The organism is Actinomadura sp. CNU-125, assembly GCF_001942465.1.
GTDB lineage: Bacteria > Actinomycetota > Actinomycetes > Streptosporangiales > Streptosporangiaceae > Spirillospora.
Genome location: NZ_MKJY01000564.1, coordinates 1 through 42,158, shown reverse-complemented (window position 1 = coordinate 42,158; position 42,158 = coordinate 1). Strand labels below are relative to the sequence as shown.

At 75.2% G+C, this 42,158-nt stretch carries 38 protein-coding genes and 10 pseudogenes; 25 read left to right on the top strand and 23 right to left on the bottom strand.

Annotated features, from left to right (window positions below; translation table 11 throughout):
* From BJF79_RS42040 to BJF79_RS66150, 3 genes and pseudogenes are all read right to left on the bottom strand, one after another.
* A pseudogene (locus BJF79_RS42040) lies at window positions 1-427 on the bottom strand (glycosyltransferase family 2 protein); the annotation flags it as partial.
* A 242-nt stretch (window positions 428-669) separates the two neighbouring features.
* Window positions 670-1,554 (bottom strand): glycosyltransferase family 2 protein, encoded by an 885-nt coding sequence (locus tag BJF79_RS42035; RefSeq protein ID WP_316043553.1) that lies wholly within the window; start codon window positions 1,552-1,554, stop codon window positions 670-672.
* Window positions 1,545-1,712, bottom strand: coding sequence for a hypothetical protein (locus BJF79_RS66150; protein ID WP_316043552.1), 168 nt, complete (start codon window positions 1,710-1,712; stop codon window positions 1,545-1,547). The genes BJF79_RS42035 and BJF79_RS66150 overlap by 10 nt, the downstream gene beginning before the upstream one ends.
* 226 nt (window positions 1,713-1,938) lie before the next feature.
* Here BJF79_RS66150 and BJF79_RS42030 point away from each other — a divergent pair, with 226 nt between their 5' ends.
* From BJF79_RS42030 to BJF79_RS41980, 13 genes and pseudogenes are all read left to right on the top strand, one after another.
* Window positions 1,939-3,576, top strand: coding sequence for a carbamoyltransferase (locus tag BJF79_RS42030; protein WP_075905834.1), 1,638 nt, complete (start codon window positions 1,939-1,941; stop codon window positions 3,574-3,576).
* Window positions 3,576-4,559: a glycosyltransferase family 2 protein gene (locus BJF79_RS42025; protein WP_075905832.1), complete on the top strand. Its 984-nt coding sequence runs from the start codon at window positions 3,576-3,578 to the stop codon at window positions 4,557-4,559. Before BJF79_RS42030 ends, BJF79_RS42025 begins: the two co-directional genes overlap by 1 nt.
* Window positions 4,560-4,665: 106 nt before the next feature.
* Window positions 4,666-5,337: a D-glycero-alpha-D-manno-heptose-1,7-bisphosphate 7-phosphatase gene (locus tag BJF79_RS42020; protein WP_262403393.1), complete on the top strand. Its 672-nt coding sequence runs from the start codon at window positions 4,666-4,668 to the stop codon at window positions 5,335-5,337.
* Window positions 5,334-6,347, top strand: a complete 1,014-nt coding sequence (locus BJF79_RS42015) for a glycosyltransferase family 9 protein (protein ID WP_075905828.1) — start codon at window positions 5,334-5,336, stop codon at window positions 6,345-6,347. Before BJF79_RS42020 ends, BJF79_RS42015 begins: the two co-directional genes overlap by 4 nt.
* On the top strand, window positions 6,344-7,339 hold the full coding sequence (locus BJF79_RS42010) for a glycosyltransferase (protein WP_075905826.1): 996 nt from the start codon (window positions 6,344-6,346) through the stop codon (window positions 7,337-7,339). The genes BJF79_RS42015 and BJF79_RS42010 overlap by 4 nt, the downstream gene beginning before the upstream one ends.
* A pseudogene (locus BJF79_RS42005) lies at window positions 7,336-8,193 on the top strand (glycosyltransferase); the annotation flags it as partial. The gene BJF79_RS42010 and the pseudogene BJF79_RS42005, both read left to right, overlap by 4 nt.
* An 86-nt stretch (window positions 8,194-8,279) precedes the next feature.
* Window positions 8,280-8,408: pseudogene (locus BJF79_RS64235) on the top strand (glycosyltransferase); the annotation flags it as partial.
* A gap of 238 nt (window positions 8,409-8,646) precedes the next feature.
* Window positions 8,647-9,243: an SIS domain-containing protein gene (locus BJF79_RS42000; RefSeq protein WP_083734644.1), complete on the top strand. Its 597-nt coding sequence runs from the start codon at window positions 8,647-8,649 to the stop codon at window positions 9,241-9,243.
* Window positions 9,240-10,322 carry a hypothetical protein gene (locus tag BJF79_RS41995; RefSeq protein ID WP_262403394.1) on the top strand — a complete coding sequence of 361 codons (1,083 nt, stop codon included), beginning with the start codon at window positions 9,240-9,242 and terminating at the stop codon, window positions 10,320-10,322. The genes BJF79_RS42000 and BJF79_RS41995 overlap by 4 nt, the downstream gene beginning before the upstream one ends.
* Entirely contained in the window at window positions 10,286-10,642 is a 357-nt protein-coding gene (locus BJF79_RS64230) for an adenylyltransferase/cytidyltransferase family protein (RefSeq protein ID WP_262403392.1), read from the top strand. Before BJF79_RS41995 ends, BJF79_RS64230 begins: the two co-directional genes overlap by 37 nt.
* Window positions 10,639-11,316 carry an SDR family oxidoreductase gene (locus BJF79_RS41990; RefSeq protein ID WP_075905824.1) on the top strand — a complete coding sequence of 226 codons (678 nt, stop codon included), beginning with the start codon at window positions 10,639-10,641 and terminating at the stop codon, window positions 11,314-11,316. The genes BJF79_RS64230 and BJF79_RS41990 overlap by 4 nt, the downstream gene beginning before the upstream one ends.
* Window positions 11,307-12,293 (top strand): glycosyltransferase family 9 protein, encoded by a 987-nt coding sequence (locus tag BJF79_RS41985; protein WP_262403390.1) that lies wholly within the window; start codon window positions 11,307-11,309, stop codon window positions 12,291-12,293. The genes BJF79_RS41990 and BJF79_RS41985 overlap by 10 nt, the downstream gene beginning before the upstream one ends.
* A pseudogene (locus BJF79_RS41980) lies at window positions 12,293-13,387 on the top strand (NAD-dependent epimerase/dehydratase family protein). The gene BJF79_RS41985 and the pseudogene BJF79_RS41980 overlap by 1 nt, the downstream one beginning before the upstream one ends.
* Here the strand turns inward: BJF79_RS41980 and BJF79_RS41975 are convergent.
* The 3 genes from BJF79_RS41975 to BJF79_RS41965 all read right to left on the bottom strand — a co-directional run bounded on the left by BJF79_RS41975 (window position 13,353) and on the right by BJF79_RS41965 (window position 15,409).
* Window positions 13,353-13,754: a DUF2267 domain-containing protein gene (locus tag BJF79_RS41975; protein WP_075905822.1), complete on the bottom strand. Its 402-nt coding sequence runs from the start codon at window positions 13,752-13,754 to the stop codon at window positions 13,353-13,355. The pseudogene BJF79_RS41980 and the gene BJF79_RS41975 overlap by 35 nt on opposite strands.
* A gap of 72 nt (window positions 13,755-13,826) precedes the next feature.
* On the bottom strand, window positions 13,827-14,741 hold the full coding sequence (locus tag BJF79_RS41970; RefSeq protein WP_075905820.1) for a polysaccharide pyruvyl transferase family protein: 915 nt from the start codon (window positions 14,739-14,741) through the stop codon (window positions 13,827-13,829).
* Between the two features lie 227 nt (window positions 14,742-14,968).
* Entirely contained in the window at window positions 14,969-15,409 is a 441-nt protein-coding gene (locus tag BJF79_RS41965; protein ID WP_075905818.1) for an SRPBCC family protein, read from the bottom strand.
* 218 nt (window positions 15,410-15,627) lie between these two features.
* On the opposite strand from BJF79_RS41965, the gene BJF79_RS41960 reads away from it, so the two are divergent.
* Window positions 15,628-16,524, top strand: a complete 897-nt coding sequence (locus BJF79_RS41960; RefSeq protein WP_083734643.1) for a SigB/SigF/SigG family RNA polymerase sigma factor — start codon at window positions 15,628-15,630, stop codon at window positions 16,522-16,524.
* Between the two features lie 21 nt (window positions 16,525-16,545).
* Here BJF79_RS41960 and BJF79_RS41955 read toward each other — a convergent pair whose 3' ends face one another.
* The gene (locus BJF79_RS41955) at window positions 16,546-17,466 is read right to left on the bottom strand and encodes a serine protease (RefSeq protein ID WP_075905816.1); all 921 of its coding nucleotides are present in this window, start codon (window positions 17,464-17,466) and stop codon (window positions 16,546-16,548) included.
* A 116-nt stretch (window positions 17,467-17,582) separates the two neighbouring features.
* Here BJF79_RS41955 and BJF79_RS41950 point away from each other — a divergent pair, with 116 nt between their 5' ends.
* Window positions 17,583-18,572, top strand: a complete 990-nt coding sequence (locus BJF79_RS41950) for a Gfo/Idh/MocA family protein (RefSeq protein WP_075905814.1) — start codon at window positions 17,583-17,585, stop codon at window positions 18,570-18,572.
* A gap of 16 nt (window positions 18,573-18,588) precedes the next feature.
* On the opposite strand, the pseudogene glpK reads toward BJF79_RS41950, so the two are convergent.
* Window positions 18,589-20,102, bottom strand: a pseudogene (gene glpK, locus BJF79_RS41945) (glycerol kinase GlpK).
* A gap of 30 nt (window positions 20,103-20,132) precedes the next feature.
* Complete coding sequence (locus BJF79_RS41940) at window positions 20,133-20,954, bottom strand: MIP/aquaporin family protein (protein ID WP_075905812.1); 822 nt, start codon at window positions 20,952-20,954, stop codon at window positions 20,133-20,135.
* 308 nt (window positions 20,955-21,262) lie between these two features.
* Here BJF79_RS41940 and BJF79_RS41935 point away from each other — a divergent pair, with 308 nt between their 5' ends.
* Both BJF79_RS41935 and BJF79_RS41930 read left to right on the top strand, forming a co-directional pair.
* Complete coding sequence (locus BJF79_RS41935; protein WP_075905810.1) at window positions 21,263-22,414, top strand: serine hydrolase domain-containing protein; 1,152 nt, start codon at window positions 21,263-21,265, stop codon at window positions 22,412-22,414.
* A gap of 124 nt (window positions 22,415-22,538) precedes the next feature.
* Complete coding sequence (locus BJF79_RS41930) at window positions 22,539-23,378, top strand: siderophore-interacting protein (RefSeq protein WP_075905808.1); 840 nt, start codon at window positions 22,539-22,541, stop codon at window positions 23,376-23,378.
* Between the two features lie 9 nt (window positions 23,379-23,387).
* On the opposite strand, the gene BJF79_RS41925 is transcribed toward BJF79_RS41930, so the two are convergent.
* Window positions 23,388-24,737 carry an ABC1 kinase family protein gene (locus tag BJF79_RS41925; RefSeq protein WP_075905806.1) on the bottom strand — a complete coding sequence of 450 codons (1,350 nt, stop codon included), beginning with the start codon at window positions 24,735-24,737 and terminating at the stop codon, window positions 23,388-23,390.
* A gap of 207 nt (window positions 24,738-24,944) precedes the next feature.
* Here BJF79_RS41925 and BJF79_RS41920 point away from each other — a divergent pair, with 207 nt between their 5' ends.
* From BJF79_RS41920 to BJF79_RS66145, 3 genes and pseudogenes are all read left to right on the top strand, one after another.
* Window positions 24,945-25,772, top strand: a complete 828-nt coding sequence (locus BJF79_RS41920; protein WP_075905804.1) for a cyanophycinase — start codon at window positions 24,945-24,947, stop codon at window positions 25,770-25,772.
* A 2-nt stretch (window positions 25,773-25,774) separates the two neighbouring features.
* The gene (locus BJF79_RS56600; protein WP_083734642.1) at window positions 25,775-26,710 is read left to right on the top strand and encodes a cyanophycin synthetase family protein; all 936 of its coding nucleotides are present in this window, start codon (window positions 25,775-25,777) and stop codon (window positions 26,708-26,710) included.
* A 350-nt stretch (window positions 26,711-27,060) separates the two neighbouring features.
* A pseudogene (locus BJF79_RS66145) lies at window positions 27,061-27,702 on the top strand (Mur ligase family protein); the annotation flags it as partial.
* Window positions 27,703-28,068: 366 nt separating this feature from the next.
* Here BJF79_RS66145 and BJF79_RS41910 read toward each other — a convergent pair.
* From BJF79_RS41910 to BJF79_RS41860, 11 genes and pseudogenes are all read right to left on the bottom strand, one after another.
* Window positions 28,069-29,703, bottom strand: coding sequence for a 4-hydroxybenzoate 3-monooxygenase (locus tag BJF79_RS41910; RefSeq protein ID WP_316043551.1), 1,635 nt, complete (start codon window positions 29,701-29,703; stop codon window positions 28,069-28,071).
* A 79-nt stretch (window positions 29,704-29,782) separates the two neighbouring features.
* Window positions 29,783-30,628, bottom strand: a complete 846-nt coding sequence (locus BJF79_RS41905) for an IclR family transcriptional regulator (protein WP_262403389.1) — start codon at window positions 30,626-30,628, stop codon at window positions 29,783-29,785.
* Between the two features lie 47 nt (window positions 30,629-30,675).
* Entirely contained in the window at window positions 30,676-31,065 is a 390-nt protein-coding gene (pcaC, locus tag BJF79_RS66140; RefSeq protein ID WP_316043555.1) for a 4-carboxymuconolactone decarboxylase, read from the bottom strand.
* Between the two features lie 411 nt (window positions 31,066-31,476).
* A pseudogene (locus tag BJF79_RS66135) lies at window positions 31,477-31,890 on the bottom strand (alpha/beta fold hydrolase); the annotation flags it as partial.
* Window positions 31,887-33,074: a hypothetical protein gene (locus BJF79_RS52245; RefSeq protein WP_262403388.1), complete on the bottom strand. Its 1,188-nt coding sequence runs from the start codon at window positions 33,072-33,074 to the stop codon at window positions 31,887-31,889. The gene BJF79_RS52245 and the pseudogene BJF79_RS66135, both read right to left, overlap by 4 nt.
* A complete protein-coding gene (pcaG, locus tag BJF79_RS41885; RefSeq protein ID WP_075905796.1) occupies window positions 33,064-33,648 on the bottom strand; it encodes a protocatechuate 3,4-dioxygenase subunit alpha in 585 nt (194 codons plus the stop codon). The genes BJF79_RS52245 and pcaG overlap by 11 nt, the downstream gene beginning before the upstream one ends.
* Complete coding sequence (gene pcaH / locus BJF79_RS41880; RefSeq protein ID WP_075905794.1) at window positions 33,648-34,313, bottom strand: protocatechuate 3,4-dioxygenase subunit beta; 666 nt, start codon at window positions 34,311-34,313, stop codon at window positions 33,648-33,650. Before pcaH ends, pcaG begins: the two co-directional genes overlap by 1 nt.
* Before the next feature lie 133 nt (window positions 34,314-34,446).
* Window positions 34,447-34,965: pseudogene (locus BJF79_RS41875) on the bottom strand (3-oxoacid CoA-transferase subunit B); the annotation flags it as partial.
* Window positions 34,962-35,747, bottom strand: a complete 786-nt coding sequence (locus BJF79_RS41870) for a CoA transferase subunit A (protein ID WP_075905792.1) — start codon at window positions 35,745-35,747, stop codon at window positions 34,962-34,964. The gene BJF79_RS41870 and the pseudogene BJF79_RS41875, both read right to left, overlap by 4 nt.
* Window positions 35,748-35,869: 122 nt before the next feature.
* Complete coding sequence (locus tag BJF79_RS41865; protein ID WP_075905790.1) at window positions 35,870-36,904, bottom strand: sigma-70 family RNA polymerase sigma factor; 1,035 nt, start codon at window positions 36,902-36,904, stop codon at window positions 35,870-35,872.
* Window positions 36,905-37,078: 174 nt separating this feature from the next.
* Entirely contained in the window at window positions 37,079-37,606 is a 528-nt protein-coding gene (locus tag BJF79_RS41860) for an XdhC family protein (protein ID WP_083734639.1), read from the bottom strand.
* 156 nt (window positions 37,607-37,762) lie between these two features.
* Here BJF79_RS41860 and BJF79_RS67895 point away from each other — a divergent pair.
* Both BJF79_RS67895 and BJF79_RS64225 read left to right on the top strand, forming a co-directional pair.
* Window positions 37,763-38,206, top strand: a pseudogene (locus tag BJF79_RS67895) (universal stress protein); the annotation flags it as partial.
* A 23-nt stretch (window positions 38,207-38,229) separates the two neighbouring features.
* Complete coding sequence (locus BJF79_RS64225; protein ID WP_262403387.1) at window positions 38,230-38,358, top strand: hypothetical protein; 129 nt, start codon at window positions 38,230-38,232, stop codon at window positions 38,356-38,358.
* A 42-nt stretch (window positions 38,359-38,400) separates the two neighbouring features.
* Here BJF79_RS64225 and BJF79_RS41850 read toward each other — a convergent pair whose 3' ends face one another.
* Both BJF79_RS41850 and BJF79_RS41845 read right to left on the bottom strand, forming a co-directional pair.
* Complete coding sequence (locus BJF79_RS41850; protein ID WP_262403386.1) at window positions 38,401-39,513, bottom strand: acyl-CoA dehydrogenase family protein; 1,113 nt, start codon at window positions 39,511-39,513, stop codon at window positions 38,401-38,403.
* Entirely contained in the window at window positions 39,492-40,685 is a 1,194-nt protein-coding gene (locus BJF79_RS41845) for an acyl-CoA dehydrogenase family protein (protein ID WP_075905784.1), read from the bottom strand. The genes BJF79_RS41850 and BJF79_RS41845 overlap by 22 nt, the downstream gene beginning before the upstream one ends.
* 32 nt (window positions 40,686-40,717) lie before the next feature.
* Here BJF79_RS41845 and BJF79_RS67890 point away from each other — a divergent pair.
* From BJF79_RS67890 to BJF79_RS41830, 3 genes and pseudogenes are all read left to right on the top strand, one after another.
* Window positions 40,718-41,080 (top strand): annotated as a pseudogene (locus tag BJF79_RS67890) (SDR family NAD(P)-dependent oxidoreductase); the annotation flags it as partial.
* A 4-nt stretch (window positions 41,081-41,084) separates the two neighbouring features.
* Window positions 41,085-41,738, top strand: coding sequence for an SDR family oxidoreductase (locus BJF79_RS41835; protein WP_262403391.1), 654 nt, complete (start codon window positions 41,085-41,087; stop codon window positions 41,736-41,738).
* 68 nt (window positions 41,739-41,806) lie between these two features.
* On the top strand, window positions 41,807-42,158 hold a 352-nt coding region (locus BJF79_RS41830), incomplete at its 3' end, for an ATP-binding cassette domain-containing protein (protein ID WP_143220854.1).

Here is a 42,158-nt window from a genome sequence, read left to right as displayed (position 1 = left end):
GCGGGCGGACCGGCGGCGGCGAGCCGGGCGCGGACCGTCCGGGGTGCGGAGCTCGGACGCGGCGGCGCGGGCGAGCACCGGCGCCGGGCGCCGCAGCCACAGCGTCAGCAGACCGGTTGCGGATCTCCCGGCGGCGGCGCGCGGCCGGGGAGCGGCCCGTCCGCGACGGGTGGTGGTGCACGACGAGCTCCGGCACGTACGCCAGGCCCCACCCGGCCGCGGCCAGGTCGAGGGCCAGCAGCTCCTCCTCCCCGGCGAAGTGCAGGACGCCGGAGAAGCCCCCGGCGTCGAGGAACGCGTCCCGCCGCACGATGACCGAGCAGGCCAGGAAGCCGAGGATCGCCGGGCCCGGGAACCCGTCCGGGCGGCCGAGGGGCGCGGCGGCCATCTCCTCCGACACCGGGTCGAGCCGCTCCTCCTCCCCCACCAGGACGCGCGTGGCGAGCAGCGCCGTCCGGGGGTGCGCGTCGAGGATCGCCGCGGCCCGCGCGAGGGCGCCGGGCGCCCACCACGAGTCGTCGTCGGCGAACGCGACGGTAGCGGGTGCCCGCCTCGGCCGCGCCGGCGTTGCGGGCGGCGGCGCCGAGGTTGCCCGGCAGCCGCAGCACGCGGGCGCCCGCGGCCGCGGCTACGTCGGCGTGCCGTCGGCGGACGCGTTCCCGGCGACGATCACCGGGGCCGCGTGCCGGGCGAGGCTGCGGCGCAGCTCCGGGGCGCGCGTGGGTCGCGACGACGATCGTGACGGCGGACGTCTCGGGCGCGCGGGCGTCCGGGCGGGCGGTCTCGGCACTGGTCATGGGCGGTTCCTCCCCGTCTCGTTCCGGTCAGCCGACGTGCCGGCGGGCCCGGGACGTCCGCTGGGACGCCTCCAGGGTGCGCAGCCGGTCCTCGACTTCGCGGGGCAGCGGGCGGCGCTCCCGCGCGACCCAGCCGAGCCCGGCCGCCGCCTCCGCCAGGGCGGCCGCGGTGACGCGGTTCGCGCGGCAGCGTGCGCAGCAGCCCGGCGGTGCGGCGGGCGGCGGCGGGCAGCGGGCGGCGCAGCCAGGTGAACCACAGCGTGTTGCGGATGCCGTGGCGGCGCCGCAGGTGCGCCTCCCGCAGCGGCGACGGCGCGTGGTGCACGACGACGTCCGCGGCGTAGCACAGGTGCCAGCCGAGGGTCATCAGGTCGGCGCTGAGCAGCTCCTCCTCGCCGCCGAGCCACAGCCGCGGCGAGAACCCGCCGGCCGCGCGGAACGCCTCGGCGCGCACCATCGACGCGCCCGCCAGGAACGAGCCGAGCGCGGGTCCGGGCAGCCACGCCGGGCCGGGGACGGGCGAGTCCCGCAGTTCGGGGACGATCGGGTCCTCGCGCCCGCCGGGCTCCACCAGGATCCGGCCGGTGACGACGGCGAGCCGCGGGTGCGCGTCCAGCAGCGCCGCCGCGCGCGCCGGGGCGTCCGGCTCCCACCACGTGTCGTCGTCGCAGAACGCCGCGTACGGGGTGCGGACGTGGTCGACCGCCAGGTTGCGCGCGACGGCGCCGAGGTTCTCCGCCGACCGGATCAGCCGCATTCCGGGGAACTCCGCCTCGACGCGTCCGGGGTGCCGTCCCGGGAGGCGTTGTCGACGACGATGACGGGCGGGCCGTCCGGCAGGTCCCGCAGGCGGGCGAGGACGGCCAGCAGCGAGTCCCGCCGGTCCCGCGTGATGACGACGACGGTGTAACGCATGGGCCGCCCGTACCCCCGGAGCGCCGCACCATGTGCCCGTCCCGTCCGGAAGGGCGACTGACGCGCCACTTCTCCCACCAGGGGCTTTTCACCTCTGCCGCGTTTAGCGTCCCAGTTCTCGGCAATGTCCGGAATCACCTATAGGGGATTAGGTCCCCTCGATCGATGTCTATGACGCAGGCATCGCCTTTCCCACACCGACCGTGCCACCGAACGGGGCCTTGTCATGCGTGTGCTCGGAATCAATGCGATCTTTCACGATCCGGCCGCCGCACTGCTGGTGGACGGCCGGGTCGTGGCGGCGTCCGAGGAAGAGCGGCTCAGCCGCCGCAAGCACGGGAAGCGGCCGGTGCCGTTCTCCGGCTGGGAACTGCCGGAGAAGGCGGCCCGATGGTGCCTGGACGAGGCCGGGCTGGAGCCCGGCGATCTCGACGCCGTCGCCTACTCCTACGATCCGCGCCTGGTCGAGCCGGGCCTCGACGGGCACGACGTCAACTGGGAACGGCTGCGCACGCTGTACGCGCGGCGCGCCCCGAACTTCCTGGCCACCGCGCTGCCCGGGCTCGACCCGGGGATCGTCCGGTTCGTCCCGCACCATGTGGCGCACGCGGCATCGGCGGCGCTCGCCGCGCCCGGGCCGGGCGAGGGCGACGTGCTCGTCCTGGACGGCCGCGGCGAATCGCACTCGCACCTCGCCGGGACGTACCGGAACGGCTCCCTCACCACTCTGCAGGCCCAACGGCTGCCGCACTCGCTCGGCCTGATGTACGAGGACCTCACCGAGCACCTCGGATTCCTGCGCTCCAGCGACGAGTACAAAGTGATGGCCCTGGCCTCCTACGGGGAGCCGCGGTTCCTGGACGAACTGCGCGAGCACGTCGCCGCCACCGGCGACGGCGGTTTCGCGGTCGCCCCCGTCGACTGGGGCTCCCTCGCGAAGGCCCGCGGCCCGGACGCCGAATGGACCCGCGACCACGCCGACCTCGCCGCGAGCGTCCAGACGCGCCTCGAAGAGGTGCTGCTCGACCTCGCGGGCTGGCTGCACGGCCGCACCGGCTCCCGCCGGCTCATGCTGGCCGGCGGCGTCGCGCTCAACTGCGTCGCCAACTCCCGCCTCGCCGCCGCCGGACCCTACGACGACATCTGGGTGCAGCCCGCCGCGGGCGACGCGGGCACCGCGCTCGGCGCCGCCCTGCACGTGGCGCGCTCGTCCGGCGACGAGATCGAGGCGATGCCGGGCCCCGGCCTCGGCCGCGGCTGGGACGACGACGAGATCGCCGCCCGGCTCGACCTCGCGAAGATCCCCTACGAGCGTCCCGCCGATCTCGCCGCGACCGTGGCCGAAGCCCTCGCCCACGACCGTGTCGTCGCGTGGTTCCAGGGCCGCTCGGAGTTCGGCCCGCGCGCGCTCGGGCACCGGTCCCTCCTCGCCCACCCGGGACACGTCGCGAACGTCGAGCGGCTCAACGACGTGAAGGGCCGCGAGCAGTTCCGGCCGATCGCGCCCATGGTGTCCCTCGACCGGGCGGCGGAGATCTTCGACGGCCCGATCCCCAGCCCGTACATGCTGTTCGTGCACGACGTGCGCCCGGAGTGGCGCGCGCGGATCCCCGCCGTCGTCCACGTGGACGGCACCGCCCGCGTCCAGACGGTCGCGGACGCCGACGAACCGCTCGTCGCCCGGATGCTGCGGGAGTTCGACCGCCGCACCGGCATCCCCGTCGTGATCAACACGAGCCTGAACACCGCCGGACGCCCGATGGTCGACGACCCGCGCGACGCCCTGGAGTGCTTCGGGTCCGCGCCCGTGGACCTGCTGGCCATCGGCCCGTTCGTCGTCCGCCGCCGGGAGGTGCACGCCTGATGGACTGCACCGTCGTCGTGCCCACCATCGGCCGCGAGAGCCTGCGCACCACGCTGCGCGCGCTGCTCGCCGCCCTCGACGAGTCCGCGCACGAACCGCACGAGATCATCGTGGTGGACGACCGTCCGGTGCCCGGCACGCCGCTGCCGCTCCCGGACGCGGGCCGGCACGCCCTGCGCGTGCTGCGCTCGGGCGGGCGCGGCCCGGCCGCCGCCCGCAACACCGGCTGGCGCGCCGCCGCCACCGAGTGGATCGCGTTCCTGGACGACGACGTCGTCCCCGGCCCGCGCTGGCCGCAACGCCTCGCCGCCGACCTCGCGGACCTGCCGCCCGAGGTCGGCGGCTCCCAGGGCCGCGTCGTCGTCCCGCGCCCGGAAGGCCGCCGCCCCACCGACTGGGAGCGCAACACGACCGGCCTGGAGACCGCCGCGTGGATCACCGCCGACATGGCCTACCGGCGCGGCGCTCGCCGACGTCGGCGGCTTCGACGAACGTTTCCGCCGCGCCTACCGCGAGGACGCCGACCTGGCCCTGCGCGTCCTGGACACCGGTCGCGTCCTCGTCCGGGGAACCCGCGAGGTCGCGCACCCGGTCCGTCCCGCCGCCTTCTGGGCGTCCGTCCGCGCCCAGGCGGGCAACGCCGACGACGTCCTGATGCGGCGCCTGCACGGCCCGTCCTGGCGCGCCCGCGCCGACGAAGGCCCCGGCCGCCTCCGCGAACACGCCCTGACCACGACCGCCGCCCTGACCTCCGTCGCCGCGGCGGTCCTCCACCGCGCCCGGCCGCCCGCACACTCCCCCGCCCGACGCGGCTCGGCCACCCGGCTCGGAGAGGCCACCAGGCGCAACTCGGCCCCCCAACGCAGAGGGGCCACCCGACGCGGCTCGGCCACCCGACCCGCATGGACCATCGGGCGCGGCTCGACGGCCCGACCCGCATGGACCATCGGGCGCGGCTCGACGGCCCGGCTCGGTTCGGGTAGTCGGCTCCGTTCGGTCGCTGGGCGCGGGTGGGCGCTGCCGGGGGGTTTGCGGGGCACGCCGGGCGGCGTCGCGCTGGCCGGCGGGGCGGTTTGGGGCTTGCTCACCGTGCGGTTCGCGGTGCAGCGGATCCGTCCGGGGCGGACGGCCGGGGAGATCGCGAAGATGGCCGTGACCAGTGCCGTGATCCCGCCCGCGGCGGTGCGGCATCGGATCCGGGGGGTCGTCCTGCACGGGCGGGCGCGGCCCTGGGCCGGGCCCCGGGTGGTGCTGTTCGACCGCGACGACACGCTGATCCGGGACGTCCCCTACAACGGCGATCCGGCGCTGGTCGAGCCGATGCCGGGGGCGCGGCGGGCGCTGGACCGGCTCCGGCGCCACGGCGTGCGGATCGGGGTCGTGTCGAACCAGTCGGGCGTGGCCAAGGGCCGCATCACCGCGGGCGACGTGCGCCGGGTGAACGCGCGCGTCGAGGAGCTGCTCGGACGCATCGACGTGTGGGAGTTCTGCCCGCACGACGGCGGCGACGGGTGCGGCTGCCGCAAACCGGCGCCCGGGATGATCGAGCGGGCGGCGCGGCGGCTCGGGGCGCTGCCGTCCGACATCGCCGTGATCGGCGACATCGGGCGGGACGTCGAGGCGGCCGCGGCGGCGGGGGCGCGGGGCATCCTGGTGCCGACCGCGCGGACACTGCCCGCGGAGATCGCGGTGGCGGTGGAGACGGCGCCGACGCTGCGCGCCGCCGTCGACCTCGTGCTGGGCGGGAGGCGGCGCCGATGAGGGTCCTCGTCGCACGCCAGGACAACATCGGCGACGTGCTGCTCGCCGGGCCCGCCGTGCGGGCCGTGGCGGAGCGCGCCGACGAGGTCGCGTTCCTGTGCGGGCCGCGGGGCCGGGCCGCGGCCGACCTGCTGCCCGGCGTCGACCGGGTGATCGAGTGGTGCGCGCCGTGGATCGATCCGGAGCCGGGGCCGGTCCGGCGGGACGACGTCGACCGGCTCGTCGAGGCGGCGCGGGGGTTCGACCGCGCACTGATCCTCACGTCGTTCCACCAGTCGCCGCTGCCGCTGGCGCTGCTGCTACGGCTGGCGGGCGTCCCGTGGATCGGGGCGATCGGCGAGGACTATCCCGGGTCGCTGCTGGACCTGCGGCACCGGCCCGAAGCCGACATTCCCGAACCGCTGCGGATGCTGGCGCTGGCCGAGGACGCCGGGTTCCCGGCCCCGGCCGACACCCGGCTGCGGGTCCGCGGGCCGCTGCCCGACACCGCCCATCTGACGGGCGGCCCCGGCTACGTGATCGTCCATCCCGGGACGTCGGTGCCGGCGCGGGCGTGGCCGCCGGAGCGCTGCGCCGAGGCGGTCCGGCTGCTGCACGCGGCGGGGCACCGGGTCGTCGTCACCGGGCACGGCGACGAGAAGGAGCTGACCGCGCGGGTCGCTGGGGAGTCCGGCCTGGACCTGGGCGGACGGACAGCGCTGCCGGAGCTCGCGGCGGTGCTGGCGGGCGCGCGGGCGGTGGTGGCGGGCAACACCGGGCCCGCGCATCTCGCGGCGGCCGTCGGCACGCCGGTGGTGTCGCTGTTCGCGCCGACGGTCCCGGCGGCGCGGTGGGCCCCGTTCGGGGTGCCGATGGCGCTGCTGGGCGACCAGCAGGCCCCCTGCAAGGACACCCGCGCCCGCGAATGCCCGGTCGACGGGCATCCGTGCCTGGCGTCGGTCACCGCCGACGAGGTCGCGGCGGCCGTGGAGATCGTGGCGGCGGTACGGGAGGAGGTGCCCTCGCGATGAGAGTGCTGCTGTGGCACGTGCACGGTTCGTGGGCGACGTCGTTCGTGCACGGCCCGCACACCACGCTCGTCCCCGCCGTCCCGGACCGGGGCCCGGACGGGCGCGGCCGCCCGGACACCTTCGCCTGGCCGGACCGGGCGGTGGAGGTGCCCCACGACCGGCTCCGCGGCGAGGACGTGGACGCCGTCGTCCTGCAGCGCCCCCGCGAGTTCGAGCTCACCGAGGAGTGGCTCGGGCGCAAGCCGGGCATCGACGTCCCGGCCGTCTACGTCGAGCACGACACCCCGCGCCGCACCCCGGCCGACGCGAGCCGCCCCGCCGAGGTCGTCCCGGACAGCCGGCACTTCCTGCACGACCGTTCCGACATCCCGGTCGTGCACGTCACGAACTTCAACGACCTGTTCTGGAACTGCGGGCACGCCCCCACCACCGTCATCGAGCACGGCGTCGTGGACCCCGGGTACCGGTACACCGGGGAGCTGCCCCGCGCGGCCGCGGTGATCAACGATCCGCTGCGCCGGGGCCGCGTCACCGGCGCCGATCTCCTGCCGGAGCTGGCCGCCGCGGTCCCGCTGGACCTGTTCGGGATGAACGTGTCGGACGCGCCCGCGCGGCTCGGCGTCCGTCCCGGGTCGCTGCGGACCTTCGAGGACCTGCCGCAGGCGCGGATGCACGCGGAACTCGCGCGCCGCCGCGTCTACGTCCACCCCTACCGGTGGACCTCGCTCGGCCTCGCGCTGATCGAGGCGATGATGCTCGGCCTCCCCGTGGTGGCGCTCGCCACGACGGAGGCGGTCGAGGCGGTACCGCCGGAGGCGGGAGTGCTGTCGACCCGCGTCGGCGAGCTGGCCGGCGCGGCCGCGGCCCTGGCCGCCGACCCCGGGCGCGCCCGCCGGCTGGGCGCGGAGGCGCGGGCCTTCGCCGTGGAACGGTACGGGCTCCCGCGTTTCCTGCGCGACTGGCAGCGAACACTCACGGAGGTGACGCGATGAGAATAGCCATGATCTCCGAGCACGCCAGCCCGCTCGCCGCCAAGGGCGGTCTCGGCGGGCCCGACGGCGGCGGGCAGAACGTGTTCGTCGCGGAACTGGCCGCCGAACTGGGCAGGCAGGGACACTACGTCACCGTCTACACCCGGCGGGACGCGCCCGCGCTCCCGCGCCGGGTGCGGCTGGCGCCGGGCGTGACGGTCGAGCACGTCCCGGCGGGGCCGCCCGAGCACGTCCCCAAGGACGATCTTCTGCCGTGGATGGACGACTTCGGCCGGTATCTGCGGGACCGCTGGTCGGCCGAGCCGCCGGACGTCGCGCACGCGCACTTCTGGATGAGCGGGCTCGCCGCGCTCCGGGCGGCGGACGCCGCACGGGAACGGCACGTCCCGGTCGTGGAGACCTTCCACGCGCTCGGCACCGTGAAGCGCCGCCACCAGGGCGGCAAGGACACGAGCCCGGTGGAGCGGCTGCGGCTGGAACGGGCGATCGGCCGCGGCGCCGACGCGATCATCGCGACGTGCTCGGACGAGGTCGGCGAGCTCGCCGCGATGGGCGTCCCGGTCGAGCGCGTCTCGGTGGTGCCCTGCGGGGTGGACCTGCGGCTGTTCGATCCGGGCCGCCCGGCGGGCGGCCCGCCCCGCGCGGATCCGGACGGGCGGCACCGCCTCGTGGTGCTGTCCCGGCTCGTCGAGCGCAAGGGCGTCGACACCGCGATCCGGGCGCTGGCGCACCTGCCGGACGCCGAACTGGCCGTCGCCGGCGGCCCGCCGCACGGCGACCTGGACGCAGACCCGGAGATCCGCCGGCTGCGGCGGGTGGCCGAGGAGGCGGGCGTGGCCGGCCGGGTCGACTTCGTCGGCCGGGTCGCCCGCGCGGACGTCGCGCCGCTGCTGCGGTCGTCGAGCCTGGTGCTGACGCTGCCTGGTACGAGCCGTTCGGGATGGTGCCGCTGGAGGCGATGGCGTGCGGCGTCCCGATCGTCGCGGCCGCGGTCGGCGGGCATCTGGACACCGTCGTGGACGGCGGCACCGGGCTGCTGGTCCCGCCGCGCGACCCGCGGGCCGCCGCGGCGGCGGTCCGGGAGCTGCTGGACGATCCGGCGCGCCGCGCGCGATGGGCGCCGCGAGCGCCGACCGGGCCCGCGCCCGCTACTCGTGGGCGCGGATCGCCGCCGACACCGCCGGGGTGTACCGCCGGGCGGCTGAGCTGTGCGAGGTGGCCGCATGACGGACCGGATCCCGCGGAGCGACGGCATGCGGCGGCTCGTGCCGGGGGGCGCGGGGGGCCGTCCCCCGCACGGAACGGGCATGACGACGACTCCGCTCGACACGAGCGCCGCCGTGCAGGACGCGCGGCTGGAGGCGCTGGCGGAGGCGGCGCTCGCGTTCCGCGAGCACGTCCCGACGATCGTCGCGTGGGGCCGCCGCCTGGCCGACGTGCTCGACGCCGGTGGACGGCTGCTGAGCTGCGGCAACGGCGGCAGTGCGGCGGAGGCGCAGCATCTGACGGCCGAGCTGACCGGACGGTTCGAAGGCGAGCGGCGGCCGCTGTCGGCGATCCCGCTGCACGGCGACGCGTCCGCGCTGACGGCCATCGGCAACGACTACGGGCCGCTGGACGTGTTCGCCCGGCAGGTGCGGGCGCACGGCCGCCGCGGCGACGTGCTGATCTGCCTGTCCACCAGCGGGCACAGCCCGAACGTGATCGCGGCGGCGCGGCAGGCGCGGCGGACCGGGATGGCGGCGTGGGCGATCACCGGGCCGGGCCGCAGCCCGCTCGCCGGTGCGTGCCACGCCGCGATCACGGTCGAGGCGCGGGCCACCGCGACCGTCCAGGAGATCCACCTCGCGGCGATCCACCTGCTGTGCGGGGTGGTGGACGAGACGCTGGGGGTGCCCTCATGACGGGGCCGCTGGTGGTGATCGGGGACGTGCTGCTGGACGTCGACATCGTCGGCAGCACCGGCCGGCTGTGCCCGGACGCGCCCGTGCCCGTCGTCGAGCGGGCCGAGGAGCGGCCGCGGCCCGGCGGCGCCGGGATGGCGGCGCTGCTCGCGGCGGCCGAGGGACGGGACGTGGTGCTGGTGACGGCGCTCGCCGACGACGATCCGGGTCGCAGGCTCCGCGCGATGCTGGAGCGGCACGTGGACGTCGCCGCGTTCCACCTGCACGGCGGCACCCCGTGCAAGCTGCGGATCCGGTCCGGGGGGCAGTCGGTGGCGCGGCTGGACGCCGGGGAGGGCGAGGCGATGGACGGGCCGGTGGGCCCGCGCGTCGCCGCGGCCGTCTCCGGCGCGGGCGCGGTGCTGGTGTCGGACTACGGCCGGGGCGTCACCCGGCACCGGGCCGTCCGCTCGCTGCTCGCGGACCTGCCGCCGGGCGTCCCGGTGGTGTGGGACCCGCATCCGCGGGGGGAGCCGCCGGTGCCGGACGTGGTGCGGCTGCTGACCCCGAACGAGGAGGAGGCGGCGCGGCTCGCCGCGGCGGACGGCGCCGACATCTCCGGGTTCGGGCTGTCGGCGGCGGGCCGCCGCGGCCGCCGTCTCGGCCGGTCCTGGGGCATCGACGGCGTCGCGGTGACGCTCGTGCGCGGAGGGGGCGCTGCTGTGCGACGGGTCGGAGGCGCCGCCGTTCCTGGCGCCCGCCGAACCGGCCCGCGGCGACTCCTGCGGGGCGGGCGACTGTTTCGCCGCCGGGGCCGTCCAGGTGCTGGCGGACGGCGGGCCGCTCCCCGCGGCCGTCACCGAGGGGGTCCGGCGGGCCTCGGAGTTCGTCCGGGCGGCGCGGCGGCGGGCGTCGCGGCGCAGCTCGCCGAGCAGGCACCGCGCGGCTGGTGCCCGAGCGCGGCGAGGACGCCTGGGACGTCGCCCGGCGGACGCGGCGCGCGGGCGGGGCGGTGGTGGCGACCGGCGGCTGCTTCGACCTTCTGCACGCGGGGCACGTCAGCATGCTGCAGCAGGCGCGGCGGCTCGGCGACTGCCTGATCGTGTGCGTGAACTCGGACGCGTCGGTGCGGCGCCGCAAGGGCCCGTCGCGGCCGGTGACCCCGGCCGCCGACCGCGTCCGGGTGCTGGAGGCGCTCAGCGACGTGGACGCCGCCGTCGTGTTCGACGACGACACCCCGGCGCCGCTGCTGGAGCGGCTCCGGCCCGACGTGTGGGTGAAGGGCTCCGACTACGCCGGGGCACCGCTGCCGGAGGCCGGGACGGTCCGGGCGCACGGCGGCGAGGTCGTCCTGCTGCCGCTGCTGGAAGGGCGCTCCACGACGCGCCTGCTGTCGACCACGAAGGGACATGCCTCATGAACGTGCTCATCACCGGTGGCGCCTCCGGGCTCGGCGCGGCCGTCGCGCGGCGGGTCGCGGCCGACGGCGGGAAGCCGCTGATCCTGGACCTGCATCCGCCGAAGGACGATTTCCCCTGCATGCAGGCGGATCTGGCCGACCGGCACTGCGCCGAACGGGCCGTGCACGGGCTGGCCCGCGCGAACGGCGGCCTGCACGCGGTCGTGACGGCCGCCGGGATCGACGCCTGCGGCCCGCTGAACGACGTGCCCGCCGAGGACTGGGAGCGGGTCGTGCAGGTGAACCTGCTGGGCACCGCCGCGGTGATCCGGGCGGCGATCCCCTACCTGGAGAACGAGCCGAAGGGACGGGTCGTGACGGTCGCGTCCACGCTCGGGTTCCGCGCGTTCCCGGACGCCACGGCGTACTGCGCGTCCAAGTTCGGGATCGTCGGGTTCACGCGGGCGCTGGCGGCGGAGCTGGCCGGGCGGGTCGCCGTGACGATGCTCGTCCCCGGCGGCATGGACACCGCGTTCTTCGACGGCCGCGACCCGCAGTACAAGCCGGGTCCGGACGCCGAGCTGAACCGGCCCGAGGACGTCGCGGCGACCGTGGCGTTCGCGCTGGCGCAGCCGGAGGGCTGCGAGGTGCGCGAACTGGTCGTCGCGGCGTCCGAGGAGCCTTCGTGGCCGTGACCGCCGGTTCCGGGGCGGTGCGGCGGATGCTGGTGCTGCGGGCCCTCGGCCTGGGCGACCTGCTGACGGCCGTCCCGGCGCTGCGGGCGCTGCGGCGCGGCGCGCTGGACGCCCGGATCACGCTGGCGGCGCCGGACGCGCTGGCGCCGCTCGCCCGCGCGACGGGCGCGGTCGACGCCGTCCTGGACGCCTCGGGCCTGGACGTCCCGCTGCCGCCGGACGGACGGGTGGACGAGGCCGTCAACCTGCACGGCCGGGGCCCGCGGAGCCATCGGCTGCTCGCGGCCACCGGACCGGGCCGGTTGCTGGCGTTCGCGCACCCCGGGTTCCCGGAGGCGGGCGGGCCGGAGTGGGACGCGCGCGAGCACGAGGCGGCGCGCTGGTGCCGGCTCGTCGCGGCGTACGGGTTCGACGCCGACCCCGCCGATCTCGCCCTGCCGCGCCCGGAGGCAGCCTCCCCGGCGCCCGGCGCCGTGGTCGTCCATCCGGGTGCGGCGTACCGGCCCGCCGCTGGCCCGCGGACGTTCGCGGCCGTCGCGGCGGCGCTGCGGGACGCCGGGGAGCGGGTCGTCGTCACCGGCGGGCCCGCCGAGACGGCCGCGGCCGGCCGCGTCGTCGCGGCGGCGGGGCTCGGCGCGGCCGCGGACCTGTCCGGACGGACGGGCCTGCCGGAGCTCGCCGCGCTGGTCGCGGGCGCGCGGCTGGTGGTGTGCGGGGACACCGGGGTGGCGCATCTGGCGACGGCGTACCGCACGCCGTCGGTCGTCCTGTTCGGCCCGACGCCGCCGGACCGGTGGGGGCCGCCGCCGGACCGTCCCGAGCACACGGTGCTGTGGGCCGGACGGCACGGCGACCGCACGCGCGGCGCCGGACCCGGGCCTGCTGGAGATCACCGCCGCCGAGGCGGTCCGGGCCGCGGCCCGGGCCCTGGCCCGGCGGCCCCGCCGAGACCTTCAACACTGCTGAGGGGGACATGATGAGACATCCACGCGCCGTCGTGACGGGGGGCTCGGGGTTCCTCGGCTCGCACCTGTGCGAGGCGCTGCTGGGCCGCGGGATCTCCGTGGTGTGCATGGACAACCTGCTGACCGGGACTCGCGCAACATCGCCCATCTGACCGAGCGGGGCGACTTCCGGTTCGTCAGGCGCGACCTCACCGAGCCGGTGCACGTGCCGGGCGACCTCGGGTACGTGTTCCATCTCGCCTCGGCGGCCTCGCCCGCCGACTACCTGCGGCTGCCGGTGCAGACCATGGAGGTCGGGAGCCTGGGCACCCGCCACGCGCTGGACCTCGCCGAGAGCAAGGGCGCCCGGTTCGTGCTCGCGTCGACGTCCGAGGTGTACGGCGATCCGCTCGTCCACCCGCAGCCCGAGTCGTACTGGGGGAACGTCAACCCGGTGGGTCCGCGCAGCGTGTACGACGAGGCGAAGCGGTTCGGCGAGGCGCTGACGTCGGCGTTCCACCAGGCCCGGGGCCTGGACACCGCGATCGTCCGGATCTTCAACACCTACGGCCCGCGGATGCGGCCCGACGACGGCCGCGCCGTCCCGACGTTCCTGCGGCAGGCGCTGACCGGCGAGCCGCTCACCGTCACCGGGGACGGCGCGCAGACCCGCTCGATCTGCCACGTCGACGACACCGTCCGCGGCATCGTCGCGCTGGGCCTGTCCGACCATCCGGGGCCGGTCAACATCGGCAGCCCGTACGAGGTGTCGATGGCGGAGCTGGCCCGGCTGATCATCGCGCTGACCGGGTCGCGGTCGCCGCTGCGGTTCGTGGACCGGCCGCAGGACGATCCGCGCGTGCGGCGTCCCGACACGACGCTCGCCGAGGACGTCCTGGGCTGGCGCCCCCGCATCGGCGTCGAGGAGGGGCTGCGCACCACGATCGAGTGGTTCGCCCGGGAGCTGCTGGTGGCGCGACCGGCCTGACCGGACCGCACCGCGAGAACGACGGCGGCCGCGGCGGGGACGGATCCCCGCCGCGGCCGTCGGCCGATCGATCGGCCGCCGCTCCCCGTGCGTCGCGTCCGGTTTCAGCCGGAGTGACCGGCCGTCATCAGATCCCTGATGTCGGGCGGGAGCGCGTCCCCGATCTTCCGCATGGTGCCGCCCTGGGTGGCCTCGTCGGTGACTTCCAGCACCACCCGCGCGTAGTAGGCGGCGCGCGGGTCGTCGGTGCCGGCGCGGGCGGCGATCCGCTCGACGAAGTCGTGCCGGTCGAACCGCTCCCCGCTGCCTCCGCCGCCGTAGACCTCCGTCCGGCGGAGATGCTCGCCGATCTCGTGTGGCAGCTGCGCGGCGAGGTTGTCGGCGAGCCCCTCCGGGACCCGCTCCCCGAGCGTCTCCAGGACGGCGCGCGTCGCCCGCTCCGCTTGGCTCCAGCCGGAGAGGCGGGCGCGGTCCTGCACCTGGCCGATGAACTCCTCGTGCCGCATGGCGTGCGCTCCTTCCTGTACTGCCTGTAGCGATATGCCTGAAATGCTAAAACTTCCCGTTATGTCGGGTCGTTAACGTGCGCCCAGGACGTCCAGCAGCTCGCCGATCAGGGCCCCGGACGGCGGTTCCGCGGACGCGCGTCCGGCCGCGTCGGCGGACAGCGCCCAGTCCCACCACCGATCGAGCTCCGCCCGGTCCAGCAGCGGCGGGCCGGCGTCCAGCGGGACGGTCACGATCGCCGGCCACCCCCACGCCCGCGCCTGCGCGGCGACCTTGGCACCGCCGCCCACGGGGTCCACGGCCAGCGCGGGCACGCCGTTCTTCAGCGCGAGGACGAGCCCGTGCAGCCGCGTCGTCACCACCAGGTCGAGCCTCCGCAGCACCGATTCCAGCTCCGCCGCCGTGGTGCACAGCCGCCAGTCGCGCGGGTCGAGCCGGGTGTCCAGGGGCAGCCGGGCGCACGACCGCGACGCGAGCCACCGGGTCAGCTCGTCCTCGACCGCCCCGTGCCGCCGCCGCTCGCCGTACTCGCGCTGCCCGGGCGCCAGCAGCACGCCCACCACGGGGACGGACCCGGTCGGCGGCAGCGCGGACAGGTCCTGCCGCGGGCCCGCCGCCGGGGCGTCCCGGGCGAGGACGGCGTCGAACCCGGTGACCGCCGGGTCGCCCGGGTCGATCACCGACACCCCGACGGCGACGCGGCGGCACCGCGCGTAGCGGCGGTGCAGCCCGCGGACCTGCTCGCCGTGCGCGGGCCCGCACACGAACACGACGTCGCTGTAGTCGCGGGGGTCGGCCCCGTCGAGGTCGAGCCCGCCCGGGCGGAACACCGGGCTCCAGGCGAGGTCGCACTCCACCCCCGCGCAGGTCAGCGCCCGCCGGACCGCCTCCATCGCCAGGACGTCGCCCGCGGTGGCCTCGCCGTGCAGGAAACTCGGCCAGCCCGTCACCAGGACGCGCGGCGCGCCCGGTCCCCCTCCGGTCATGATCGCTCCAGTGGACCCGACGCCGCGGTGACGGTTGAGACACCTGCCGGTTTACCGAACCCGCCGCGCGGGCAGAGTCACGTCGCGGCCCAGTCGCGACCTCGGAGCCATGTGCTCGGAGCCGTGAGCCTGGGCCGCACCAGTTCCTTCCCCCTCGCTTCCCCGGCGGCGCCGGTCCATGCGTCCGGGCCCGGACGAACGACGCCGGTTCAGGCCCGGACCCCGGTTCAGGCCCGGACCCCGCCCGCGTCTTGGTCCCGTCCCTCGACGAGCCGCTTGTAACGCTGCAGGTCGCCCTTCAGCCGCCGGGTGAGCGCCCCCGCCCGGTCACCGGCGCGCGCCGCCATCCGCTCGGCGTCGAACTCCAGGCGCACCGTGATCCGCGTCGTCGTCCCGTCCAGGCGGCGGAACGTCACGACGCCGGAGTGCAGCGGGCCGTCCGGGGACGTCCACGCGATGCGCTCCTCGGGGAGCCGCTCCACGACCGTCACGTCGAACTCCCGGACGGCGCCGCCGCGCCGCGCCGCCCAGCGCGTCGTGACGTCGTCGACCCGCCGGACCTCCCGCACCCCCTCCATGAAGCGGGGGAACGTCTCGGACCGCGTCCACTGCCCGTACGCGACGGCCACGGGGACGGTGACGTTGACCGACTCGGTGATCGTGCCCACGGTTCACCGCCCTCCGGCACGGTCCGGCGGCCGCGCCGCCGACCGCTCCGGTTCCCTGACCGCCGCGTCGAGCACCATGGCTCCCCTGTTCCCCGCCCGTCCCGGACAATTCCCCCGCCATCCGGACGAAGGCCACATCCGGTGTTAGACCGTCGCTGCCGGGTAATGGGAGCGGAGCAAACGCCCCCTCTGCCCCGTGCTCGAAGGAGACCTCCCTGATGACGTCGGCTCCGACCCTCCTCCACCATGCGGAGCGAACAGAGGAGAACACGACGGACTCCCCGCTCCCCGGCCGGCCCGCGCCCACGCCCGTCCCCCTGGCCGCCCGCGCGCGGCGCGCCCCCGGGCGCTCCGACGACGGGCAGGCCGAGCTCCTGCTCGCGGAGATGAACGGGCTCCCCGAAGGCGATCCCCGCCGCGAGCGGCTCCGCGCCCGGATCGTCGACCTGCACGCGGCGCTCGTCCGCGGGGTGGCGCGCCGGTACGCCGGCCGCGGCGAGCCGATGGACGACCTGCTGCAGGTGGCCTACCTGGGCCTCGTCAAGGCCATCAACCGGTTCGACCCCGACGTGGGCGACCGGTTCGTCACCTACGCCTACCCCGTGGTCACCGGGGAGGTGAAACGGCACTTCCGGGACAAGACCTGGGGACTGCGGGTGTCGCGCCGCATCCAGGAGCTGCGGCCGGTGCTGCAGCGCACCGTCCAGGACTTCACCCGCGACCACGGCCGCTCCCCCACGACCCGGGAGATCGCCGGGCTGATGGAGATCACCGAGGAGGAGACCGTCGAGGTGCTGGTCGCCTGCGACGCCTACCGCCCGCTGTCCCTGGAGGCCCCGGCGGACGGCGGCCAGAGCGGCGACACCGGCGGCTCCGTCGGCGAGTACCTCGGCTCGGAGGATCCGGCGCTGGACGCCTTCATCGACGGCCACGCGCTCGGCCCGCTCCTCGACGAACTGCCCGAGCGGGAGCGCACGATCGTGCTGCTGCGCTTCTTCGGCAACAAGACGCAGACGCAGATCGCCGAGCAGATCGGCCTGTCGCAGATGCACGTCTCGCGGCTGCTGCGCGGCACCCTGGACAAGCTCCGCGCCGGGCTGCTCGCCGAAGGGTGAGCGGACCGGCGCGGCCGCCCGTCACGTCCCGGCGGGCTCGGGCAGCGCGCAGTCCCCGCCGACGACGACGTCGCTGCGCGCGCCCAGGCAGCGGGCGAGCTCGTACGTCTGCTGCGCGTACGACGCCCCGCGCCGGACGGTGATCCGCCCGTCCCGGCCGACCTCGCACGGGTTGTCGAGGAGGCAGCGCCCGCCGTCCTCGTTCGCGGTGTTGTTGACGGCGACGACCCGTCCGGTGCGGGCGTCGATCACCGGGGAGCCCGACGTCCCGCCGATCGTCCGGCAGCCGGACGTGTAGCGGATCGAGTCCCGCCAGGTCCACTCCGCCTCACGGAGGCGGTACACCGTCGTGTCGATCGCGCACGAGTACGTCCTGCGCCAGTACCCGGACACGACGTGGATCCGGGCGCCGTCCCGCGGCCGCTCCGCCGACAGGCGCAGGGCCGGGACGCCGTAGCGCCGTTCGACCTCGGCGTAGGACGCCCCCAGCCGGTAGACGGCGACGTCGGTGCCGGTCATCGTCGCGTATTCGAGGCCGGTCGCGCGCAGCGTGCCGAGGTCGCCGCGGCCGGACCGGTCGAGCAGCGTGAACGTCCGCGCGACCGGCCGGTCGACGATCACCTCGCCCGCCGCGGGCGTCCCGGAGTCCAGGCAGTGCCCGTTCGTCAGCACCAGGGCCGGGTCGCCGTCACGGGACCGCGGGCCGCGCACCAGCGAGCCCGAGCAGTTGTCCAGCGCCACGATGCCCGTGAAGTCGACCGCGGCGTGCCCGCCGAGCACGCCCTCCACGGTTTTCGCCAGGACGCTCCCGGGTCGTACTGGTTCGGGGTGCGCCGTTCCGGGGTGCGCCGTTCCGGGGTGCACCGGTCCGGCCGCGGCTGCGGACGGGGCGGCGAGCAGTGCGGTGGAGACGAGGCCGATCGTGCCGAGACGTCCGAGCATGCGATTTCCCTCCGGAGTTGAAGCACTACTCTCTGTCACTTGATGTTAAGTCGGCATCGACGTCTCCGACAGGACCTCTGCTCGAACAGGGGGTTTTTCGCCGTTACGATCAACCCATGGCGGGATCAACGGTGCGCTGGGGCATTCTCGGGACGGGCGGCATAGCCGCGACATTCACGGAGGACCTGCTCCTCCTGCCCGGCCACGAGGTGGCCGCCGTGGGGTCGCGTTCGGAAGGCTCGGCGACGGCGTTCGCCGAGCGGTACGCGATCCCCCGCGCGCACGGCTCCTACGCCGATCTCGCCGCCGACGACGGCGTCGACGTCGTCTACGTCGCCACCCCGCATCCCATGCACTTCGAGCCCGCCCGGCTGTGCATGGAGGCGGGCCGGGCCGTGCTCGTGGAGAAGCCGCTCACCACGTCCGCCGACGACGCCGAGAAGCTCGCCGCCGTCGCCCGCGAGCACGGCGTGTTCGCCATGGAGGGCATGTGGACGCGGTTCAACCCGCTCGTCCGGCGCCTGCGCGAACTCGTCGCGGACGGCGCGATCGGCGAGGTGACGTCCGTGCACGCGGACTTCTCCGTCGCGGCCGAGTTCGACGCGTCCCACCGGCAGTGGTCGCCGGACCTCGGCGGCGGCGCGCTGCTCGACCTCGGCTGCTACCCGGTGTCGTTCACCTGGCCGCTGCTCGGCCCGCCCGCGACCGTGCAGGTCGCCGCGAGCCCCGCGCCGACCGGCGTGGACGCCAACACCGGCATCATGTTCGGCTACGAGTCCGGCGCGATCGCGCTGCTGCACTGCGGGCTCGTCGGGAACTCCCCGCACACCGCCACCGTGGTCGGGACGCGCGGCCGCGTCGACGTCGCGGCGCCCTTCTACCGCCCGTCCGCGATGACCGTGCGGCGGACCGGCGCCGCGCCCGAGGAGATCACCGCGGACATCCCCGGGCACGGCTTCACCTACCAGGCCGAGGAGGTCGCGCGCTGCCTGCGCGCGGGCCTCACCGAGTCGCCGCTGATGCCGCTGGACGAGACCGTCGCGATCCTGCGGACCCTCGACGAGATCGCCGCGCGGTTCGACGAGCGGTTCCCCGGCCGCCCGTAGGGCGCCTCCGGACGGCTCAGTCGACGTCCACCCAGCCGTAGGTGCGCTCCACGGCCTTCTTCCAGCCGGCGTACCCCTCGGCGCGCCGCTCCTCGTTCCAGGACGGCTCCCACCGCCTGTCCTCGTTCCAGTTGCGGCGGAGCTCGTCGGTGGTGCTCCAGAAGCCGATGGCGAGACCGGCGGCGTAGGCGGCGCCGAGGGCGGTGGTCTCGGCGACGACGGGGCGGGAGACGGGGACGCCGAGGATGTCGGCCTGCATCTGCATGGCCAGTTCGTTGGCGGTGACTCCGCCGTCGACCTTGAGCACGTCGAGGTCGACGCCGGAGTCGGCGTGCATGGCCTCGACGACGTCGCGGGTCTGGTAGCAGATGGATTCGAGGGTGGCGCGGGCGAGGTGGGCGTTGGTGTTGAAGCGGGAGAGGCCGACGATGGCGCCGCGCGCGTCGGAGCGCCAGTAGGGGGCGAACAGGCCGGAGAAGGCGGGTACGAAGTAGACGCCGCCGTTGTCGTCGACCTGGCGGGCGAGGGCCTCGGACTGCGCGGCGCCGGAGATGATGCCGAGCTGGTCGCGCAGCCACTGCACCGCCGACCCCGTCACCGCGATCGACCCCTCCAGGGCGAACACGGGCTTGGCATCGCCGAACTTGTAACAGACCGTCGTGAGCATCCCCGCCTGCGACCTGACCAGTTCCTCACCGGTGTTGAGCAGCAGGAAGTTTCCGGTGCCGTAGGTGTTCTTGGCCTCGCCGGGCGCGAAGCACACCTGCCCGACGGTCGCCGCCTGCTGGTCGCCGAGGATCCCCGTCACGGGCACCTCGCCGCCCAGCGCGCTCGTCCGCGTGACGCCGTACGGCTCGGGCGACGACGACGGGCGGATCTCGGGGAGCATCGCGCGGGGGACTCCGAAAAAGGACAGGAGCTCGTCGTCCCAGTCGAGGGTCTCCAGGTCCATGAGCATGGTGCGGCTCGCGTTGGTGACGTCGGTGACGTGCACGCCGCCGTCGATGCCCCCGGTCAGGTTCCACAGCACCCAGGTGTCCATGTTCCCGAAGACGGCGTCGCCCTTCTCGGCGGCCTCGCGGACGCGTCGACGTTCTCCAGGATCCACTGGATCTTGCCGCCGGAGAAGTACGTCGCCGGGGGCAGGCCCGCGCGGTGCCGGATGACGTCGCCCCGTCCGTCCCGTTCCAGGGCGGAGGCGATGCGGTCGGTGCGGGTGTCCTGCCACACGATCGCGTTGTGGTACGGGCGTCCGGTGCGGCGGTTCCAGACCAGCGTGGTCTCGCGCTGGTTGGTGATCCCGAACGCGGCCAGGTCGGCGTGGTCGAGATGAGCCTTGTTCAGGGTGGTCTGGACGACCGCGCGGGTGCGCTCCCAGATCTCGGTGGGGTTGTGCTCGACCCAGCCCGCCCGGGGCAGGATCTGCTCGTGCTCGAGCTGGTGGCGGGCGATCTCGTTGCCGCCGTGGTCGAAGATCATGAAGCGGGTGCTGGTCGTGCCCTGGTCGAGCGCTCCGACGAAGTCGGCCATCGGTATCTGCCCTTTCTGCTGGACGGCGGCTCAGGTGACGTCGTACTCGGGCCGGGGCTCCTCGCCGCCCGGCCCCTCGGGCGGGATGTTGCGTCCGATGAGCAGGATGTAGAGCCCGGCGCCGATGATGCCCCCGATGAGCGGGCCGACGATCGGTACCCAGAAGTAGAGATCACCGTACTGATCTCGCCACGCCTCCCCGTATCCGGTGAGGAACTGCGCGAGGCGCGGGCCGAAGTCGCGGGCCGGGTTGATCGCGTAGCCGGCGTTGGTGCCGAACGCCATCCCGATCGCCACGACCACCAGGCCGATGACGAACGGCGTCAGGTTCGCCAGCGGCGGCGAGTTGCGCAGGTCGGTGAGGGCGAGCACGAGGAAGAGCAGGATCGCCGTGCCGATGACCTGGTCGCGGAACCCGCCCCACATTCCGACCGGCAGCTCGCCGTTGCCCGGCATGGTGGAGAAGACGAACTGCGACTTCTGCGTCAGGCCGGGGTCGAACGCGTGCAGCACCTCCGTGTAGTTCCAGCGGACGATCAGCGCCGCGACGAACGCGCCCAGCGTCTGCGCGGCGATGAACGGCAGGACCTTGCGCCAGGGGAAGCCCTTGAACACCGCGAGCGCGACCGTCACGGCGGGGTTGATGTGGCCGCCGCTGATCCGGGCCGAGACGTAGACGCCCAGGGTGACCGCGAGCCCCCAGGCCCAGGCGATGCTGTCGTGGTCGCCGATCTCGGCCGCCACGACCTGCGCGACGACCGCGAGACCGAACAGGATGAGGATCATGGTGCCGGCGAACTCCGCGGCCAGTTCCCGGGCCAGTTCGGGGACCTTCGGCCGTGTTGTCGTCATCCGCTCCTCCTCAGGGTGTGACGTAGTACACAGCTGCCGCGAACGTAAATAATCCTCGCGAACATGGTCAACCGCCGCAGGAATGCGTTCTCGCCGCATCGCACCGCGAAGAATGATCGTCCGCCGAGACGACATTCCCCGGCGCACCGCCGCTACACAGCGCCGATGCACGATCCCTCACGGCCCCGGAACGTGCGGGCGCGCGCACGTCCGGTACCGAAAATTCGTCCCCCGGACCTATCGACGCGGCGTCCAATATCGATCATGATCAGAGCAGCCCGCCGATCCCCGCCCCCCAGGGAGGTCCCATGCGCCGCCGGCCTTGGACGTTCGCGCTCGCCCCCGCCGCCGTGACGGCCGCACTCGCCCTGACCGCCGCGCCCGCCGCCGCCGATCCGGGGCCGCCCGCACTCGCGCCGTCGGTCTTCGCGCCGCTCGCGGCGGACGCCGAACCCGCGCGGGGATTCGACCCGCTGCTCCCGTCGGCCGACCCCGTCGACCTGCGGGAGGCGTACCGGCCCCTGTCGGTCGCCTACACCCACGACGGCGAGAAGCGCACTCTCGACGACTACCTGGCCCGGACGGGCACGCAGGGCTTCGTCGTCCTGGACGGGCGGGACATCGTCTTCGAGCGGTACACCGCGGCCACCGGCGAGAGCCTCTTCCAGTCGTGGTCGGTCGCCAAGTCGTTCACCTCCGCGGCGGTCGGCATCGCGCTCGGCGACGGCGACATCGACTCGATCGACGACCCGGTCACCAAGTACCTGCCGGAACTGCGGGGATCGGGCTTCGACGGCGTCTCGCTGCGCGACCTGCTGCGGATGTCGTCGGGCATCGAATGGGACGAGACCCTGAACGTCCCGTTCGTGCACGTCGCCGCCAGTCTCGGCTACCCGCTGCCGGAGCTGGCGAAGCAGCAGAAGCGCGGCTGGGAGCCCGGCACCCGGTTCGAGTACACGAGCATGAACTCGTTCGTGCTGGCCTGGACGGTCGCCGAGGCGACGGGCGTCCCGTTCCACACCTACGTGCAGGAGAGGATCTGGGGACGGCCGGGATGGGGGCCAAAGGCGTTCCTCGGCAACGACTCCAGCGGCAACAGCATGGGCTACTGCTGCTTCTACGCGACCGACCGCGACTTCGCCCGCTTCGGTCTCCTCTACCTGAACGACGGCCGCGCCAACGGCCGTCAGGTGGTGCCCGCGTCCTGGGTGGAGCGGTCGACGCGGCCGTCCGCCTCCTTCAACGACGGCTACGGGTTCCAGTGGTGGCTGGAGGACGACGGCGACTTCTCCGCCAACGGCCTCGGCGGCCAGCGCATCTGGGTGTCGCCCGAGCACGACGTCGTGATCGTGAAGTCCACCCTCTACACCCTCGCGGGCGGCGACGAGACCGAGGCCGCGTTCGAGGCCGTCGCGGCCGAGGTGGCCCGCACCCGAGGCGCCCGCACCCCGACCCGCTGACCCCCTCGAAAGGAAATGGCGCCGGGCGGACAGGGGTGATGTTGGGCGGGCACGGGGGAACAATCGGGGCCTTTCGCTAGTTAGGCTTACCTAACAGGCTTGATCCACTACAGCGGGAGGCCGCATGGCGACGGAACCGGCGCGCAGGAAGCCGAAGCTCAACCGGGGAACGGTGCTGCGCACCGAGCGGCTCACCCCGCACATGATCCGGGTGGTGCTCGGCGGCGACGGGCTCGCGGAGTTCGACGCGGGCGAGTTCACCGACCACTACGTGAAGCTGCAGTTCCCGCGTCCGGGCGTCGAGTATCCCGAGCCGTTCGACATGGAGCGGGTCCGCGCCGAGTTCCCGCGCGAGCAGTGGCCGGTCACCCGCACGTACACGGTGCGCGCGTGGGACGGCGAGGCGCGCGAGCTGACGATCGACTTCGTCCATCACGGCGACAAGGGCTTCGCGGGTCCGTGGGCCGCGAACGCGAAGCCGGGCGACGAGCTGCTGTTCCTCGGGCCGGGCGGGGCCTACGCGCCGGGCGCCGACGCGGGCTGGCACCTGCTGGCCGGGGACGAGAGCGCCCTGCCGGCCATCGCGGCGTCGCTGGGACGGCTGCCCGCGGGCGCCCCCGCCCGGGTGTTCCTGGAGGTGGCCGGGCCGGAGGAGCGGCAGGACCTCCCGGGGGACGTCGAGGTCACGTGGCTCTACCGGGGCGGCGAGCGGGTCGGCGACCTGCTGGTGGAGGCCGTGCAGAAGCTGGAGTGGCCGGACGGCGAGGTGCACGCGTTCGTCCACGGCGAGGCGAACTTCGTCAAGTCGCTCCGGCGGTACCTGCGGGTCGACCGGGGCGTGCCGATGGAGCGGCTGTCGATCTCCGGTTACTGGCGGCTCGGACGCGACGAGGACGGCTGGCAGTCGTCCAAGCGCGAGTGGAACCAGCAGGTCGAGGAGGAAGAGGCCCGGGCCCTCGCGTGACGGCCCGCGTCAGGCGGTGATCTCCTCGGGGGCGTCCGGTCCCTCGTCGGCGAAACCGGGGAGCCACCGTTCGGCCTCGGCGCGGTAGGCGCCCTCGGCCTCCAGCTGGCACAGGACGCCGCCGCCTCCGGCGAGGGCGCGGCTGACCGCGAGGTACTGGGGCGGCAGCCGGAACTGGCGGGCGAGCGAGCCGGGCCGCATGTCGGAGGCCAGGCCGAGCCCGCGCGCGGTCTGCTCGCGCATCCACTCCCGGTCGTAGCGGAAGCGTTCCACGGCGAACGGGGCGGCGAGCGCGGCGACGAGGTCGGCGACCTCGTCGGGGTCGACCTCGGCGTCCTCGGAGAGCCAGCCCTCTTCCCAGAGGGCGTCGACGATCGCGTCGGGGTCGCCGAGGGTGCCGATCCGCAGCAGCCGCCCGATGGACCACTGCAGCTCGGCGGGGACGCGGGCGGCGCCGCCGAAGTCCATGACGCCGAGGCGGCCGTCGTCCAGCAGCCGGAAGTTGCCGGGGTGCGGGTCGATGTGGATCATCTCGCAGCGGGCGGGGCCCGACAGCAGGAAGCGGAACAGCAGCAGCCCGGCGCGGTCGCGGTCGGCCTGGTCGCCGTCGGAGATGACCCGGGCGAGGGGGGTGCCGTCCAGCCATTCGGTGACGAGCACGTTGCCCGACTGGGCGACGACGGCCGGGACCAGGAAGTCGGGGTCGCCTGCGTAGGCGTCGTGGAAGGCGGTCTGCGCGCGGGCCTCGTCGACGTAGTCGAGTTCCTTCTCCAGCCGCTTCTTCAGGTCGGCGATCAGGGGCTTGACCTCGACGCCGGGGAACAGCGGCGTGAACAGGCGGCTGAGCCGGGAGATCTGCCCGAAGTCGCTCATCACGGCCTGCGCGGCGCCCGGGTACTGCACCTTGACGGCGACGGTGCGGCCGTCGTGCCAGACGGCCTTGTGGACCTGGCCGATGGACGCGGCGGCGGCCGGGCGGTCGTCGAACTCGGCGAACTTCTCGCGCCAGCCCGCCCCGAGCCCTTCGGCGAGGACGCGGTGGGTGGTCTCGGCGGGCATCGGCGGCGCCGCCTCCTGCAGCCGGGTGAGGCTGGCGCGGAACGGCCCGGCGACCTCCTCCGGCAGCCCCGCCTCGAAGATCGACAGCAGCTGGCCGACCTTCATCGCGCCGCCCTTGAGCTCGCCGAGCACCGCGAACAGCTGCTCGGCGGTGCGGCGCTGCACCTCCAGCGCGACGGCCTCGGCGGGCCGCCCGATGGTGCGCTTGCCGAACCCCAGTGCGGTCCGCCCGGCGAAGCCGAGCGGCAGGGTGGCGAGCTTGGCGGTGCGCGTCACCGCGCGGCGGGGAATGTCGCTCACGGCGGTCGTCCCTCGTTCGACGATGCGTCCAATGACAGCTTCTCACGGGCGTCGGACGTCACGGAACGGTCGTCCGCCCGTAAAGGTTCAGCGTTCGGAAGGGCCGGAAGATTCCCGTGCGACGGCCGGACGGCCCCGCGCCCCGGATGGCCATCACATGGCGCGCCCATTGGACTACCCGGGGTGATCGAGGGTAGTGGGCAGTTCGTGAACCAGACGGATGCCGGACACAAGGGCCGGTTGCTGATCATCGGTGGGGCGGAGAACCGGACGTGCGGGGCCGGGCCGCTCGAGACGTTCGCGGAGCTGGCGGGCGGCGAGGACGCGCGGATCGTGGTGATCACGACCGCGACGGAGGTGCCGGACGAGGTCGCCGAGGAGTACACGGCGGTGTTCGGGCGGCTCGGGGTGCCGTCGGTGCGGGAGCTGCGGCTGCTGGGGCGGGCCGCGGCGGACGATCCGGCGACGCTGCGGGCGCTGGACGCGGCGACCGGCGTGCTGTTCAGCGGCGGGGACCAGTCGCGGCTGCGGACGCTGGTGGGGTCGCGGACGAACGAGCTGCTCAAGCGGCGGCTCGACCAGGAGGGCCTGGTCATCGCCGGCACGAGCGCGGGCGCGACCGCGATGGGCCACTGGATGATCCTCGGGGGCGGCGGCCACGAGGTCGCGGCGTCGAGCGTGAAGGTGGGGCCGGGCCTGTCGCTGCTCGACAACGTCCTGATCGACATGCACTTCAACGAGCGGGGCCGGCTGCCGCGGCTGCTGAGCGGCATCGCGCTGGAGACGCGCCTGCTCGGCGTCGGCATAGACGAGGACACGGCGATCTGCGTGGGCGACGGCCAGTTCACGGTGGTGGGGACGGGTGTGGTGACGGTCGTGGACGCGAGCCAGTGCACGGTCGCCTACGCGGCGTCCGACGACGAGCCGATGGCGATGCTGGACGTGCAGCTGCATCTCCTCCCGGCCGGGTGCACCTTCCAGATGAACGACAGGCTGCCGGCCATCGGAACGATGCGCGGCCCGAGGGGGGATTAGCCGTGCGGCTCGATCACGTGCGCCGCCTGAGCGGCCCGAACGTCTACCTGTCCCGTCCGGTCGCGATCGCGCACCTGGACCTGCAGGGGCTGACCGGTCACGAGACCACCGACCATCCCGGGTTCGCCGAGCGGCTGGTGACGGCGCTGCCGGGCCTGGCGTCGCACCACTGCGCGGCGGGCCGCCCCGGCGGGCTGCTGGACGCGATGGAGCGGGGCACCTACTTCGGGCACGTCGCCGAGCACGTCACGCTGGAGCTGTCCGGGCTGATCGGCCGCGAGGCGTTCTTCGGCCGGACGGTCCGGGCGGGCGGCCCCGGCAGCTACGACGTGGTGCTGGAGTGCCCGCGGGACGAGCCGCCGGGCAGCCCGGTCGTGGAGCGGCTCGTGGGCCTCGCGCTGCTGGTGGTGGGCGGCGCACTGGCCGGGCGGGTGCCGGACACGGCCGCGGAGCTGGCGGAGATCGCCGCCGAGCACGAGGCGGAACGGCTCGGGGTGAGCACCGCCGCGCTGGCCGCGGCGGCGCGCCGCCGGGGCGTCCCGGTCCGCCGGGTCGACGACCTCAACCTGCTGCGCCTCGGGTACGGGCGGCACCGCCGGACGGTCTGGGCGGCGATGACGGACGCGACGTCGGCGATCGGGATGGAGGTCGCGGGCGACAAGCGGCTCGCGCACCGGCTGCTGGCGGACGCGGGGCTGCCGGTGCCGGACGGGCGGGTCGCCGCGTCCCCGGCGGCAGGCCCTCGAAGCGCTGCGCGACATCGGCGGGCCCGTGGTGGTCAAGCCCGTCGCGGGGCATCAGGGCGAGGGCGTCCACATCGAGCTGACGGAGCCGCAGGAGGTGGTGGCGGCGTTCGACGGCCGCCACCGGCGGGGCGGCCACCGGCGGCACGGCCGCGGGCGCGGGGCGCGGCGCGGACGGCGACGGGGCCGAGGTGATCGTCGAGTCCTACATCCCGGGCCGCGACTACCGGGTCCTGGTGGTCGGCGGGCGGGTGGCGGCGGCCGCGGAGCTGACCGCGGCGCGGGTCACCGGCGACGGCGCGCGACCGTGGCGGAGCTGGTGGAGCGGGTCAACGCCGACCCGGCGCTGCGGCGAGGGGCACGACCGTCCGCTGACCCGGCTGGCGCTCGGCCCGGCGGAGCTGGGGCTGCTGGCGCGGCAGGGGCACGGGCCCGCGACGGTCCCGGCCGCCGGGGAGACGGTGTGGCTGCGCCGAAACGCGAACCTGTCGACCGGCGGCACCAGCCGCGACGTCGCCGGTGAGGTGCATCCGGAGGCGGCCGCGATGTGCGTGCGGGCGGCCGGGACGGTCGGCATGGACGTGTGCGGCATCGACCTGCGGCTCCCCGACATCGCGGCGCCGCTCCCGGCCGAGCCGGGCGCCGCCGGGATCCTGGAGGTCAACGCGGCCCCCGGCCTGCGCATGCACCTGGTCCCCCACGAGGGCGGCGGACGCGACGTCGCGGGCGACATCGTCGACCTGCTGTATCCGGACGGGACGCCGTCGCGGGTGCCGATCGTGTCGGTGACCGGCACGAACGGCAAGACCACGACGGTGCGGATGGTCGCGCACATGCTCGAACTCGACGGCCGCCGCACCGGGATGACGAGCACCGAGGGCGTGTACGTCGGACGGCGCCTGGTCCACCTGTCGGACGCGTCGGGCCCGCGGTCGGCGGAGATGGTGCTGGGCGACCGGACGGTGGAGGCCGCGGTGCTGGAGACGGCGCGCGGCGGGATCGTGCGGCGCGGCCTCGGCTACGACCGGGCCGACGTCGCGGTCGTCACGAACGTCACCCGCGACCATCTCGGGGTGGACGACACCGAGTCGCTGGACGACCTGGTGCACATCAAGGCGCTGGTCGCCGAGCAGGTGCGGCGCGGCGGGCGGGTGGTGCTGAACGCCGAGGACCCGCCGACGGCGGCGCTGGCGGAGCGCCCGGCGGTCGGCGCCCGGGACGTGTCGGTGCGCTTCTTCGCGCTGTCGCCGGACGCGCCGGTGCTCACCGCGCATCTGCGCGGCGGCGGCGTCGGGTACTGCGTCGAGCACGGCTGGCTGACGGAGGCGACCGGCGACCGCCGCACCCCCGCTGCCGGTCGAGGAGATCGCGGGGGCGTTCGGCGGGCACGCGGGGCACGTGGTGGCGAACGCGCTCGGCGCGGTCGCGGCGGCCCGCGGGCTGGGCGTGTCGCTGGACGTGGTGGCGCGCGCGCTGCGCACGTTCGAGCCGCACACCCGCAACCCCGGGCGCGGCTGCGTGTACCGGGTCGGCGACAACCCGGTGCTGGTGGACTACGCGCACAACCCGGCGGCCGTCGCCGCGATGGGCGCGTTCACGACGGCGCGCTGGCGGCGGCTCGGGCGGGCGCTCGGGCGGGCGCTCGGGCGGGGGCTCGGTGTCGCGGCGGTGACGCTGCGGGCGACCGGTGCGGACGGAGCTGGTCGTCGAGACGGCGCGGATCCTCGCGGGCTCGTTCGGACGGGTCGTCGTCTACGAGGACGAGGACCTGCGGGGCCGCCGCTCCGGCGAGATGACCCGGCTGATCGTCCAGGGGCTGCGGGAGGGCCGCCCGGACGTCCTGCACCATCCGGCGGGCGACCTGAAGGGGGCGCTGACGTCGGCGCTGGACATGGCCGAGCCGGGCGAGCCCGTCCTGCTGCTGTACGAGAAGCTGCAGCCGGTGCTGGAGCTGCTGGAGACCCTGGGCGCCGAACCGGAGGGGTGACCGGCCCGCCCGAGCACGACGGGCGGGTCTCCCGGCGGTGCTCAGGCGAGCGGCAGGCCGACGTAGTTCTCGGCCAGCGACGCCTTCGCCGCCTCCGACGACGCGACGTACGCCAGGTGCGACCGCTGCAGGCGCGCGCGAACGCGTCGGCCTCCGGGTCGACGTGCAGCAGGGTGGTCATCCAGTACGAGAAGTGCTCGGCGCGCCACACCCGGCGCAGGCACGCGTCGGAGTAGCCGTCCAGCAGCGTCTCGGACCCGTTCGCGTACCGCTCGGTCAGCGCGCGCGCCAGGACGATGACGTCCGAGACCGCCAGGTTGAGGCCCTTGGCGCCGGTCGGCGGGACGATGTGCGCCGCGTCGCCCGCGAGGAACAGCCGGTCGTGGCGCATCGGTTCGGCCACGAAGCTGCGCATCGGCGTGATCGACCTGTCGGTGATCGGTCCCTCGTGCAGTTCCCAGCCGTCGTCGGTGGCGAACCGCGCCGCGAGTTCGTCCCAGATCCGGGCATCGGACCAGGCGCCGAGGTCCTCGTCCGGAGCGACCTGCAGGTACAGGCGGCTGACCTCGGGCGAGCGGAGGCTGTGCAGCGCGAACCCGCGCTCGTGGTTGGCGTAGATCAGCTCGTCGGTGGACGGCGGGACGTCGGCGAGCACGCCGAGCCACGCGAACGGGTACTCGCGCGAGAACGTCCGCAGCTCCGGGACGGCCGGGCGGCTCACGCCGTGGAACCCGTCGCAGCCCGCGATGTAGTCGCACTCCAGCGTCCGCGGCACGCCGTCCTCGCCGCGGAACGTGACGCTCGGCGCCGAGGCGTCCAGGTCCAGCACCTCGGTCTCGAACCGGACGTCGCCGCCGTCCTCGAACCGCTTGGCGACGAGGTCCTTGACGATCTCGGTCTGCGCGTAGACGGTGACCGTGCGGCCGGTCAGGTCGGTGAGCGGCACGCGGTGCCCGGCGCCGTCGAACCGCAGTTCCAGCCCGTGGTGGACGAGGCCCTCGCGGTCGAGGCGCGCCCCGGCGCCGCTCTCGCGCAGCACGTCCGTCGTGCCCTGCTCCAGCATCCCGGCGCGCTGCCGCCGCTCCACGTAGCCGCGATCGCGCCGCTCCAGGACCACCGAGTCGATCCCCTGCAGATGGAGCAGATGGGACAGCAGCAGTCCGGCGGGCCCTCCGCCGATGATCGCGACCTGGGTGCGCATCGTGGTCTCCTGTTCGTTCGTTCGGTGCGATGCCTCCGCGGGACTCCGCGGGCCACCGGAGAATCCCCCGGGGGCGGGGTCAGGCGCCGGTCTTCCGCTCCGCGGAGAACGACTCGGGGTGCCCCCGCCAGTGGACGGCGACGTCCCGCGACAGGGCGCGCGCCGCCGTGGTGAGCGGCGGTAGCAGCCGGCGCAGGTCCGCGCTGCGGGTCCGCGACACCAGCGACAGCGCCGCGACGACCTGCCCGGACGCGTCCCGCACGGGTGCGCCGACCGAGGACGCCCCGAGCGTCATCTCGTCGCGGGTCAGCGCGTAGCCGGACCGCCGGACCTGCTCGATGCAGCGCCGCAGCTCGTCCGGGTCGGTGATGGAGCGGGCGGTGCGGCGCGACAGCGGCGCGGCGAGCACCGCCTCCCGCTGCTCCGCCGGCGCGAACGCCAGCAGCACCTTCCCGACGCCGGTGGTGTGCAGCGGCAGGGACGCGCCGACCTGCGTGAGGACGGGCACCGACCGGGTGCCGCGCAGCCGTTCGACCACCAGCACGTGATCGTCGCGCAGCACGGCGAGCTGCACGTTGTCGTGGGTGGCCTCGTACAGGTCCTCCATGTGCGGCAGCGCCAGCTCCCGCAGGCCGGTCACGGCGGGCGCCTGGCTGCCGATCCGCCACAGCCGGGTGCCGATGCGGTACGTCCCGTCCGGGACCCGCTCCAGGAACCCGCCCGCCGCCAGCTCGCCGACCAGCCGGTGGCCGGTCGCGGGGGGCAGCCCGGCGCGGCGGCAGATCTCGGTCAGATTGAGGCGGACCTCGCCCTGGGCGAAGGCGTTGAGGATGGCCATCACCTTGCCGGCCACGCTGACCGGGCGCGCCCCCTCGGCCATTCCCCCGCCCTCGTCCTTCCCGCCCGCGGGCACCGCCCGGATCATCCGGTCACTCCTGCCTGCTCACTGCCGCCTGCTCACTGCCGGCCTGCTCACCGCTGCTCGGCCAGTACCCGCTGGGCGACCGCGAACGCCGAGTTCGCGGCGGGCACCCCGCAGTAGATCGCCGTCTGCAGGAGCACCTCCTTGATCTCGTCCGGGGTGAGCCCGTTGCGCAGCGCGGCCCGGACGTGCATCGCCAGCTCGTCCAGGTGCCCGTGGGCGACCAGCGCGGTCAGCGTGATGCAGCTGCGCGTCTTGCGGTCCAGCCCGGGACGGGTCCAGATCTCGCCCCACGCGTACCGGGTGATCATGTGCTGGAACTCTTCGGTGAAGGCGTCCTTGCGGTCCTCGGCGCGGTCCACATGGGCGTCGCCGAGCACCTCCCGGCGGACCTCCATACCGGCCGCGTGCCGCGCCGCGTCGTCGGCGGGTTCGCTCATCTTCCCAGTCCCTTCCATGTGCGGTCCAGATGCGCGGTGATCGCCTCGGTGACCGGACCCGGACGTTCGGCCCCGGCGAGGTGCGCGGCGCCTTCGACGACGACCAGCCCGGCGTCCGGGATCCCCTCGGCGAGCCGGTCGGCGTGCCCGGCGGGCGGCGTCGGCCCGTCCTGCGCCCCGGCGATCACCAGGGTGGGCGCGGACACCTCCGGCAGCCGCGCCGTGACGTCGAATCCGGCGAGGGCGTCGCAGCAGCCCGCGTAGCCCTCCGGGTCGGTGCCGCGCAGCATCTCGACGTACGGTTCCGCGCCGGTGAACGACGGGGTGAACCAGCGGTCCGCCGCGGTCCGCGCGACGGGGGCGACGCCGTCGCGCCGTGACGAGCGCGGCACGCCCGCGCCACGCGTCCGGTTCGCCGAACCGCGGGGAGGTGCAGACCAGGATGAGGCTGGCGACCCGGCGGGGGGCGCGCAGCGCGAGCGTCGGGCCGACGGCGCCGCCGAGCGACACCCCGGCGTAGGCGGCGTCGGCGACGCCGAGCCGGTCGAGCAGCGCGGCGACGAGGTCGGCGAGTCGGCGACGGTGAACGGGCCGTCCGGCACCGGCGACGAGCCGTGGCCCGGCAGGTCGTAGCGCAGCACCCGCCACGACCGCGTCAGCTCGGGCAGCTGCGGCTGCCACAGGTCCATGGTGGTACCGAGGGACGGGCCGAGGACGAGGACGGGCGCGCCGGGCGGCCCCTCCACCCGGTGGTGCGGGACGTACGCGCGGCCGCCCGTCACGGCCGCCCGCGCGGTCGGCGGGGGAACTGCCGGTGGACGTCATGTGCGGCTCCCGCGGTAGGCGTCGAGGGCCCGGTCGACGAGCGCCGGGGCGGCGCCGGGCCCGGGGTCCCGGCCGAGGACGGCCAGGAGGGCGTCGAGGTCGGCGCGCATCCGCTCCGGCGCGACCTCGAGGCCGCCGAGCAGGGTCGGCGGCGGTCTCGGCGCGCCGCCCCGAGCGCAGCGCCTCGCGCAGCGGCTGCCACTCGGCGTGCCACTCCCCCGTCCGGACGCTCGTGCGGCGCGGCCTGCGCCGCGTGCAGGACCTGGACGTGCGCGGGGACCTGCAGCGCCGCCGACCGGATCAGCGCGGACAGCGCGGGGTTGCGCTTGTGCGGCATCGCCGACGAGCCGCCGCGGCCGGGTCCGGCGGCTCGCCGACCTCGTCGATCTCGCTCTGCGCGAGGAGCTGCACGTCGGTGGCGATCTTGCCGAGGGCCCCGGCGGTGACGGCGAGCGCGGCGCCGAGGTCGGCGACCGGGGTGCGGCGGGTGTGCCAGGGCAGCACCGGCCGGTCCAGGCCGGTCTCGGCGGCGAACGCGTCCACCAGTTCCGCCGCGCGGTCGCCGGACGCGTCGAGCGTCCGGCGGCGGCCGGCGCCCCTGCGCCGGCAGCGCGACCGCGGCCAGCCGGGCGCGGGCCTCCAGGCAGCCCAGCAGCCAGTTCGCGGCCTTCGCGCCGAACGTGGTCGGCAGCGCGTGCCGGCCGAGGGTGCGGGCGGCCATCGGGGTGTCGCGGTGCCGGGCGGCGAGGCCGGCCAGGGCGTCGAGCGCCGCGTCGAGCGCCGCGAGGATGCACCCGGCGGGCGCGGGCCGCGACGAGCATCGCCCCGGTGTCGACGATGTCCTGGCTGGTGGCGCCCCGGTGGACGTGCTCGGCGGCGGCGGCGAGGTCGCGCAGGTCGGCGACAGGCGGGACGACCGGGTTGCCCGCGCCGCGCGCGCGGCGGGCGATGCCGGTCAGGTCGAACCGGGCCGGGTCGGCCGCCGCGGCGATGGCCGCGGCGGCGTCGCCGGGGACGATGCCGAGGCGCGCCTGCGCACGGGCGAGGGCGGCCTCGGCGTCCAGCATGGCCGCGAGGTAGGCGTGGTCGCCGGTGGCGGCCTCCGTCCGCGTGCCCGCGCGCACCGGGGACAGCAGCCCCGCGTCGAGGGGCGTCGCCGGTTCCGGGCGGGCGTCAGAAGACAAGGAAGACCGTCTCCCGGTCGCCCTGCATGCGGATGTCGAAGCGGTACTCCCGCTCGGCCGTCCGCTCGGCGACGAGCGTGCCGCGGCGCTCGTCCGGGAGTTCGCCGAGCAGCGGGTCGGACGCGTGCGCGGACTCGTCCTCGGGGAAGTACAGGCGGGTGAACACCGGTTTGAGCAGGCCCCGCGCGAACACCAGGACCGAGATGTAGGGGGCGTGGCGGCCGACGGCACCGGGCTTGACGGTGCTGAACCAGTAGCCGCCCGCGGGGTCGGTGGCGCAGCGCCCGAAGCCGGAGAAGTCGTGGCCGTCGCGGACCCGGCCGCCGGGCCGCCGGGGGATCTCGCCGTTCTCGTCGGCCTGCCAGATCTCCACGAGCGCGTCCGGGATCGGCTCGCCCGCGCCGTCGTACACGGTGCCGCGGACGCGGACGGCGTCCGGCCGCCAGGCGGGGACGACCCGCGGGCCCTCCTCGTAGGGCAGCGCGTAGCCGAAGAACGGGCCGACCGTCTGCGACGGGGTGACCGGGGACGGGTGGAGCGGCGTGCTCGCGGCCGGGGACTGCGACTCGGTCATCAGTCCTCCATCGGGGTGTCGCCGAGCACGATGTCCCACTGGTATCCCAGCGCCCACTCCGGCTCGGTGGTGTCCATGTCGAACCGGGAGATCAGGTTCTCCCGGTCCCGCCGGTCGGGGATCGACTGGAAGATCGGGTCGAAGTCGAAAAGCGGGTCGCCCGGGAAGTACATCTGGGTGACCAGGCGCTGGGTGAACGCCGTGCCGAACACCGAGAAGTGGATGTGCGCGGGACGCCACGCGTTGTGGTGGTTGCGCCACGGGTAGGCGCCCGGCTTGATCGTGACGAACCGGTAGCGGCCGTCGTCGTCGGTGACGCAGCGGCCCGCACCGGTGAAGTTGGGGTCGAGCGGCGCGGGATGCTGGTCGCCCGCGTGCAGGTACCGTCCGGCCGCGTTGGCCTGCCAGACCTCGACGAGGGCGCCGCGGACCGGGCGTCCGGCGGTGTCCAGCAGCCGCCCGGTGACGATGATGCGCTCGCCGAGCGGCTCGCCCGAGTGCTGCTTGGTGAGGTCCCAGTCGAGGCGGCCGAGTTCCTGGTGCCCGAAGACGGGCGAGGTCAGCTCGATGCTGTCGGGACCGAGCTCCGGCATCACCGGTTCGCGCCCGGGGGCGCGCAAGGTGGTGCTCTTGTACCCGGGGTAGAGGTAGGGCGGGTGGGTCATGCCGGGGTCCCTTCTGCGGGGGCGGGCTCCAGGAGCCGCGGCCCGGTCGCGGCGCGGATGTCGTCGACGGTGACGCCGGGCGCGTCTCGACCAGCGTCAGGCCGTCCGGGGTGACGTCGACGACGCCGAGGTCGGTGATGATCCGGTCGACGCAGCCGGCGCCGGTCAGCGGCAGCGAGCACTCCTCGACGAGCTTCGGTGCGCCGTCGCGGGCGGTGTGGCTCATCACGACGATCACCTTGCGGGCGCCGTGCACGAGGTCCATCGCACCGCCCATCCCCTTGATCATCTTGCCGGGGACGGACCAGTTGGCGAGGTCGCCGCGGGCGGAGACCTGCATGGCGCCCAGCACGGCGATGTCGATGTGGCCGCCGCGGATCATGCCGAACGACAGCGAGGAGTCGAAGCAGGCCGCGCCGGGCAGCGCGGTCACGGTCTCCTTCCCGGCGTTGATCAGATCCGGGTCGACCTCGTCCTCGGCCGGGTACGGGCCGACGCCGAGCACGCCGTTCTCGGCGTGCAGCGTCACGTGCCGTCCGGCGGGCACGTACCCGGGGATCAGCGTGGGCAGCCCGATGCCGAGGTTGACGTACGCGCCGTCGGGCAGCTCGGCCGCCGCGCGGGCGGCGATCTCGTTCCTGGACCAGGTCATCGGGCGCCCTCCCCGCTCTCCGGTCCGCTCTCGCGCACCGTCCGCTTCTCGATCGGCTTGTCGGCCGCCTGCTCCGGGGTCAGCTCCAGCACCCGCTGGACGAACACGCCGGGCAGGTGGACGGCGTCGGGGTCGAGCTCGCCGGGTTCGACGAGCCGCTCGACCTCGGCGACCGTGATCCGCCCGGCCATCGCGGCGAGCGGGTTGAAGTTCCGGGCGGCCTTGTCGAACACCAGGTTGCCGTGCCGGTCGCCGACGGCGGCGCGCACCAGCGCGAAGTCGGTGGTGATGCTCTCCTCCAGCACGTACTCGCGGCCGCCGAACTCGCGGACCTCCTTGGCGGGGGACGCGACGGCGACCGTGCCGTCCGGGGCGTACCGCCAGGGCATCCCGCCCTCGGCGACCATCGTGCCGACCCCGGCGGGGGTGTAGAACGCGGGGATGCCGGAGCCGCCCGCACGCAGCCGTTCGGCGAGCGTGCCCTGCGGCATCAGCTCGACCTCGATCTCACCGGCGAGGTACTGGCGGGCGAACTCCTTGTTGTCCCCGACGTAGGAGCCCATCGCCCGGACGATCCGGCCCGCGGTGAGAAGCTGCCCGAGTCCCCGGCCGTCCAGCCCGCAGTTGTTCGAGACGACCGTCAGGTTCCCCGCGCCCCGCTCGTGCAGGGCGGAGATCAGAACGGCGGGGACCCCGCACAGCCCGAAGCCGCCGACGGCCAGCGAGGACCCGTCGTCGATGCCGGCGACCGCGTCCGCCGCCGAGGGCACGACCTTGTCCATGTGCCTCCCAATCCGCTCCGGCGGCACCCGGCCATGCCGCCGGGGCCGCCGTCACCACACTGGCAGCAGGCGGCGGAGACCCTGGACATCACTTTCCGCTGGGCGGAAAATCAACCCTCGGGTCAGGCATTTTCCGGAAGGCCGAACAGCGGGAAAAGGGTCGTGTCGAAGAACGCGGAGACGTGCGCGACCCCGTCCGCCGTGATCGCGATGACCTGCAGCTGGTACGGCCGGTGCACGCCTTCCCCGTCCCGGCGGTAGAGGCCGAACGCGGGCTGGCCGTTCGCGGCGGCCGGGAGCATGCGCAGCTCGCCCGGCTCGGCGGCGCACTGCGCGATGATGAGCCGCACGATGGTCTCGGCGCCGGTGAACCATTCGGGGAACGGCGGCATCTCCCAGACGGCGTCCCGCTTGAACAGTTCGAGGAGCGCGGTGATGTCGGCGTCCTCGAAGGCCTTGGCGTAGCGGTCGAGGAGCTCGCGGGCGGACGGGTCGGCGGGCTCGACGAGCTCGTCGCGGGCGGGACCGTCCTGCTCCAGCCGTTCCCGGGCGCGCTGCAGCGCGCTGTTGACGGCGGCGGTGCTGGTGCCGAGGAACTCGGCGACCTCGGCGGCCCGCCACTTCAGCACGTCCCGCAGGATCAGCACGACCCGCTGCTTGGCGGGCAGGTGCTGCAGCGCGGCGACGAACGCGAGCCGGGTGCTCTCCCGGGCGGCGACGATCGCGGCCGGGTCGGCGGCGTCCGCGGCGACGACGGTGTCGGGGGCGGGTTCCAGCCACGGCACCTCGGGGGACGCGACGACGGGCCGTTCGGGTTCGTCGCTCGGCGCGCCGAGCCCGGACGGCATGGGCCGGTTGCCGCGCTGGTCGATCGCGGTGAGGCACGCGTTCGTGGCGATGCGGTACAGCCACGTCCGCAGCGAGGACCGGCCTTCGAACCGCTCGTAGGACTTCCAGGCGCGCAGGTACGTCTCCTGCACGAGGTCTTCGGCGTCGTGGATGGACCCGAGCATCCGGTAGCAGTGGGCGAGCAGCTCGCGCCGGTACGGGTCGGCCCGGTCGAGGAACTCGCGGTCGTCCGCGATGGCCGTGGCGGAGCCCGTCTCCCGCGTCGGGTCGGCCGGCGTCGGATCGGCTGGCGTTGGGTCGGCTGGCATGGTCGTCGTCACCTTCGCTCGGCGATGTCTACCTCGCGGCGGCGCGGGCCGGCGGCCGCCCGTTCGTCCCGACCGTAGACCGCCCCACCGACAGAACCGTTGCGCCGCACCATCCTACGCGCTGACCTGCGGCGTCGTCAGGCGAACGGCGGGTGCGGGCGGTCTGCGGGGCGGTCAGAACTCGAATCCGCCGGGGCGGCCGTTGCGGTCGGCGATCAGCCCGGCGAGCGTCGCGACGGCGATGTCGCGCGTCCGGGAGCCGATGTTGAGGCCGATGGGGCGGCGCACCCGGGCGATGTCGCCCGCCGGGACGCCGAGTTCGGTGAGCGCCGGGATGTGCGGGGCGGGGTGGCGGGGGTTGCCCATCACCCCGACCCAGCGGACGGGCTGGGTGAGCACGGCGGCCAGCACGCGGCCGAGTTCGGGCCGGTGGTGGTCGGTGACGACGACGTCCGCGGCGGCGTCCAGTGGCGGCGGCGCGGCGGAGCCGTCGCGGTCCTCGTCGGGGTCGACGAGGTGGGTGCGGTATCCGAGGTCGGCGCCGTACCGCAGCAGGTGCGCGGCCACCGGAGTGTCGAACACGGCGACGAGCACGCGGTCGCCGGTCTCGGGACGGACGTCGCCGTGCGCGACGGCGCAGGCCCGCTCGTCCGGCCCCGGTTCGCTGGGAGCGCCGGTGGAGGCCGGCGTGGGTGTGCCCATGGCGGAAGTCTGCCGGGCCGCGGTCCGGCGGTCCAGCGGACGCGCGCCGCCCCCTCCGGACGGGGCGCTCGCGGGGTGGACTCGGGGGTGGAATCGCCGGAACCGGAGGCGAAACCGCGTGAAACACTTCCCCTGGGGTGGGTATTCCTTCACTGTATGGTGAACCACCTCACCCCGCAGGCTTCGGGAGGGACCGTGATCGTGAGGCCGGAGGGCGGCCCCCGCGTCGTCGTGGGGGTCGACGACTCCGCCGGCGCGCGCTGTGCGCTCTCCTGGGCGATCGGCGAGGCGCGGCTCCGGCGGCTCCCCTTGCTGGTGGCCCATGCCGCCCCGCTCCCCCCGCACGTGTCGGCGGCCGGGCTGCTCGGCTGCGGCGTCACCGACGCGCTGCGCGGCTCGGGCGCGGACCTGGTCGCCCGGCTGCTGTCGGACGTGTGCGACGGCCCGCCGGAGGGCGTGGACATGACGGCGCTGGCGCTGGTCGGCGAGCCGGGCGCGACCCTGGTGCGGCTCGCGGGCGAGGACGACATCCTCGTCGTCGGGCACGGCAGCCGGGGGCCGCTGTCGCGGCTGGTGCGCCCGTCGGTCCGGCTGCACTGCGCCCGCCGGTCGCGGCGACGCTGGTGTGCGTCGGCCCGCCCGCGTTCGAGTCGCTGCTGGAACGTCTCGCGGCCCACGACACGAGCCCCGAGCACGTCGCCGACGAGTCCCGGTTCCGGCGGCTGGGCCGCCGCCTCTGGCTCGACCGGTAGCCCCGGCGGGACCGGCGGACCGGTCCCGCCGGGGACCGCCGGTCAGGCCGGCGGGAGGTCGGCCAGGACGGCGAGGGCGGCGCGGTGCCGGTCGGGCGAGCCGAGGGCGATCGAGTCGGCCTTGGCTCGCTTCAGGTACAGGTGCGCCGGGTGCTCCCAGGTGAACCCGATGCCGCCGTGCATCTGCACGCATTCCTCTGCGGCCTTGACCGCGACGGCCGAGCAGTGCGCCTGCGCGACGGCCGCGGCGACGGGCAGGTCGGCGTCCCCGGCGGCCGCGCAGGACGCGGCGTAGCGGGCGGCGGCGCGGGCCTGCGTGATCGACGTCCACAGGTCCGCCAGGCGGTGCTTGAGGGCCTGGTAGGAGCCGATCTGGCGGCCGAACTGGTAGCGGGTCTTGACGTAGGCGACGGTGTCGTCCAGGCAGCGTTCGGCGATGCCGAGCTGCTCGGAGGCGAGCAGCGCGGCGCCGGTCAGCAGCGCGGCGCGGACGGCGTCCGGGCCCTGCGCGACCAGCCGGGCCGGGGCGCCGGTGAAGGCGACGTCGGCGAGGCGGCGGGTCATGTCCAGGGACGTCACGGCGGTGCGGCGGACGTGCCGCCCGTCGGGGTCGGCGTCGACCGCGTACAGTCCGCCCGCGGCGGGGACGAGGAACACGTCGGCGGCGAGGCGTCGCGACGCTCGTGACCGCGCCGGTGAGCGCGCGCCGGAGACGGTCGGGGCGTCGGGGTCGGAGCCCGGGTCGGCGCCGGGCGCGGTGCCGAACGGGACGGCGAGGACGGCGATCCGGTCCCCGGCGGCCAGCGGCCCGAGCAGTTCCCGCTCGCCCGCCGCCAGGAGCGCGGCGGTGGCCAGGACGGAGCTGGTGAGGAACGGGACGGGCGCGACGGCGCGGCCCAGTTCCTCCATCACCACGGCGGTCTCCCGCCAGCCCGCGCCGGCGCCGCCGAGGTCCTCGGGGACGGGCAGCCCGGCGCAGCCGAGCCGCGCGGCGACGGCCGTCCACAGGGCCGCGTCGTACGGCTCGTCCTTCTCGGTGCCGGCGAGCACGTCCGTCCAGGGCGCCTTGTCGTCGAGGACCTCGCGGACGCTCGCGCGCAGGTCGCTCTCGATCTCGGTGTAGAGGAGGTCGGTCACTTCGGCAGGTCCTTCCACGGCACGTCCTTGTCGACCCGGATCTCGCCGGGCAGGCCCAGGACGCGTTCGGCGATGATGTTGCGCAGGATCTCCGAGGTGCCGCCCTCGATGGAGTTGCCCTTGGCGCGCAGGTAGCGGTACCCGGGCGAGCGGCGGGTGAAGTCGACCTCGGACGGGCGGCGCATCGTCCAGTCGTCGTAGCGCAGCCCGTCGTCGCCGAGCAGCTCCAACTCCAGGCCGGACGTGCGCTGGTTCAGTTCGGCGAAGGCGAGCTTGGCGGCCGAGCCCTCGGGGCCGGGCTTGCCGGCGGCGAGCTGCTGGCGGAGCCGCTCGCCGGTGAGGCGGGCGGCCTCGGTCTCCGCCCACAGCCGCAGCAGGGCGTCGTGCAGCCCGGCGGTGCGCAGCTCGGGGCGGTCCCGCCACAGCTTGGCGACGACGCCCATCATGCCGCCCTCGCGGGGCGCGGCGGCGCCGCCGATGGCGACCCGCTCGTTCATCAGCGTGGTCGTGGAGACGCGCCAGCCGTCCCCGATCTCGCCGAGGCGGTGCTCGTCGGGGATGCGGACGTCGGTGAGGAAGACCTCGTTGAACTCGGCCTCGCCGGTGATCTGCCGCAGCGGCCGCACCTCGACGCCGGGCGCGGTCATGTCGCAGACGAAGTAGGTCATGCCGCGGTGCTTGGGGACGTCCGGGTCGGTGCGGGTCACCAGGATCGCGTAGCGGGCCTCGTGCGCCATGGACGTCCAGACCTTCTGGCCGTTGACGATCCAGTGGTCGCCGTCGCGGACGGCGCGGGTGCCGAGCGCGGCGAGGTCGGAACCGGCGCCGGGCTCGCTGAACAGCTGGCACCAGATCTCCTCGCCCGTCCAGAGGGGGCGCAGGAAGCGGCGCTTCTGCTCCTCGGTGCCGAAGGCGAGGATGGTGGGGGCGGCCATGCCGAGCCCGATGCCGTTGCGCTCGGGCTGGTTGCCGGGGGCGCCCGCCTCCCGGAACCGCCGGTCCACGCCGGGCTGCAGGGCCCGCGGCGCGTCGAGCCCGCCGTGGCCTTCCGGGTAGTGGACCCACGCCAGGCCGGCGTCGTAGCGGGCCCGGAGGAACTCCGGCGGCTCGGTGGCCGCGGGGTCGTGCTCGGCGAGGAAGGCGTCGACCCTCCTGCCCAGCTCGGCGGCGTCGGGCGGTGCTGTGCTCACGGGGCGGACCTCCGCGCGGTGGGGGTGGCGCGATGGCCACCGGCGAACATACCAACCAGTCGGTATGGCAGCACCACCCTAGGAACACGGGCGAGCGGACGTCAACCAAGGGAGGGGCGCGGAACGCGCGAAACCCGGTAAGAGGCGCGGGCCGCGCGGCGATGCGCCTTGCCGCCCGCCGGGGCGTGTGCGACGTTCCCCGCATGGTGACTTTGGCTGGACGGTCCGCGCTGGTCACGGGCGCCTCGTCGGGGATCGGCGCGGCGATCGAGGAGGCGCTCGCCGCCGCCGGGGCCCGGGTGGGGCTGGCGGCGCGGCGCGCGGACCGGCTGGCGGACGTGCTGGCCCGGTGCCGCGAGCACGCGCCCGGTTCGGCGATGTGGACGGCGGACCTGGCCGATCCGGACGCGCCCTGCGGCGCTCGCCGCGGCGGCCGAGGCGGAGTTCGGCGGCATCGACGTGCTGGTGGGCAACGCGGGGATGCCGAAGCGGCGGCACGTCCGGGACCTGACGCCCGCCGACGTCGAGGACGTGCTGCGGCTGAACTACGTGTCGGCCGTCCGGCTCGCCCTCGCGGTGCTGCCCGGGATGATCGCGCGGGGGCGCGGGCACCTGGTGGCGGTCGGGTCGGTCGCGGCGCGGCTCGGCCCGCCGCACGAGGCCGCGTACGCGGCGTCGAAGGCCGCGCTGACCGCGTTCTGGGAGAGCATGGCCGTCGACCTGGACGGCACGGGCGTGCGGGTCCACGTGGTGCAGCCGTCGCTGATCACCGGAACCGAGTTGTTCGACGCGCGGCCCGGCGACGAGGAGCCGCTGAGCGACCTGTCCGGCGCCCTCTCGCCGCAGGACGTGGCGGCGGCCGTCCTGGAGATGATCGGCGACGGGCGGTTCGAGCGGTACGTCCCGGACTGGTTCGACCAGATGGCCTCGGGCAAGGCCGCCGACGTGGAGGCGTTCGTCGCCGGGGTGAAGGAGTGGCGGCGCGAACGGCTCGCCGAGATCGCCGACATCGGCGGTCCCGGCGGCGTTGCCGCCGCGCCGCCTCCTCAGTAGGGTGAGGGCCCCGGTGATCTAGATCACATGACCTGGATCACAGACTCGCTCCTTGCCGGGAGGTGCGGATGCCCCCCACCGCCTCGTCCCCGAACGCCGTGTCCCCCACCGCCGCGTCCCCGGTCGCTCAGGGTCTGCTCGTGTCCGGCGTGACCGTGCGGTTCGGCGCGCTGACCGCCGTGGACCGGGCCGCGCTGGCCGCCCCGGCGGGCGCGGTGACCGGGCTGATCGGCCCGGACGGCGCGGGCAAGACCACCCTGTGCGACGTCATCAGCGGGCAGCGCCGCCCCACCGAGGGCACCGTCCGGCTGGGCGGCGCCGACCTCACCGGCGGCGCCCGCGAGCGCGCCCGCCGCGGCGTACGCCCGCACCTTCGAGCGTCCCGGCCCGCTCGGCGCCACGACCGGCGCGACGCCGTCC

Bases quoted from the DNA above. Each gene is read 5' to 3' on its own strand.
- BJF79_RS41870 (WP_075905792.1), bottom strand. From the start codon at position 35,747: ATGGACAAGGTCGTGCCCTCGGCGGCGGACGCGGTCGCCGGCATCGAC.
- BJF79_RS41910 (WP_316043551.1), bottom strand. From the start codon at position 29,703: ATGCGCACCCAGGTCGCGATCATCGGCGGAGGGCCCGCCGGACTGCTG.
- BJF79_RS41935 (WP_075905810.1), top strand. From the start codon at position 21,263: ATGCGCCGCCGGCCTTGGACGTTCGCGCTCGCCCCCGCCGCCGTGACG.
- pcaH (WP_075905794.1), bottom strand. From the start codon at position 34,313: ATGACCCACCCGCCCTACCTCTACCCCGGGTACAAGAGCACCACCTTG.
- BJF79_RS64230 (WP_262403392.1), top strand. From the start codon at position 10,286: ATGCTGCAGCAGGCGCGGCGGCTCGGCGACTGCCTGATCGTGTGCGTG.
- BJF79_RS41955 (WP_075905816.1), bottom strand. From the start codon at position 17,466: ATGCTCGGACGTCTCGGCACGATCGGCCTCGTCTCCACCGCACTGCTC.
- BJF79_RS41950 (WP_075905814.1), top strand. From the start codon at position 17,583: ATGGCGGGATCAACGGTGCGCTGGGGCATTCTCGGGACGGGCGGCATA.
- BJF79_RS41930 (WP_075905808.1), top strand. From the start codon at position 22,539: ATGGCGACGGAACCGGCGCGCAGGAAGCCGAAGCTCAACCGGGGAACG.
- pcaG (WP_075905796.1), bottom strand. From the start codon at position 33,648: ATGACCGAGTCGCAGTCCCCGGCCGCGAGCACGCCGCTCCACCCGTCC.
- BJF79_RS41905 (WP_262403389.1), bottom strand. From the start codon at position 30,628: ATGATCCGGGCGGTGCCCGCGGGCGGGAAGGACGAGGGCGGGGGAATG.
- BJF79_RS42015 (WP_075905828.1), top strand. From the start codon at position 5,334: ATGAGGGTCCTCGTCGCACGCCAGGACAACATCGGCGACGTGCTGCTC.
- BJF79_RS41860 (WP_083734639.1), bottom strand. From the start codon at position 37,606: ATGGGCACACCCACGCCGGCCTCCACCGGCGCTCCCAGCGAACCGGGG.
- BJF79_RS42035 (WP_316043553.1), bottom strand. From the start codon at position 1,554: ATGCGGCTGATCCGGTCGGCGGAGAACCTCGGCGCCGTCGCGCGCAAC.
- BJF79_RS42025 (WP_075905832.1), top strand. From the start codon at position 3,576: ATGGACTGCACCGTCGTCGTGCCCACCATCGGCCGCGAGAGCCTGCGC.
- BJF79_RS41960 (WP_083734643.1), top strand. From the start codon at position 15,628: ATGACGTCGGCTCCGACCCTCCTCCACCATGCGGAGCGAACAGAGGAG.
- BJF79_RS42000 (WP_083734644.1), top strand. From the start codon at position 8,647: ATGACGACGACTCCGCTCGACACGAGCGCCGCCGTGCAGGACGCGCGG.
- BJF79_RS41940 (WP_075905812.1), bottom strand. From the start codon at position 20,954: ATGACGACAACACGGCCGAAGGTCCCCGAACTGGCCCGGGAACTGGCC.
- pcaC (WP_316043555.1), bottom strand. From the start codon at position 31,065: ATGAGCGAACCCGCCGACGACGCGGCGCGGCACGCGGCCGGTATGGAG.
- BJF79_RS41975 (WP_075905822.1), bottom strand. From the start codon at position 13,754: ATGCGGCACGAGGAGTTCATCGGCCAGGTGCAGGACCGCGCCCGCCTC.
- BJF79_RS66150 (WP_316043552.1), bottom strand. From the start codon at position 1,712: ATGCGTTACACCGTCGTCGTCATCACGCGGGACCGGCGGGACTCGCTG.
- BJF79_RS42030 (WP_075905834.1), top strand. From the start codon at position 1,939: ATGCGTGTGCTCGGAATCAATGCGATCTTTCACGATCCGGCCGCCGCA.
- BJF79_RS41970 (WP_075905820.1), bottom strand. From the start codon at position 14,741: ATGACCGGAGGGGGACCGGGCGCGCCGCGCGTCCTGGTGACGGGCTGG.
- BJF79_RS41865 (WP_075905790.1), bottom strand. From the start codon at position 36,904: ATGCCAGCCGACCCAACGCCAGCCGATCCGACGCCGGCCGACCCGACG.
- BJF79_RS42010 (WP_075905826.1), top strand. From the start codon at position 6,344: ATGAGAGTGCTGCTGTGGCACGTGCACGGTTCGTGGGCGACGTCGTTC.
- BJF79_RS41995 (WP_262403394.1), top strand. From the start codon at position 9,240: ATGACGGGGCCGCTGGTGGTGATCGGGGACGTGCTGCTGGACGTCGAC.
- BJF79_RS41990 (WP_075905824.1), top strand. From the start codon at position 10,639: ATGAACGTGCTCATCACCGGTGGCGCCTCCGGGCTCGGCGCGGCCGTC.